Raw genomic sequence first — 57,671 nt, forward strand, 5'->3', positions numbered from 1 at the left:
TGCAGGTTCAATGCCACCACCAATTGCATCAAGCTTTAACTGAACCAGTTGTTTGATCGGATCCTTATCGGTCATTTTATCTATTGCCGCCTGATATGATTTTCTTGCTTCTGTTACTTTCCCAAGAGCGACATAAACATCACCTTTCCGGTCTTCTACCTGCACCTGTAATTCTGCAGGAAACTCACCAGTAAGCTGTTTTAATGCATCGTCATAAGATTTATCGTCCAGCAAAAGCCCTGCCAAACGCAGCTTTGCCAAGGCCTTGTATTCATCAGACTTACCCGAATCAATAATCCATTGCAGCTGAGACTTCGCGCTTTTTAAGTCTCCAGAATCAAAGAAAGCTTTCGCTGTGACGAATGCCCCCATCGAAGCATAAGCAGTCGATGGAAATTTCTCTTTCAGATCAGTCGTCGTCCTGAGTATTTTGGATGCATCTTTATCGCTTACTGACTTCAGCAACTCTTCATACAACTGAGAAGCCTGACCAGCCTGATTATTCTGATAATTATTCCACTGAGACCATGCTGCATAACCAACAAGCGCAATGATCACTATCCAGGTAACCAGATTACCGTATTGTTTCCATACCGCTTTTAAAGTTGCCAGTTGCTCTTGTTCTTCTAAATCGTAAGCCATATTTTTATAAATTAATGATTGATATGAACATGATGAGGATCATCACAGCAATGCGCATCATCCGTCGCACCCGTGATTTGATCTACCAGATAGTCGACTGCGGCATTGAATGGCACACTGGTCTGACGACCATCTTCGGAGCGCATCGCTTTAATTGTTACTGACTGATTGGCCAGCTCATCTTCACCAAGAATAACACTATAAGCACAGCCGCTCGCATCTGCTTTTTTCATCTGGGATTTAAAATTCCCTATGCCGTTTGCAGTTGCGCAATGTAACACAACATCCAGGCCAGCATCACGCAATCTCTCGCCCAGAACGATCGCCTGCATCTGCGCTTCATCCGACTGATGCACAAGATAAACATCACACAAAGCCGGCTGATGAATTTCTCCAGCAACTTTCATCAGCTCTATCAGACGCTCAATTCCCATCGCAAAACCGCAGGCAGGTGTCGCCTTTCCACCAAACGTAGAAAACAGCGAGTCGTAACGACCACCAGCGCAAACGGTACCTTGCGCGCCCAGTTCATCGGTAACCCACTCAAACACAGTCCGGTTGTAATAGTCCATGCCACGCACCAGGCGCGGATTAATGGAGAACGGAATGCTGTTGTGACGCAGAATTTTCTGAACTCCCTCAAAGTGTGCCAGCGATTCGGCACCGAGATAATCCAGTAATTTAGGAGCAGCATTCACCATATCCTGCATAGCCGGATTTTTGGTGTCGAGTATGCGCAATGGATTTGAATACAGACGCCGTTTTGCTTCAGCATCCAGAATATTTTCATGCTTTTCAAAATAAGCAATCAATGCTTCCCGATGCTGATTGCGCTCATCTGCATCGCCAATCGAATTAAGCTCGAGCCGGACATTCTGCAAGCCAAGATCATCCCAGAGACGCTGGCATAACATAATTAATTCTGCATCCACGTCAGGGCCGCTGAATCCAAGCGCCTCTGCCCCTACCTGATGAAACTGGCGATAACGACCGCGCTGAGGCTTCTCGTGACGAAACATCGGACCGCTATACCACAATCTTTTAGGTCCGTCGTATACGAGATTATGCTCAATGGCAGACCGCACCACACCCGCAGTACCTTCCGGGCGCAGCGTCAGTTTGTCGCCATTCATTGAGTCCTCGAAAGAGTACATCTCTTTCTCAACAATATCCGTGACCGCGCCAAGTCCACGCGCAAATAACGGCGTTGGCTCCACGATGGGCGTTCTGATTTGTTGAAAACCGTAACTTTTCAGAACTGAATGAACCGTATTTTCAAACAACTCCCACAATGAAGAGTCGTTCGGCAGAAGGTCATTCATCCCTTTAACGCCAACTATTTTTTCTATTTTTTTATTTTCTGACATAAAACAACCTAATAAAACCTATCAAGCTTCAACTGAAGACGGTGCGTAGTTCTTTTTCACATACTCCAGAACAATCGCCTGAAACTCTTCTGCAATATGGTCGCCGCGGAGCGTAATGGCTTTCGCGCCATCGATAAATACGGGCGCTGCCGGAGATTCTCCTGTACCCGGCAAGCTGATGCCAATATTTGCATGCTTAGATTCCCCGGGCCCGTTGACAATGCACCCCATCACAGCAACATTCATATTTTCAACGCCCGGATATTCAGCCTTCCAGACCGGCATCTGATCGCGTAAAAAGGTCTGGATACGATCAGCCAGCTCCTGAAACACGGTAGAAGTCGTCCGTCCGCATCCCGGACAGGCAATCACCATCGGAGTAAATTTTCGCAAACCCATGGTCTGCAGAATTTCCTGACCAACGATTACTTCACGACAGCGATCTCCACCGGGTTCTGGTGTTAATGAAATCCTGATGGTATCGCCAATTCCTTCCTGCATCAGAACAGAGAGCGCGGCTGTTGATGCAACAATTCCCTTACTGCCCATTCCCGCTTCTGTCAGTCCGAGATGCAAAGGGTAATCGCAACGTCGTGCAAGCTCGCGATACACTGCAATCAAATCCTGAACTCCGGAAACTTTGCATGACAAAATTATTTTGTCGCCAGCCAGACCAAGTTCCTCGGCACGCTGGGCATTTTCGATCGCCGAAGTGATCAATGCCTCATACATGACCGCCTGCGCGCTCCAGGGTATAGATCTTCCTGCATTTTCATCCATAATTCGGGCAAGCAATGCCTGATCGAGACTTCCCCAATTCACCCCGATGCGCACCGGCTTATCGTAACGGCATGCCTGCTCAATCATCTGAGCGAATTGAGAATCGCGTTTCGCGCCCTGACCGACATTACCCGGATTAATCCGGTATTTGGATAGCGCTTGCGCGCATTCAGGAAAATCCCGCAACAGCAAATGACCGTTGTAATGAAAGTCGCCGACCAGCGGAACCTCCACTCCCATCTTATCCAATTGTTCGCGGATAGCAGGCACAGCCGCCGCAGCCTCAGGATTATTAACAGTAATACGAACCAGCTCAGATCCGGCACGTGCCAATTCTTTAATCTGGATTGCAGTGCCAATCACATCCGCTGTATCGGTATTCGTCATCGACTGCACCACAACCGGTGCCTGACCGCCGATCAGAATAGTGGAATTGCGATAACTGATTTTAGCCTGACGCCTAATCTGGCGACCCGAAGGGCCTGAAAAAATTTCTGATGTTCCGGAATTCATGCTTACTTCACACTGAGATTAACTACATTTGAATCTTTAGGCGGAACAATTTCCATACTATTGCCACGCACCCATGCGCTCACCCCTCTGGCATTGCCGAGACGGGCCTGTAGTGGACCATCCTTCAAGTCAAAAAACTCCTCGGTACCCGCTTTAGCCAAATGTGAAGTCAGCACTGCCCCGGATTCTTTCTTCACCTGAACCCATGAGTCCTGGTGAAATACCAGCTTCAACTGATTACCAGCACCACTGACTGAAGTTTGCAACACAGGTGTATTGCTGTCTGCACCTGATGAGATCTCTGTTGACGTTTTGCTGATCGCTGCCGGCTCAGGGATTACGGGCTCAACCTGAGGAGCGGTAAGCGAAGCTGACTGCACCTGCGGCAGTGGCAATGCAGAACTCTCCACCACAGGCAAAGAAGAAGGTGTCGCCATCACATCAGAACCAGGATTGCGAACATCATTGGAAGAATCAGCAGCTACCGTTTGAGTCTGGGAAGCCTGTGTCAGATATTTCAGATACCCGGCCTGCTCAATGTGCTGTACGACAACAAACAGCACAGCTGCCAATGCCAGGCACGCCGATGCAATGAGGTATTTTCTATTATTATTTTCACTGCGCCCTAAAAATGAAGTTCTGGATTCCTGGAATGGCGTTGCCAGTGTCGGGCGAAGCCCGTCATCAAGTGCCTGAACATTATTTTCAGCAGGCAGACTGGCAATCACCGAAGAGGGATCCAGTTTCAACAACTTGGCGTAAGAACGAACAAAACCACGGACAATCACCAATTTTGGCAAGCGCTCAAATTCATTGCTCTCCAATGCCGCGATTTGCCTGACGGAGAGCTTCAAATGCTCCGCAACCTGCTCAACAGACATCCCTGCCTGCACCCGTGCCGCAGCCAGCTGTGCACCGGCCGTCTGCACTACACTCAAAACCGGCTTACCGCCAGATTCATCAGGGACTGCATCGGATAATTGCTTTAATCCCGCATCACTCATCAAAAGCCCCCCGCTGCAACAAACCAAACTCCCTGGAGTCCGGATAACGACGGCGCAGCTGAGTAGAATAATTGCTCACCGCAGCAGCATCTCCACGGCGTCTCTCAATCTTTATGGCAAGCCACAAAACATCGGCGGTCATAACATCAAGCTTAATGACTCTGGAAATGTAAAAATTAGCTTTGTCGTAATCGCCGCGGTCATACCAGATTTTCGCCAGATTACCGTTTATTCCTGGATTACCGGGATCTTCCCGAAATCCCTGCATGAAATACTTTTCAGCACCACTGACGTCTTTCAGACGCAAACTGCACAATCCGGCGTTGTTATAAGCCTTACCAGGCGTGGCGTATGCAGGGTCTTTAATCACGCGATCAAGATAGGTCAACCCCTGGCGCTCCCTGCCGTTCTGACACAGAAACCAGCCATAATTATTGGCGACGTCAACATTATTAGGGGACAATTTCATCGCCTGAAGAAAATTATCCTCAGCCAATTGACGTTCACCCATATCCATAAAAATAACGGCCCGGACAGCATAGGCATCCACCAGATCAGGATAAATAATCAATGCCTGACGGATTTCCTCCAGTGCGACCTTGTACTGCCCCTGCTGATAATAACCAATCGCCAACTGCATACGGATTGATGCACGCTTTTGCAACTCCTGCTTCTCTGATGACACGGCTGATTCGCCGGATCGCTCATCAAGATATTTTGCAGAACAAGCCGAGAGCAACAAAACAAAAGAGAGGGCGACTGCCCCCCTGAAGCGCCATTCAATTCCAAGAATTTTCACTGGGTAATCTCCACAATTTTGCCGAAATTTTCGCCAAACTTCTTCTGATACTCCGCCATTTTTTGCATGCGCTCCTGCACACGCGTCCTGTCTTTGACCTCTCCCGCAAGCTGACCACAAGCCGCATCAATATCATCGCCTCGCGTTTTACGGATTGTCGTGACAATACCCTGATTCATCAGTATCTGGGCAAAAGCTTTAATTCTTGGATTTTGGGAACGCTTCAAACCCGATTCGGGAAAAGGATTAAATGGAATTAAATTAAACTTACAAGGAACATCCCGCACCAGTCTAATCAGTTCACGTGCATGTTCATCGGTATCGTTCACACCGTCCAGCATGCAATATTCAAACGTAATGAAATCTCTTGGGGCAAACTCGAGATAACGCTGGCAAGCTGCCATCAATTCAGCCAGAGGATATTTTTTATTCAAGGGAACCAGGCCATCCCGCAGCGGATCATTAGAGGCATGCAAAGATACAGCCAATGCTACCGGACACTCTTGAGACAATTTGTCCATCATTGGCACTACGCCACTGGTCGAGACAGTCACACGCCGGCGCGACAAACCATAGGCATTATCATCAAGCATCAGGCGCAAAGCTGTTAGCGTCGGCTCAAAGTTCAGCAATGGCTCTCCCATCCCCATCATCACAACATTCGTAATTTGGCGTTCACCTTTCGGGCCAGGAGCAACACCTTTGGTTTTACGCAACTCAAATTCGGCCATCCACAACTGACCGATGATCTCGGAAACACTTAAATTACGATTAAATCCTTGTTTGCCAGTAGAGCAGAAGCGGCAATTGACCGCACAGCCGGCTTGAGTGGAAATACATAAAGTTCCACGATTTTCTTCGGGAATAAACACTGTCTCAACAGCATTTCCCTGACCAACGTCCACCAGCCATTTACGGGTACCATCTGAAGAAGTATGGTCACTAATGACTTCCGGAGCAGCAATCACAGCTCTGGTGGCTAATTTTTCGCGCAGAGATTTGGCAAGATCGGTCATCTCTACAAAGCTGCTCGCACCAAATTGATGTATCCAGCGCTGCAACTGCTTTGCGCGAAACGGCTTCTCACCCAGCTCGCCACAATACGCAACCAGCTGTGCAGGATCTAAATCCAGTAAATTAATGAGTGCCGTCATGTGTTTCTCTTTCGCGCCCCGTCGTGCATCAGCAGAACGGGGTTTAATTTCTTCAATTACTCTTCAAACAATACCGATTAACGTGAATATACGTTCAGTGCCGGGAAGAAGTAAGCGATTTCAACTGCAGCAGTTTCCGCCGCATCAGAGCCGTGCACCGCATTTGCATCGATAGACTCAGCAAAATCAGCACGGATAGTGCCTTTTTCTGCCTTCTTAGGATCGGTTGCGCCCATCAGATCGCGGTTTTTCAGAATCGCGCCTTCGCCTTCCAGAACTTGTACGAACACAGGACCGGAGATCATGAAGTCAACCAGATCTTTGAAGAAAGGACGTGCCGCATGCACAGCGTAGAAACCTTCCGCCTCAGCGCGAGACAGTTGTGTCAGACGAGCAGCCACAACTTTCAGACCTGCGTTTTCGAAACGGCTGACAATTTGACCAATCACATTTTTTGCAACTGCATCAGGTTTAATAATAGACAATGTACGTTCGATAGCCATCTAAAAACTCCAATAAAAAGAAAGGGTTAAGACAAAAACTCAAGAATTCATCTAACCTTTGATTTTAGCATGAAACATGAGGGGCAACATGTCTTTAAAGTAAGCCGCTGCAAATTCCCGCAGAATTAAGAAATCAGATCAAATACCGCCATCGATTCCACATGAGAAGTATGCGGAAACATATTCACCACACCGGCATAACTGAGTCGATAGCCTGCGCCATTCACCAGCATTCCTGCGTCGCGGGCCAGTGTCGAAGGGCTACAGGAAACATACACAATCCGCTTGGGTTTCATTTCGGGGGAGCGATCCGTCAGATCAATCAGCGCCTGACACAACGCCATTGCCCCATCGCGTGGCGGGTCAACCAGGAAACGGTCAAATCGACCCAGCTTTATCAGATCATCCGCAGTAATCTCAAACAAATTCCTGGTGCTGAATGCAGTCTTTCGGTCCAATCCGTTAATCCGGGCATTGTCCAGCGCTCTTTCAGTCAGCACCTCACTTCCCTCGATGCCAACAACCTCCCTGGCCACGGTGGCAATCGGTAAAGTGAAGTTACCCAATCCGCAAAACAGATCCGCAATGCGCTCATCGTCTTGCGCATCCAGTAATCTGAGCGCCTTTGCCACCAGCACACGGTTGATATGGTGATTTACCTGCGTAAAATCTGTCGGCTTGAACGGCATCCGGATACCAAACTCAGGCAGTCTATAGAACAAATCACATTCAGCAGGATAATACGGCTCTGCTGTTTCCGGCCCTTTCGTCTGCAGCCACCAGTGAACATGATACTGGTCCGCGAAAGCTTTGAGTTTTACCTCATCCTCCGCGCTTAATGGCGCCATAATCCGCAGCACCATCGCCGTCACTCCCTCCCCGATCGCGAGCTCAATCTGTGGCAGAGCTTCAACCACCGACAAAGAAGCAATCAGCGAGCGCAGGGGCATCAGCATTGCCGAGACATGCGGAGGCAGAATCTGACAGGTTTCCATGTTCGCGACATAGCGCGATTTTTTCTCATGAAAACCAACCAGCACAGTCCCTTTTTTAATCACATGCCGCACCGACAAACGAGCGCGATAGCGATATCCCCAGGTAGGTCCATAAATAGGACGCATCATTGTCTCCGGACGCACCTTGCCGATATGCCACAGGTTATCTTCCAGCACCCGCTGCTTCATGGCAACCTGCGCATCCGGCTCAAGGTGCTGCATCGAACAGCCCCCGCACGTCCCGTAAAATTCACATTTGGGCTCAATCCGCTGTGATGAAGTACGGTGAACCTCGGTCAGTGTGGCAAGCTCCCAGCTATTCTTTTTCTTGTAAGAGCTAAAACTAACCAGCTCCCCCGGCAGCGCACCTTCTACAAAAATCACTTTACCCTGAGTGCCATCTTCGTTCTGCAAGTGACCAACGCCGCGCGCATCCATGTCAAAGGAGCGTATTTCAATTTTATTCATTGGAAATATAATGGCGCGCACTGAAGTCGCGCCAGATAAGGATTAAAGATCAGAATTAATTCAAAGACGGAATTATAAAAGAACCGGCAACAGCAGCGCCTGTTTTTATCGGCGAAGCATCAGGATCAGATCAGGGAATCCCGACCAAGTCCGCGTGAAATCAGCGACCGCTTCAGCTTGATCAACGCCTCCTGCTGAATCTGCCGCACCCGTTCCCGGGTGATGCCCATCTCATCCGCCAACGTTTCAAGCGTAGCAGGATCGTCATTATCCAGCCCGAAACGGCGAATCACCACCAGACGCTGCTTGTCGGGCAGACGCGCCAGCCAGTCCCTGACCAGCAAGGTCATTTCATGATGCTCGGCACGCACATCCGGCGCATCTTCCCCATCACCCGGCAACATATCCATCAGGCTGGATTGCGGATCATTATCGAGCGGGGTATCCAGTGACGTGGCGTGTTCAGATAAAGCCAGAATATCCTGAACCTCATCCACAGGTCTGTCGACCAACATGGCAATATCTTCAAGATTGGCATCCCTGCCATCCCGCTGCTGGGATTCAAGATGGTATTTAGCACGCAGAATCTGGTTAAGCTCCCGCACCATATGAACTGGCAACCGGATAGTGCGCGCCTGATTCATGATGGCGCGCTCGATACTCTGACGTATCCACCATGTCGCATAGGTTGAAAAACGGAAGCCGCGCTCCGGCTCAAATTTATCAATCGCATGCATCAACCCCAGATTACCCTCTTCGATCATATCGAGCAAAGCAACGCCGCGATTGATGTAATGCTTGGCAATAGACACCACCAGCCGGAGATTATGTTCAATCATCTTCTGGCGGGCATCGAAATTCCCTTGCTTGGCCAGAGTCGCATAATGCAACTCCTCGGCCGAATCAAATAAAGGGCGGGTACCAATCTGATTCAGATAATACTGCGTAGTATCCGTAGATAACTCAGCAGCAAGAACGGTCTTTAACTCATCAATAGGTGCAACAACCAGAGAGACCGGATCGCTGCCCCTGTCTTCAGTTGTATCAGCCTCTTCAAACTGATCGGGATCCTGCACCTCGCCTGTAGCCAGATCCTGTTCCTCGCCGGATGCCACCTGAGCATCTTCGCAAGCAGGTGCTTTCAGAGTTTGGCTAATCACGCTTTTTGGCATAGTGGATCGCGAGAAAGGTTAACGGAGATAACAAGAATGTTTCGCAGCACTCAAATGATTACTGATTCATACGAAAGAACGTCGCCACACTGCTTAAAGCCACCTACCGGGCAGGCAGGTAACGGGCCGGATCCACGGGTTTTCCCTGCAAGCGTATCTCAAAATGCAGTTTCACGCTGTCACTGTCAGAATTCCCCATTTCGGCAATTTTCTGCCCTCTGGTGACAGACTGCCCCTCCTTGACCAGTATCGTCTTCGTGTGTGCATAGGCAGACAAGAGGCTGTTATTGTGCTTCACAATGACCAGATTCCCATATCCACGAATACCACTGCCCGCATACATCACTTTACCGGCACCGGCGGAAAAAATATCCTGCCCCATACGTCCGGCAATATCCAGCCCCTTATTTTTCGACTCATCAAAACCAGCCAGTACCTTACCGTCGGCAGGCCACATCCAGTCTACCGCATCCCCATCTGTTGCCGGTGTGTCAGTCGCTTTCTCGGCAACCTTGGCAGGAGCGGCGACTTCGGGGCGACTGACCGGTGCGCTGGCCGCAGATGAAACATCTTGCTTCTGAAGCTCGGCCAGGTTTGCCTCTGAATACGATTTTTTGTCGCCCTTCGGAGAATTTTTATTCCCCAAAGAATTTGATGCTGGCAATGGCAAGGGCTTGACTTCCAATGCCCCCGCAGCCACAGGGACTGACTGCACGCCATTCAGATCAGGAGGAGCCACCCGCAACACCTGATCAACTTTAATGTCATTAGGATTTTTCAGATTATTCCACGTCACCAGATCACTGTAACTCTGCCCGTGATCCAGAGCAATGCGGTACAGCGTATCGCCGCGTTTCACGACATAAGTAGCTTTTGACGCATCCGCTTTGAGAGCCGGCTTCGCCACCGGCACAACCACCGTTTCGGTCGCAGGTGCAGCACCGCGCTCTATCACCGGCGCCTTATTCGGCATGGAACCGCAAGCCGTCATCAACACAACACTGCTGACAGCCAGAAATTTTTCCAGATTTTTTATTTTCATTCTCATTAAAAATTTGACAGAATCATTCGATCCTGAATCACACGGTTCAGACCACACCTGGTCGTAAGGGAACAAAGTGACAGTGCTCGATCACTGTCCGGCGCCATTCGGAGTGCGAAACCCGCTCGATCAATTCCAGCACCTGGCGACGATCCCCTACCGGGGCAATCAAGCGCCCACCCACCTTCAACTGCATCAGCAAAGCCTGCGGTATTTCAAGGCCCGCTGCAGCCAATATAATACCGTCAAATGGTGCTACCTGCGGCAACCCGAGCATACCATCACCATAATGCAAACGAATATTGGCAATCCGCATCGGACGCAGGTTTTGCTTTGCCAGTTCATGCAAAGCTTTAATCCGTTCAATCGAATAGACTTCTTTTGAAATCAGAGACAATACAGCTGCCTGATAACCACAGCCGGTGCCAATCTCCAGTACCGAATCAAGCGCAGCGCCATGACGCAAAATCTCCAGCATGCGCCCAACGATATACGGCTGCGAAATAGTCTGATGATGACCAATGGGTAGTGAGGCATCCACATAAGCCTGACTGGCAAGGCCGGATTCCAGAAACAGATGCCTTGGCACCGCCTCAAGTGCAGCCAGCACTATTTCATCCTTGACGCCCTGCTGGGCGACTCGCGCCACCATTGCTTTGCGCACAGCATCTGATACAAGTACTGCCCTTGAAACATCTGCAGAAATCGCCCCGCCTGATTGCGATGTCTGGCCGGTTGATGGCATTGTCGTTTTTGCCGCAGGCCCCGGCCAATAAGCCGCATGTTTAATATTTCGCATCGCCGTCTGAGTGGATGCGCTGTTCTGAAAACGGGAAGTATTCCCCTCCCGCTGCTCAACAACAGAAGATAAAGATAATGGAAAGCGCTTGTCTTTGGACGTCATATCATCTTTATCCCGAGCATCTCCAACTGGGATGCATTCGTCAGGTCCACCTGCAGCGGAGTCACCGAAATATAACGATTTGCGACAGCGTCAAAGTCAGTTCCGGCACCGCCATCCCGCACAGCACCTGGCGGGCCAATCCAGAAAATATCGCGACCATGAGGATCCTTCATCTGAATGACCGGCTCAGAACTGTGCCGCTTGCCAAGCCGGGTTTTTCTGATGCCCTGAATACTGGCGCCGGGTAAATTAGGAATATTCACATTCAGCAAATATGGTCTGGGTAATTCATGAAATCCATGCCTGACCAGCTCGGCAGCCTTCTCCGCCGCCGCATCCAGATGTGCCCAGGCCTTGTCCACCTGAGAAAAAGCAATCGACGGGATTCCGAACAGATAACCCTCTGTTGCCGCAGCGACTGTACCGGAGTACAAAGTATCATCCCCCATGTTCTGTCCCTGATTGATACCCGAAACAACCAGATCAGGCTTTTCCCGCATAATCGCCGTTAAAGCAATATGAACGCAGTCCGATGGCGTGCCATTGACGAAATAAAATCCATTGGCGGCCCGCTGCACCGACAGCGGTCTGTCGAGCGTCAATGCGTTTGAAGCGCCGGAGCGGTTGCTATCCGGCGCCACCACAGTGATATCTGCAAACTTTCCCAGTGCATCCGCCAGCGCGACAATGCCCGGAGCCAGATAACCATCATCATTGCTAATCAGGATTTTCATAACTGACATTCTAACCGATGCAGAAAAACAAATTTCTACTGTCATGCGATTTTTCCGGCATAATTAAAAATTAAACGGTCGTACTATTTTATAAAACGGAGGCATCAATGAAGGCTGTTGTTTGTAAAAACTGGGGCTTGCCCGACACGCTGGAAATCACGGAAATTCCAGACCTGATCCCCGGGCCTGGCGAGGTGGCAATCCAGGTGAAAGCGGCTGGAGTCAATTTTCCTGATGTACTGATTATTCAGAATAAATATCAGTTCAAGCCAGAACTCCCGTTCACGCCCGGAAGCGAATTATCCGGTATCGTTTATGCCGTGGGTGAAGGTGTCTCACATATTAAAACCGGCGACAAAGTTATTGCCTTCATTGGTCAGGGTGCGTTTGCCCAGCAGGTGGTTGCATCAGCCAGTGCCGTTATTCCAATGCCGCCCGGCATGGACTTCGATACTGCTGCCGCGATCACGCTGACTTATGGCACGTCGCATCATGCGGTAGTGGATCGCGCCCAGCTCAAAGCCGGTGAAACCATGTTGGTACTGGGCGCGGCTGGCGGTGTGGGACTAGCTGCGATCGAAATCGGCAAAGCGCTCGGAGCCAGAGTCATTGCGGCAGCATCGACCGATGAAAAACTGGAAGTTTGCAAACAGCACGGCGCTGACATCACCATCAATTACAGCACCAGCGATTTGCGGGAAGCCATCAAGCACGCGACTGATGGCAAAGGTCCGGACGTCATATACGACCCGGTCGGTGGCATTTATGCTGAACCGGCATTCCGCTCAATTGCGTGGCGTGGACGTTATCTGGTGGTTGGTTTTGCGAACGGCGAAATACCGAAGTTACCGCTGAACCTGACATTGTTGAAAGGAGCATCACTGGTTGGCGTTTTCTGGGGCGAGTTCGCCAGACGGGAACCAAAAGCCAATATGGCGGCGATGCGCGAAATGATGGGATGGCTGGCGGAAGGAAAAATTCGCCCTCATATCTCCGCCCGTTATGCTCTGCATGAAACGCCCCAGGCACTCAATGATATCGCAGCACGGAAAGTGACAGGGAAAGTCATCATTCAACCAGAAAGGTAATATCCGGACTGGCAAAAAGACGGATAAAATCTGGGCATCAAAAAGCGGCCTGCATTGGTCAGGCCGCAACCGGAATACTGCTCACAGCCGGTGAACAGTATGAGCTACTTATGCAGCCTCTCCGAGCCAATAGCGATTAATGTCTTTTAATCCCCATTTTTCTGCATCTTCTCTGGTAGCAATCTTATCTTGTAAGCCCGCTCCCGCCAGATCAAGCAGTTCCGGTGCGATATAACTCATAGATTTTATGGAGAAAAATACCCGCACCTTAGGAGCAAGCAGCGATTTCCCCGCCTGCTGTTCGACCACGACACCGAGACGTCCCGACTCAAGCCTGACCAGCGTCCCCACCGGATAAATACCGATGCTTTTAACAAATGCCTGGAAAACCTTTTCATCGAAATGTCCCTTGCTCCACTCCGCCATTTTGCGCAGGGATTCCGCCGGACACCAACCCTGCTTGTATGGCCGGTTGGAAGTAATCGCGTCATAAACATCGCAAACGGCACCCATGCGGGCAAACAGGCTAATTTCGTCTCCCTTCAGGCGATGCGGGTAGCCTGTTCCGTCTATTTTTTCATGATGGTGCAAACATACGTCCAAAGCGACCTGACTGACATCCTTCGACTCCATCAGCATTTTGTAACCGGCGGCAGGATGCTCTTTTACCGAGACAAATTCTGCATCGGTCAGTTTTCCGGGCTTATTCAGAATATCTGCATCAACCATCATTTTACCGATATCGTGCAACAGACCGGCGAGCCCCGCTTCACGCGTCTGCTCATCGCTGAGACCCAATTGTCGGGCTAATGCGATCATCAGCGCGCAAACAGCGACCGAGTGCATGTAAGTGTAATCATCCTTGGTCTTAAGCCGGGCAAGACCGATCAGCGCACCGGGATTACGCATGACGGAATCGGCAATCTCGGTCACCATTTCCTGCGCATTTCCGACATCCACAGCCTTTCCCATACGGGCTTCAGTGAACATGGAAAATACAGCCTCTTTGGATTTACTCACAATTCTGGAAGCACGCCCCAGCTCGTCCGCCATTGAGACTGGAGCCGTCTGACGAACCACCGGTGCTTTCGGCTCTTCCGGCTCCGGTGCCGTGACTTCCCGGGATGGTGGCGCAACATCCTCCAGAACATCCAGGCCTTTGCTGGTATCGATCCAGGCTTCGCGTATTTTTGCTTTTTGAATCTCCTGAAGGTCATTGTTTTCAGAAAGCAAAAATGACTTTTTCCAGAACGGCGTATCTAACCACGAACTGCAAAGCTCGTGCACATACATGCCGGTTCTCAGTTTCGACACTTCAATTTTTTTTAACATAGGTAGTTAGATTGCAAGCCATCTGACAGAGCACGTTTTCTGATGACATCATCAGATATAGATAAGCAGATTATTCTACAACTGCATCAACTAAGCTATCTGGAAGAAACCATTTCTAACAAAAATTTCCAATCAGCAACTACGGAGTAAGTGCATGGGTTGAAATAACTGCTGCATTGTCTCGTTTCTGATAAAACTGAGGTTATAAGGATGCTCAGCAATAATATGAGGAAAATCAGCAGCAGCCGGAATCTGCCTCAATTGTTCTGCAATTTTCCCCCACAGGATCAGCGACGGCAATTCGGTACCTGATTGTGCTGCATGCGCTGCCATGGCGATCAGCACTTCCTGTAAAAATGGTTGCCAGGCTTTCCCATCTTTTGCCGGCGCCACGTCAGGCCTGAATACCAGCGAAGCATTCAGCAACAAAAAGCCCTGCTCGTGCAGATGCTGCTGCAATTCTGCCAGTTGCTGTATCCATGGCGAATGCGCGTTAGTAGCCGACGATGCAACTTTCTGCAACGCAGAACCGCTGGTATGAGCGGGGTCTAGCGCGCCAGCGGCCACCAGCAGCATTTTGATGAAATTCCGTAAAGAAGTTGCCCGGTTCACTTTTTTAGACAACCCGCTGCCATCCTCCGACCATAAGCGACTCACAGCACCATCCATAAAACAGACGCCCGTGGCACTCTCCTCACGGGGATAAGGTCCTTCACCGATCAGAATGTAACGCACTTTGGACATGGGTTGTCTGAATGCGGCAAACAGGCGCGACCTGGTGGGCAAATACGGACTCTGCATCAGATTACTGAAATAAGCGTCATCACGCTGATGCATTGCCTGTAAGCCTGCAGTCATAGCAGGATGCCATGAGGTATCTGCCATCGAATACGCATCATGAATCTGCTCAGGCAGCCATGATTCACGTTCGGTCATTGACTTGCTCCGGGCATGACGGCGGGCAGCGACGCGACGGGAAAGCCCGGTGTGACCATTGGCGCCGCCGGCACATGATGAGCAGCAGGTTCAGTATGCGGAGGAAATGCCGGCGGTGCAACAACGGCCGCGCTGGAAAGATCGGCTGGAGTGCTGATGGCAATCAGTCCGTTGCTGCTTTTGTTCTGCGGCAATTCAATTCTTTTAGACACACCATTATCAATAATGACGATTGCGGTTTCGGTGATTTCCTTTAACTGCACGCCCGGCGCGATGTCCTGTCCTGCAGCAAGCGGAATGCCGGGTTTGCCATTGGCACTGATAATCGCCAGACTATGCGCCGCATGTTTCGCCAGAATAACGCCTTTTAACTGATAATTGCTGGCAACCGGCTGCTGACTCTGACTGAGTCCGAACAGGCTGCCCCATTGTCCTGAGGCCGGTTCCAGCGCGTTAGACTGGACAGGTAATGCAACGCTGCGCGAATGGGGAGTCAGCCACTGCAGCCCCCAGTAACTCAGAGAAATACATAATAGGGCAAATGCAAACAGGCTGGATATGAGAGGTAAACGCTTCATGTCTTTCCTTATCAGCGTACCAGCTGATTAATTTCAATGATAGGCATCAGTACCGCCAATACAATCAGCAGTACGACCACGCCCATGGTCAGAATCAGCACAGGTTCCAGCAGGCCGGCCATCGTCAGGGCGCGACGCTCCAGGTCCTGCTCCTGTGCGTTGGAAGCCCGCTGCAGCATCGCGGGTAACTCTCCGGTAACTTCTCCGGCGCGGATCATATGAATCAGCATCGGCGGAAAATGTTTATTGACGGACAGCGCTCTGGCCAGACTGACGCCCTCACGCACGCTGGCAGTTGCCGCTTCAACCTGGGCGCGCATGGCGACATTCGACAAGGTTTCGCGGCTGGTTTGCAAAGCACGCAAAATGGGGACGCCGGAACCGGTGGTAATCGCCAGCGTGCTGGCAAAACGGGAGGTATTGAGACTGCGCTCGAACTTGCCATACAACGGAGCAGTCAGCAGCCAGCGATGCCAGCGCATCCGAATCTCCGGATTTTTCAATGCCATACGCCATAGCAATAAGCCGGAGACCAGCAGGATCGCGAGCAGCCAGCCATAAGCCCGGATAAAATCGGAAACAGCGAGCATCATCACCGTCAGGAAAGGCAATTTCTGCTTAGTATTCGCAAAGACTGACACGATCTGCGGCACGACATACGTCAACAGGAATATCACGATTGCAAATGCCACCACAGTCACGATGGCGGGATAGGTAAAGGCAAGCTTCACCTTTTGCACCAGAGCGTTGCGGCGCTCAATGTAGTCAGCCAGTCTGGATAAAACCTGAGACAGATGCCCGATCTGCTCACCGGAAGCAACCAGTGCACAATAGATATCGGCAAAGCTATCGGGATGCTGTTTCAATGCATCCGACAGTGCGGCACCGGCCATCACTTCGGAACGGATTGAAGCGATCAGGTCACGCAAAAAAGTACGCTCTGCCTGCTCCAGCAGAGCGGTTAATGATTGCTCCAATGGCAGACCGGCCTCCAGCAAACTGGCGAGCTGGCGGGTAAATAATGCCAGTTCCACCGTGGAAAGCCGTTCACGGAAAAGCGATATTCCTTTTGATGCACCAGCCTCACCCTGCTGATGGATGATTTCCACCTGCACCGGCACCAGCCCCTGGGTTCGCAATTCCCCACGCGCTGCCCTCGCACTGTCGGCGTTCAGTACACCAGAAATATTGCGACCGGCGCTGTCTATCGCTTCATATCGGAATGCTGGCACGGTTATTCCTTCGTCACGCGCAACAATTCTTCCGGCGTCGTCACGCCGCTCCTGAGCCAGCGCTCGCCATCTTCACGCATCGTTTTCATGCCGTTGCGCTGGGCCATAGCACGGATTTCCGCTTCAGATGCCTGTTGATGAATCTGGGCACGGATTTCATCAGTGGTCGGCAACAGTTCATAAACACCGACGCGCCCCTGATAACCGGTATGTCCGCAATGCTCACAGCCTACCGCATGCCACTGGCCATCCCCCTCACGGCGACAATGTACGCACAACTTGCGCACCAGACGCTGTGCCACCACCCCCAGCAAAGAAGAAGACAGCAGAAAGGGTTCAATACCCATATCCAGCAGACGCGTTACCGCTGCGGCTGAATCATTGGTATGCAGCGTCGCCAGAACCAGGTGACCGGTCAGCGAAGCCTGTACCGCGATCTGCGCGGTTTCCAGATCACGGATTTCACCGATCATGATGACATCCGGATCCTGACGCAAAATCGCCCGCAACGCTTTGGCGAAGGTCATGTCGATACGTGCATTCACCTGCGTCTGTCCGACACCGGCGAGCTCATATTCGATCGGGTCTTCAACGGTCAGGATATTGGTTGTACCTGCATTAACGCGTGACAATGCCGCATACAAGGTGGTGGTTTTTCCGGAGCCGGTCGGCCCGGTGACCAGCACAATGCCATGCGGCTGCCGGATCAGTGCATCAAACTGTTGCAACACATCAGTGTTCATACCGAGGCTGGCGAGATCAAGGCGACCCGCTTCCTTGTCCAGCAAACGCAATACCGCGCGCTCGCCATGCCCGGTTGGTAAGGTCGAAACCCGCACATCCACTGGCTTACCGCCAATACGCAGCGTGATCCGGCCATCCTGCGGCAGGCGTTTTTCAGCAATATCGAGCTGCGCCATAATTTTGATCCGGGAAATCAGCGAAGCATGAATTGCTTTGCGTGGCCGGACAATATCGCGCAACGCACCATCCACCCGGAAACGGACAACGGAAATCTGCTCAAACGGTTCGATGTGAATGTCGGACGCTCCATCCCGCAAAGCCTGGGTCAGCAAAGCGTTGATCATCCGGATCACCGGCGCGTCATCTGCCGATTCCAGAAGGTCTTCCACTGCCGGCATATCGGACATCAGCTTGGCCAGATCGAGATCGGACTCGACTTCCCCCACGACATCTGCAGCGTCGCCACCTGCGCCGGCATAGGCTCTGGCGATCAGCTCGTTCAGACTGTCGTGAGTCAGCACCTGTAATTTAATTTTGCCAAATTTCCGCCCGACCTCTGCAATCGCAGCAGGCGATGTTTTATCAGAGACAGATAACTCGACCGGCGCATCCGGCTGCGACAAATCCCTGCTGGCCAGCACGGCATAGTCACGTGCAAATCCGAACGGTAATAAGCGGTTTTCCAGCATGGCTTATTGGCCTTCTTTCTTGCCTGCTTTAGTCGTATCAAACAGATCCGGCGTTGGCGCAGCGATCAGTTTTCCTTTTTCCATTTGCGGCATGATCGCTGCGGCATCGGCGCCATTCCTGGCCGGCGCCATCTGAGTCCGCATGTAGTCATAACGATCGATCGACACACTGCTGCTCTGCTCGGCACTGCGGACCACGACCGGACGTAAAAACACCATCAGATTGGTTTTACCGCGTTTCACAGTCTGGTATTTGAACAAATTACCGATCAATGGCAGATCACCCAGTCCCGGCACCTTCTCCACCGTGTCTGAATTACTGTCTTCGATCAGGCCACCCAGCGCCAGAATCTGGCCGTCTTCCACCAGCACATTGGTCAGGATAGAGCGTAATTTGGTGATCAGCCCGGACGTGGTGGTGGTCGCTGAGTCATCGACACTGGAGCTTTCCTGATAGATAGACAGCTTCACTGTTCCACCTTCAGAAATCTGGGGCTTGACCGCAAGTTTCAGACCGATTTCCTTACGTTCTATCGTCTGAAATGGATTCACTCCGGCAGAACCTGTCGATGCGGAAGTGGTGAACTGACCGGTGACGAATGGGACGTTTTTACCGACCACGATTTTGGCTTCTTCGTTATCGAGCGTCAGCAGGGTCGGCATGGACAAAATATTGGCATTGCCACCACTTTCCAGTGCATGCGCCAGGGCGCCGAGCCCCAACTGTCCGTTAATCTGTTTGAAAATGCCGATTGAGAGACCATTCCCCGGACTCGGTGTACTGCTGGTTGCCAGACTCAGGATATTATTGCCTGTACCAGTGAACGCCGTACCACCGCCGACACGGTAATTGCTCGTTTTATCACCAGATAATCCCAACCATTGCACACCGAATTCATTGGCTTTATCGGCATTCACCTCCACGATCAGCGCTTCGACATATACCTGGGCGCGGCGTGCATCGAGCTGGTCAATCACAGTCCGCAGGTTTTTATAGACGGCTTCACTGGCCGTGATAATCAGTGTGTTGGTCGCAGCATCCGCCTGAATGAATCCTGCTGTACCGGAGCCGGAACCTGTGCTGCCGCTGGTCGCACTAGATGATTGCGGCAAACTGAGACTGCTCGCAGTGGTGCTGTTTCCAGTAGCTGTGGACGAACCTGAGGCAACCGGGCTGTTGGTGCCATTCGCGCTGCTGCCAATGTTCGACAATCCGGTTGTTGACGGCTGTGCGCTGGTGTCTCCGGAAATGATAGAGCGCAGTGTCTGCGCCAGTTTCACGGCCTCGGCATTTTTCAGATAAACCACATGCACATTACCCGGCAAGGCCGTCGGCTGATCCAGCTTGGCAATCAGTGATTTCACCAGATTGGCACGCGCCTGTGACGGTGCGCGCAGCAGGACGGAGTTAGTGCGCGGATCAGCCATCAGCGCTACCCGCCCGCCCTCGGCTGCGGCATTGCTGTCACTGAGTTTGGTCACCAGCGTTGCAATATCGGTAGCCATGGCATATTTGACCGGAATCACATCCATATCGACATTCGCTGGTACATCCAGTGCAGCGATGATCTTATTCATGCGCTTCAAATTATCGGCGTAGTCAGTAATGACGACAGAGTTATTACCGGGATTGGCATTGATGGTATTGTTTGGCGAAATCAGCGGCCGCAGTATCGTCACCACATTTGCCGCCGATTCATAATTCAGGCGATAAACTTGTGTGGCGACCTGATCGCCTTTGACAGATTCGCTTTTCTCAGCCTGAATGGTCTGAGTCGGCCCTGGCTGCAGCTTGGCATCGGCTTCCGGCACCACTTTGTAATAGCCATCGGCATACACCACCGCATATCCCTGCAGGCGCAACGTTGAGGTCAGCAGTTTAAATGCCTGATCCTTGGTCAGCGGCTTTTCTGAAACCAGATTGACCTGCCCTTTTACCCGCGGATCAATGATGAACGTCGCACCGGTGTAATGTCCGATCGCTTTCACGACCGACTCAATATCGGCACCGACAAAATTCAGGTCTGCCGTATTTTGCGCTGCACTCTGCGCCAGTGCAGAAGCATTGAATAAACAACCGGCGGCGGTCAGCACCGCAACACCCGTCATGCTGGACCAGTGGCGCAGTGGCTTGCGTAAGAAATTGCGGGTCATAGCTGCCTTGTTTTGTGATGGATATGTTTTCATTTGAACTCTAACGCGATGATGTCCTGATCGCCGTCCTTGCGGCGCTGCCCCAGCAAATTCAAGAGATTTGCCAATTTTGCTTCCTGCCCTTCCTGTGCCCAGGCTTTACCGGAAAACTGAAAATGCCCATTGGTGATGTCACCGCTGCCGCTCAGCATCATAGGGCCTTTTTCGGTCATCAGATTCAGACTGGCATTTGCCCCCTGAAGATCGAAATTCATAACGTAGCTGCCTAAGGGGCGGATTGGCGATAAACGCGAAGCCATCTCCGTCAGGTGCAATTGTAATTGCCCGGCAGCCTGCAGCATGCGGTTGTCGCGGCTAAAGTGCAGATGATTCCAGCTCAAGAACAGCTTACCTGTCGGGCCCACTGTATTTAACGGCGCACCCAGCCCCTCAAGCCGCTCCGTAGGCAATGCCAGTTGTGCCGGACTCACCTGCCATTCCGAGAAGCTACCCTGAATATGTACAGGAGATGACAGCGACTCGCTGTTACTCAACTGCGCATCAAGCTGCCCCAAAAGAATCAGCGGAGAAATCTGCCATGAAAAACGGCCTGCAAATAAAGGTGTTACCGGTTTTTCCGCGCCGGACGCCACGCCGATAAACGCTGAGCCATGCCAGAATGATCCTTGCACATCCCCCAGACTGAAACGGCCTTGCGTCTGTTTTTCGAGAACAGCGCCCAGCCAGCTCGCCGGCAGAAAAAAGAGCACGGACAGCACAATACTGCCGATGGCAATCAGCCCCCAGGTCAGACGCGAAGACCACAAACCCGATCCCATGCGTTCAGCTCCCGCCCCGTTGCTGCTTCAGCGTCAGGCTGACGTTCACTTGCCCGGTTTCAGGCAAGGCACTGAATCTGGCTTCCTCGACTGTCAGACGCGATGATTTCTGTGCCTCAACCAGCCATTCCATCATATTTGCATAGGAAACCGCCTGTATCTGCAAGCGCACAATGTCATCCGACACATTCAGGGTTTGCGCCTTGATGCCGCGGGTAGCCAGCGATGCTTCGACAATTTCCCGGCTGACAGGCTCACTGAACTGCGCAACACTGGCAGCCAGCTGCGTATACTGTGACTGCAATGCCGTGATTTCAGCGACCTGCTGCCGCAAGACGGGAATCTGTTTCTGCAGACGGTTTCTGCCACTCCACGCCGGGTCGAAACAGATCAGATAAATCAAAGCCAGCACGACGACTGCCGCACCGCCAGTCAGCAAACGGCGTTCGCGCTGATCGCGCTGTTGCCAGAAGCGTGCGTATTCTTGTAAAAACTGTTGCAGCATCAGTGCTTTCCTCCCAGGCTGATATGCAACACACCGTCCGGTGTCGCTTCAAGCCGCATCGACTTTTCTTCCAGCGTAGCCCTTAGCTGGTCCAGCGGAATCTGCCCCGGCGACTTCACTTTCACATGCAGGGCCCGCTCTCTGTATTCAACACTGCTGACGGCCGCTGATTTACCGGCCATCACACGCTCCCATATCTGGGTGAACTGCCCGGTCATGACGGCAAAATCATTGGGGGCAAACTGCCCCGACTGGCGCTGTGCCATGCTGACTTTTTGTCGCATCTGTTCCAGCGGATCAGGGATCGTGGTTTCTTTCGGAAAGCTGTTCTGATAAGTATGCAACAGTACATCGCTGAGTCCGCGCGCTTCACGCTTGAGCCTGTACCAGTCCAGATTCAGCGCAGCCACGTTCACCAGCACGGCGGCCAGCACCAGTCGCAATGGCCAGCGCCACGCTGTCCAGTCGATGGCCGGCCGGTGAATAGCGTTGATTTCCGACAGTAAATCCGGCGTATCGGCGTTCAGCCCTGCAGTCCGCACGACCCAGCTGATGGCTTTCAAGGGATACTGGCTGGCGACAGCCTCACCCAGCGCCTGCAATTTTTGTTGCCAGGTATCCAGCGTAACGGCATCCACATACAAGGAAATTTCTGCTGCCGGCGCCAGTAATTGCAGCATCGCCGTCACCTGAGAGGCATCCGCATCCGCCAGCAACATCCCCACGCCCTGCTCCTGCTGACGCAGCAACAAGGTCAGACACCCCGCCGCATCGTCCAGTACGGCAACGCCGGATTGCCCTTCTGCCGGTTGCTGTACCGCCAGTTGCGCCGGAAAGGCAGCAATTTTTTTCACCGGCCAGTCTTTGACCTGTTCAGCGACAAGATCCAGCCAGCGTCTGTCGGTGACTGCGACACTGACCTTTCCCTCCCGCACCGGCGCTGCCGCCAGCACCACTTCCGCAGGATCGCTGACGATCTGTTCTTCGAGCATATTCGGCAGAGCGCTCTTCAATTTCATGCCGGACATCGGCGGCACTTTGATCTGTTGCAGACTCACATCGGATGCCGCCAGCAACAGACTGACTTGTCGCACTTCACCGCTCAGTGAGCGCAATTCGGCAAAGGTTTTCCGGCCCTGTTGCAGCACATGCCCTTCGGCAGACATCAGCGCAAATGGCAAGGCGCCAGTCAGCAGGCCCGGCTGATTCTGCACGCTCATTCTGGCGGGCAAAGAAATATAAAGTGTACTTGCCATATTCAAATTTAATTATCCCTGACCCACAATACGGTCGTTGCACCATCATCGGCGCGCTCAATCAATGCGCTGACATCCATCAGCGAGCGATTCATTTTCACTTTGCCGTTCACCACAAAAAACTGGGTCCAGACCTGGATATCCTTATCCGTCGTCGTTTTACCCTTATCCGGAAAACGCTGATGAAAATCCGCCAAATCACGGAAATACGCGCGGTCACGGCTGGCGACCATCAACGCGGCATCCGCCATGCTGACGCCTTCGATCCTGGCTGCCAGCACTTCTGCCGGCGCCGTATTCAGATTCACCGCCGTAGTGGCTGTTTTGCGCGGCAACACCATGACATAAGAACGGAGTTTTTCCACGATTTCCGGCGTATAACCGGAAACTGCAAGCAGATCTTCCACCTGTACCGGGCGCAAGAATTGTACTTCAGTACGGTTGTTCGCAGAGTCAGTTTTTGTATTTTCCACACTACTCCCGGCGCGGGCAGCACTGGCAGGGGAACTGTCCGGCGCTCCGGCCGGTGTTTTGATCTGAGGCTGGCTGGCTGCGATCATGTCAGCGGCTGCCTGCGCCAGGTCGGGCGACAGCCGCAGATTCGCCAGCAACCGGGAAAATGCCGCCAGTTCGCGCGGATCAATCACACCGTTGGTCGCCAGATTATTCAGATTGTATGAGGCCTGAGCATCAACGATCTGGCCTGACAGGGTGGCATCACTCTCCTCTGTCTCTGCCCGGCCATTTTCCACATACTGGTCGAGACGGGTATCTGCCAGTTTCACGGCCCACGGCTCCCCCAGATAGTCCACCTTGGCGGACTGGCGCGCATCTTCACGCAGGATCAGCCGCGCCCAGTCAATCGCACCACGCAATATCCATTTTTTTTGTAATTGCATGCGCTGGTTTTCAATCGACCGCACCTGAACCTGTTGCTGCCAGAACAGACTGGCGACGATGGTAATGGCCAGCGTGGTCAGCAACAGTGCCGTCACCACGGCAACGCCTCGCTGCCTGCGCATTGGTCTTGAGAGCCTCATCAGCCGGCTCCCAGCAAAAATACTTTGATCATCGGCGCACTCTGCCCCTGCACCAGCAAAGAGACTTCCAGTCCGGTCAGTTTTGCAGTTTTATTCAGGGAGTCTGCCGCAATGCCGTTTTTGACCTTGTTTTGATCAGTCGTATTCTGCACATCGCTGCCACCGACCCGCCAGCCGGTTTCCCCCAGCTTCCAGGTCCGCATCGCGATCTGCGCCACGTCTTTTTGCAACACGATACGACCCCAGCTGTCGCTGTCATCGGCGGCATTTTGCCAATCCTGCTTCAATACTGCCAGCTCCCGCGTCGGCAACGATTCGCGTCGCGCCAGCTGGCTGTCATTCACGCTGTACACCACGATCTGATAGCGGGTCGGCTGATTTTCTTCAGACACACTGCGGATCAGCATCAGTTTGTTGCCGGCGGCACTGAGCACGCTGCGCCCCGGCATCAGTCCGGCATCGATGAGATGAGCGCCGTCATTTTCGATCTGCGCAAAAGCCAGCTGAATACCGCGCGTCTGCTCCATGCTGGCATTTAATGCAATCCTGGCACGCACAATACTGTCAAGACCGCGCCACCCCAGAACCGCCACAATCGCCAGGATAGTGATGGCAACCAGCAGCTCAATCAGCGTGAAGCCGCGACTGGCGTTGATTTGAGACTGTGCGGGAATCCGGTCACAAGGCATTCGGCACCACCTGCGTCAGCTTGATGATGTGACGCTCTGGTCTGGCTGTCTCATAGACAAACACCTCAACCCGGCGAAAAGAGGGGTTCGGCGTGGCGATGACATGCTCTTCGCAGGTTAATTGCAGATCGGCCTGCGGACAGTCAAAACTGCGCTCGCCAAATGCCGGCCACTCTCTTGCCAGCCGTATCTGCGCCAGACGGTTTTCTGCAGACCAGGTCGCCATGAGCGAGGTTCTGAGGTCGCTGCTGTTTTGCGTCAGACTGCCGACTGCCCGCAGGCTGGCACCGAGTGCGGTGCCGACGATCACCAGCGCCACCAGCACTTCGAGCAGAGTAAATCCGCGGGAACGGAAAGAAGAAATATCCGGGTTCATTTTATTCCACCAAAAAATGCCCAATGCCATCAGCCCGGATCCGCACACTGCTGTCACCCGACTGCAAGGTCAGAATAAATGGTTTATCGACCGGCTCCCTGCCAAACACCACGCGCATGGGCATGGTCTGAAACGGAACGGGTTCCATTTGCAGCTTCACGGGGGATAATTCGAAATTGCGTTCGCGCAGCAGATCATCTTTCAGCGGAAGCCAGATCCGGTCTTCGCGGATCTGGAAACGGTAACCGGACTGGTCGGCCTCAAACGCAACCGGCAGATTGCGCAGGATCGCTTCATCGCGCGCCAGTTGCATCAGCAAAGCAATCCGTCGCGCGTCATTTTCCAGCCGCTGGCGCTGATCTGGCATGGCGTTAAAACTCACTACGCCAAGCATGATGCCGACGATGACGAGAACCACCAGTAATTCCAGCAGCGTGAACCCCTGCTGCCTGCGCACAGATTTCATCCGCCTGCTTTACATGTCCCAGGAGCCGATGTCGGCATCCTTATCGACACCGCCGGGCTGACCATCAGCGCCGTAGGAAAACACATCGACCTCACCCTTGATGCCCGGGGACAGATACTGATACGGATTCCCCCAGGGATCTTTCGGCAATTTCTCAATATAACCGCCGGTTTTCCAGCCATTCGCGGCAGGGCCGGTCGTCGGTTTCACGATCAGTGCCTGCAGGCCCTGCTCCGTGGTCGGATAACGCTGGTTGTCCAGACGGTACAGCTTCAGCGCCTGCATCAGGGTGGCGATATCCTGCCGTGCGGCAGAAATACGGGCATCATCGGTACGACCCATGAGCTTGGGCACCACCAGCGCCGCCAGGATTCCCATGATGACCACCACCACCATGATTTCGATAAGCGTAAATCCACGTGCGCGGCGCTTTGCCGGAGGAACGGACATAGTCTGAAAATTCAACATAAACACTTCGGTCAAAAAAAGTTCAACATGAAAAAACAAGCGCTGCTTGCGGCGCATCGCAGTATAAAACGGGAATACAACAGGATGATTAACTGTTACTCAAAAATAACAAAAAAAACATCAAAAACAGATACTCCCCCATCATTTCTTTAAAAACAGCCCAGCGTCCTTATTCAATAAGGGAAATTTCATATACTCCCCCCAGTATATTCAAGCATATTTCAGCTCAGCTTCAGGGGCAGGCTACGCAAGCGCTGGCCGGTCAGCATGAACACGGCATTGGCGACTGCCGGCGCAACCGGCGGCACACCAGGCTCACCAATTCCCTCCGGCGGCTCTGCGCTTGGCACGATCACCACCTCCACGTGCGGCGCTTCGTTCATACGCAACACGGCATAATCATGGAAATTGGTTTGCTGAACCTGTCCGTCTTTGATCGTGACCTCGCCGTACAACGCGGCACTCAGGCCGAATATCACGGCGGACTCCATCTGCTGCATGATGATGTTGGGGTTGACTGCGATCCCGCAATCGACCGCACACACCACGCGGTGCACGCGAATCTGCCCATCATGCACAGACACTTCGGCCACCTGCGCCACAATGCTGCCAAAAGAGCGGTGCAACGCAATGCCATGCGCCCTGCCTTCGGGAGCCGTACCCGCTTTATTCAGCGCTGCGTCCAGTACGGTCAGGTGACGCCGCTGATTGCTCAGCAGCTCACGCCGGAATGCCGCCGGCTGCTTACCCGCGGCGTGCGCCAGTTCGTCAACGAAACTTTCTTTGAAAAATGCATTATGCGAATGCCCCACCGAACGCCAGTACCCCAGCGGCACCGGAGTCGGCACGATCACATGCGCAATCTTCTGGTGCGGGAACTGATACGATGTATCGTATTCACCTTCGGCTGTGGTTTTATCTGGTCCGGCTCCCATCAGGCCAAACGTGCGCTTGAGCACCTGATGAGTGATTGATCCGGAGGCTGATTTATTGTCATAAGCAATCACACGCCCCTGCGCATCCAGTGCTGCGCTGAAACGTGCCAGCGCGGCAGGCCGGTAGACATCATGCGTGATGTCCTCTTCCCGGCTCCAGACCAGCTTCACTGGTAATCCCCCCGTTTTACGGGCGACGGCAACGGCCTGCAGCACCATGTCGACTTCCAGGCGGCGTCCGAAACCGCCGCCGAGGAAACTCATGTGCAGATTCACCTGTTCAGCCGGAATGCCAGCTGCCTTGGCAGCGACATCGACCGCAATGCTCGGCACCTGTGTTGATACCCACACATCCAGCCTGCCTTCTTTCAGCTGTGCCGTGCAGTTAATAGGTTCCATGGCGGCATGCGCCAAAAACGGCGCGCGGTATTCTGCCTGCACCTTTTTCACAGCGTCGGCGCTGTTCAGCATGGCAGGGGCATCACCCTGCCGGTAATAGGTGAAGCCGGATTCACTGTCGATTTTTTCCGCCAGCTCCTGAAATACTTTCGCAGTCGTCAAATCAGCATGCGGGCCGGGGTTCCACTCCAGCGGCAATGCAGCCAACGCCTTTTTGGCATGCCAGTAACTGTCTGCCACTACCGCAACACCGGCTACGCCGGCCGGCCCTGCTTCTGCGGAAAAATCGACCACATGACGCACACCCGGCAAGCCCTGAACAGCCTGCACATCGACATGCTTAACAGTACCGCCAATCACAGGACTCATCTTTAGCGCGGCATACAGCAAACCCTCAGGTCGCGCATCAATTCCATATTGTGCGGAACCATCGGTTTTGCTGCGGGTATCGGTACGCGCCTGTGGATGGCCGATCAAGGTAAACGCCTTCGGGTCTTTCAGCGTCACTGACTCTGGTCGCGCATTCACTGCCTTGGCTGCCAGCACGCCATAGGCCAGTTGTTTTCCCGCCGCGTTTTTGACCAGGCCGTTTTCCGTACGGCACTGGCTCGCAGCGACCTGCCACTCCTGCGCAGCCGCGGCCACCAGCATAGCGCGCGCGGTGGCGCCCGCTTCACGCAAGGGTGTCCAGGCATCCTTGACACTGGAAGAGCCGCCAGTCACCTGCAGACCAAGTTCACGCGCGGTTTTCAGTGTCATCCACTGCGCAAAACGCTTCACCGTTCCCTGATCATCCGGATGAAACGGCAAGCCGTCCGCCAGCATCGCCATGTTGCCGTAAATTTTATCGACCGGCGCATGCATCGTTCTGATCATGTGCATCGGCACATCCAGTTCTTCAGCCACCAGCATCTGCAACGCGGTATGAATCCCCTGCCCCATTTCACTGCGGTGCATGGCAACCGTCACAATGCCGTCAGCGGCAATCTTGATCCAGCCATTGAGCGCCACTTCACCCTGCACGACCGGCAGAGGATGTGCGCCATTCAAACGCTGGCGCGGCGGCATGACTCCCCAGCCCACCACCAGCGCACCGGCAGATCCCAGGCCTCCCAGAATAAAACGCCGGCGGCTCTTTTTAATTTGCGTCATCTTTGTCTCCGTTTTTGTTTTTACTGCCGCAGGATTTGTGCTGCGGTCCAATCCCGCTCATCAATGTTACGAATTACGATGAGGATAACCTTGCGCGGCAATCCTCTGCCAAATGACTTCTTTCTGCTCTGCATCCATAAAAACCCATTCCGCCACTTCGGCAACCGTGCGGCCGCACCCCCGGCAAACCTCATCAAAGGTTGTGGAGCACACCGCCACGCAAGGAGTATCCGGTCTTTCTTTTGTTTCACTCATGATTCATCATCCGCACAGCCAGTTCACGTCCTGCAAGCCGGATTATCAAACCGGCTGCAATCCGGCATTTTAAAGACACAATAGTAACGCAAACCCCGGCAGAATCCCGCCGGGGCAATTTGGTGACTCCTTCTATTTCCTGCACAAATGCCTTTCCCGGACAAACCTGGATTGACAGCACCCCATGATCGGCAGGAAAATTGCGGCTCAGCGAGGGGTTTCCGGCATTGGTACGATACAAGCCCCCTCCTGCAATTTCCGGTCAGATACCGACTCAGGCCGGCTCTCCGATATTTTACAAACACCCTGACACTGACAGCCTCTTCCGCTTTATCCCGGAATGGCCTGAGAGATACCCTATTCATGGCACAAGATTTTTTCCAGACACTGATTCTTTTGATTATCGTGACCGATCCGTTTGGCAATGTCCCGATTTTCGTCAGTGCGCTCTCTCATGTTTCCCCCGAAAGGCGCTGGCGCGTTATCGTGCGCGAATGCGCGATCGCTTTTATCCTGCTGTTGCTGTTTATGTTTTTCGGGAAAAACTTTCTGACCGCGCTGCAACTCTCCGAAGTCTCGATCCGTATCGGCGGCGGCGTCATTCTGTTCCTGATTGCTTTGCGCATGGTGTTTCCGCAGGAAGGGGGCATTTTCGGGGATACGGAAGGAAATCACGAGCCATTTATTGTCCCGCTGGCCATTCCTGCGCTGGCGGGTCCGTCTGCGCTGGCGACTGTGCTGTTATTTTCTTCCGATAACAGCCAGGAGATGCTGGTTCATCTTGGCGCCCTGACCGCCGTTGCGGTTGTCTGGCTGGTGGTGCTGCTCAGCGCCGAACGCATGCAGCAGGTGCTCGGGTCGCGGGTCATGACCGCATTCGAACGGTTGATGGGGCTGATACTCGCTGCCATGTCAATTGAAATGCTGCTGACCGGTATCCGGGAATACATCAAGACGCTGTAATCACGTGTCCTGCGGATCAGCCAGCACACTTGTCAGTGACCGTCCTGGCTGGTCCGCACTGCGGCCGGCTGCACCCGCTCTGCCGCAAACAGCTTACTGTTAAAAGTGAAGTAACCCAGTAAAAACAGGACCAGTGCAATGACGAACTGTTTCCAGAACTGGCGATTCATCTGACGTCTCCATGCGTATTTTTAAAAATAGTTTCTCTGCCGCGCTGATGCACATTATCCTGACGAGGCATGACAGCAGATACCGGCAGATAACACGACATCCCACACGACAAAGACCGATTGCGCCAGCCGGATCATTGGATGTCAGTCCCGGATTTCTGCTAAATAATTTTTTCAGCTTCAAAGCGTGCGATATCCGCCTCGCTATATCCCAGTGCCCCCAAGACCGCATGGTTATGCTCTCCGAGACGCGGCCCCAGCCATTGAGTCTGCCCCGGTGTTTCAGACATTTTCGGCGTAATCGCGGGTAGTTTCACTGCGCTGCCATCAGCGAACTGATGCTGCTCAAACATATTGCGCGCCAGGAACTGCGGATCCTGCATCATATCCCGCACTGAATAAATCTTCCCCACCGGAACATCCGCCGCTCTCAGTGTCTGCAAAGCCGTTTCAATTTGCTGCGTATCACACCAGCCTTGGATGGCCGCATCAATTTCAGCGGTACGCTGCACCCGGCCATCATTGCGGACCAGCTCCGGATCGTGCGCCAGATCATCGCGCTGTATCGCCTTCATGAGACGATGGAAAATCGCATCGCCATTACCCGCAATCACAATATTTTCACCATCGGCAGTGGTGTAGGTATTCGACGGAACGATGCCGGGCAATGCGCCCCCGGTACGCTCCCGCACCACACCTGCCACATCGAATTCCGGCACCAGTGACTCCATCAGATTAAAGACGGACTCGTACAATGCCACGTCCACCATTTGCCCCTGCCCCGCCTGGCAAGCCTCACCTGTTTTGCCGTTCCAGCGACCGCCGGTCACATCACGATGACGCAGTGCCATCATCGCCCCGATAACCCCGTGTAACGCTGCCACAGAATCACCGATCGAAATGCCAACTCTGACCGGCGGACGATCAGGATGACCCGATACATACCGCAAACCGCCCATTGATTCACCAATTGCGCCAAAGCCAGGCAAATCGCGCATTGGACCAGTCTGGCCGTACCCGGAAAGCCGCACCATGATGGTGGCCGGATTGACTGCTTTTAACTGCGCATAACCGAGCTGCCACTTCTCCAGCACGCCAGGGCGGTAATTTTCGATAATGATGTCGGCATCCAGCGCCAGACGCCGTGCGATGTTCTGCCCCTCCGCACTTTTCATATTCAGCGTGACACTTTTTTTATTCCGCGCCTGCACACTCCACCACAAGGAGGTCCCATCTTTCAATACCCGCCACTGCCGTAGCGGATCGCCGCCATCCGGCGATTCGATCTTGATGACTTCGGCACCGAATTCTGCCAGCATGCGCGAACAAAATGGACCGGCTATCAGTGTGCCAAGTTCCAGCACCCGGATGCCTGACAGCGGTCCGGTATTTTTTTGGGTCATGATATGGATTTCATGTTTGGTTGGATCATCACTGTATGCCCGGCACACTCGCTCTGTCAGATGCCCCGGCAAGACTCAGGCGCTGCGCCTGTCCAGCATGGCGCGGGCAATTGTGCCGGCATCAACATATTCCAGCTCACCACCGACAGGAACACCGCGCGCCAGCCGGCTGACTTTCAATCCGCGGGCTTTAAGCATCTCGCCGATATAATGCGCGGTGGCCTCACCTTCATTCGTGAAATTGGTGGCCAGCACGACTTCCTGCACGATCCCGTCGGTCGCACGGGCAATCAGCCGTTCCAGATAGATATCCCTCGGTCCGATTCCATCCAGCGGTGACAGACGCCCCATCAATACGAAGTACAGTCCCTTGTAGGTCAGGGTCTGCTCGATCATCATCTGATCTGAAGGTGTCTCGACAACGCACAGCAGCGTACCGTCACGCTGCGCATCCTGGCAGGTTTCGCAGATTTCAATTTCGGTGAAGGTATTGCAGGAGGAGCAGTGATGAATGCGGTCCATCGCATTCAACAAAGCATGGCCCAGCGTTGACGCGGCCTCCCGGTCATGTTGCAACAAATGGTAAGCCATGCGCTGCGCCGATTTCGGCCCGACTCCGGGCAGGCGGCGCAATGCATCAGCCAGTGCTTCGAGACTGCCGGTTTTCTTCACGGTCAGAACGGCATTTTGAAGCCGGGCGGCAATGGCATACCGGCCGTCAGCCCGGACATTTTTTCCTGCGTGGTCGCCTCTGCCTTGCGTACGGCATCGTTAAACGCGGCCGCCACCAGGTCTTCCAGCATATCCTTATCATCAGTCAGCAATGACGGATCGATCGTGACGCGCTTCACATCATTTTTACAGGTCATCACCACCTTCACCAGCCCGGCACCGGCCTGACCTTCCACCTCGATCAGCGCCAGCTGATCCTGGGCTTTTTTCATGTTGTCCTGCATCGCCTGCGCCTGCTTCATCAGACCCGCGAGTTGATTTTTCATCATGGATACTTCTCCTGAAAATGGAATAATTTGAATTTAAAAAACAGAGAAAAGAATCAGACCGGGCGCACGCTGCCAGTCACGATGACGGCACCGAATTCACGCATCAGAGTCTGCACAAAATGGTCTTTCCGGATGGATTGTTCCGCCTGTTTCTGGCGCAATTCCCGTTCGGCAATCGCCTCTGCGTTGGCAGTCAGCTCCACTGCGCCGATCTTATGCTCGACGCGGACGGTCCTGGAAAATCGTTCGGAAAGCGCTGCCGCCAGCTTGTCGCTGCTCCCCGCCGACAGCAAAGTAGGAAGCGGCACGCGTAATTCAAAGACCCAGGCACTGCCTTCCTGCCGGCAATCAGCCAGTTCGCTTTGCTGCGCCAGCTGCTGCGTCACTCCGCGTACCGGCAGGTTGGCTGCCAGTGTCGGCCAGCGCCCATCCCAGTCCAGCGCCGCAACAGGCGCCTGCCACAACTGACGGTCAAGCACGACAGGCTCTGAGGCGGACATTGCGCCGGACTGATGCGCAACAGGCACATCATCCGCACCCTGTGTATGCGAAACATCAGCCGGTAAATTCCGGCTTGTTCCCGCCGTATTTTTTGCCACCGATACTTGCAGTATGTCGTCATCCCAAGGCGGCGGCATATCATCCATCGTCAGGGACTGTGCTTCCATCGGCACAGGCATATCAGGCTCCGCCGGGGAAAAGTCCGGTGTGGAAACGCTGCCTGCAGGTTGCGCATCAGCCAAATTTTCCGCTGCCATGCGTGGTGATGGCTGAGGTGGAATATCCGTTGCTGCTTTTTTTTCCACTGCCGGAGCCACTGCCGGAGCCTCTGTCGCAGAGTGAACTACTGGTATGACTGGTGCGGCCGGTTGCGCAGCATTTCCCCCTGTACCTTTGACACCGGCGCTGGCGGCCCGTGCGGCGGCCAACGCAGCCATTACAGGGCTCACGGTTTTTTGTGCCGGTGTGCCAGCCGCAGGCGTGATGTCTGCCGTTGCGGAATTCCGCACCTGAGCCACTACCGGCGGAGAAACTGGATTCACATTGCCGGCTGGCACCGCAGCTCTGGCCGGCGCGGAAACGGACAACGCTGCCGAAGATTGCGCATTTTGTGCCACCGTTGCCTTGACGCCGGAAGGTGTGGCCTGCGGTGAGGACGGCGGCAAGACAGCTCTTGCCGTGCCCCCCCCGGAAGAAGTCGCCCCAGTACCTGCCACTTCGCCACCTTCTGTCGGTCGAAAGGCCAGCATACGCAACAAAGTCATGCTGAAACCGGCATATTCATCAGGAGCCAGCGCCAGCTCATTACGGCCATGCACTGCGATCTGATAATACAGTTGAATCTCTTCTTTGGAAAAAACAGATGCCAGGCGCAATACCTGCTCTCTTTCCGGCAAATCCTCCGCCACAGCAGCAGGCACGAGTTGCGCTACCGCGATCTGATGCAACAGCGTACCGAGATCCTGCAAAGCCGCCTTGTACGACAGGCTGCGCGCGGCCATTTCATCGGCGACATCCAGCAAAGCCTTGCCATCATTGACTGCCAGCGCATCAAGCAGACGAATCAGATATGACTGATCCAGCGCTCCCAGCATACCCTGTACCGACTCCAGACTCACCTGACCGGCCGCATAAGCAATCGCCTGATCGGTCAGAGACAGCGCATCACGCATGGAACCCTGTGCGCCCTGTGCAAGTAAACGCAGTGCAGAAACATCAAAACCAATCTGCTCCTGCGTCAGGATATTTTCAAGGTGACCGATGATATGACCCGGCGGCATCTGCTTCAGATTGAATTGCAGACAGCGGGACAAAACCGTCACGGGAATTTTCTGCGGGTCTGTCGTCGCCAGAATGAATTTCACATGCTCCGGCGGCTCTTCGAGAGTCTTGAGCATCGCATTAAACGCATGATTCGTCAGCATGTGTACTTCGTCAATCATATACACTTTAAAGCGCGCATTCGATGGTGCATAAATGGCCTGCTCCAGCAGCGACGCCATTTCATCCACGCCGCGGTTCGATGCGGCATCCATCTCGATGTAATCGACGAAACGCCCGGCATCAATCGCCGTGCAGGCTTCACAGACACCGCAAGGATTGGCGGTAATGCCCTGCTCGCAATTAAAAGACTTGGCGAGAATCCGCGACAGCGTCGTTTTACCGACACCGCGGGTACCGGTGAACAGATAGGCATGGTGCAGCCGCTGCTGCTCCAGTGCATGCGTTAAGGCACGAACCACGTGCTCCTGACCCACCAGAGTCTGAAAACTTCTGGGGCGGTATTTTCGGGCGAGAACTTGATATGACATGCTGAGATTTTACCCTATTCATTCATCAGACAGACTGTCCGGAAACCGGAAATTGCAAATACCCGGCTACCAGCGCCTGCATCTCGGTTGAAAATGCTGTCTCGGTCAATCTTTGCGGAGACAGCATCAGCGTTTGATATAACAATCCATACACGACAGCATGCAAAACTGCGGGATTTTTATCCTGCATCTGCGCCGTATCAGCGCAAGCATGTAAGGCCTGCGTCCAGATATCGGCAATATACCGGTACAACTGCGCATAAGCATCACGTTCCGACAGCTGACGTTCCAGAAAAATCAGCGCTGACCACTCCTCTGCCCTTTCAGCGTGCAAAGCAATCAGCCGCTCAATCAGAGACGGAATCAGCCGGGCAGCAGGTTCGCCGCGCAAGCCATCCAGCCATCCCAGCATCTGCTGCCCGACGCCTTTGAAGCGGCCGTGAATGCAATGTGCCGCAATCGATTTTTTGCCGGGGAAATATTCATACAACGTCCCCAAACCGACACCGGCAACCAGCGCAATATCGCGCATGGTCAGCCGGGCATAACCTTTTTCAAGCAAAAGCCGAACAAAAGCATCCAGAATTGCTCCCTGCGTCAGCCTGGAACGTTGCTGCACCGGCTTACGCCTTGATTTCAAAGGGTCTGTCGAAGCATTCATCAGATACAGGACAAAAAATCAAATACGAACATACTGCAGCAGGATGCCCGTTACACTGACATTCCAAGGCACATCACCCGCGCAGCGCAAATACAGAACAAATACACCGCACACATTCCAGACAGGAGACAGGTATGCAATGGCAAACGCACGAAATCAGCAATCAGGTTCCCGAACTGCAGCACTACAACCTGTTTCTCAGCGATACGCTCCTGCAGGACGGTTTGCAGCATTATAAAGCCGACTGGCACACAGCCTCGCTGGAACAGTTTGGCGCAGAACTGGGTATGCCGGAAACATTGCTGCTGGGCGAACAGGCTAACCGCTATCTGCCAGAGCTGCGCACCCACGACAGAACCGGGAAACGTATTGACGTTGTCGACTTTCATCCCAGCTGGCATCAGTTACTGGGAATGCTGCGCAGTCAGGGTCTGCAGGCATTGCCCTGGTCTCACCCGCGTGCAGGCGCTCAGGTGGCAAGGGCGGCTGGCTATTACATGCAGGCTCAGATCGAGTCCGGCTCGCTCTGCCCGACCACCATGACCTTTGCCGCCATACCGGTGCTGCAAAAAGAACCTGCGCTATTCGCTCAGCTCTGGGAAAAACTGTACGCCACACGGCATGATCCGCGGGATCTGCCGATTCCGGACAAATACGCCATCATGATCGGAATGGGTATGACGGAGAAACAGGGCGGCTCAGATGTCAGGACCAATACGACGCTGGCCCGCCCCTGTGGCGCATCAGGCCGCGGTGAAGCCTATTTGCTGACCGGACATAAATGGTTTTTTTCCGCCCCCATGTGCGATGCACATCTGGTCCTGGCACGCACCGAAGCGGGATTGTCGTGCTTTTTCGTTCCCCGCTGGAAACCTGATGGCACTAAAAACACTATCCTGATTCAGCGCCTGAAAGACAAGCTCGGAAATCAGTCCAACTCCAGCAGTGAAGTCGAATTTCAGGATGCGTATGGCATCATGATCGGCACCGAGGGGCGCGGCATCCCGACCATTATCGAAATGGCGAACCTGACCCGGCTCGACTGTGTGATCGGCAGCGCCGCGCTGATGCGCCAGGCACTCATACAGGCCATCCACCATGCGCGACACCGCAGCGCGTTTGGGCGGCTGCTGGCGGAACAACCGCTGATGGCGTACACACTGGCTGATTTGGCTCTGGAGAGTGAGGCGGCAGGCTGGCTGATGCTGCAACTGGCGTCTGTCGCGGACGGCGAAGAATCCCCCCTGCACCAGGCATGGCGGCGCATTATGACACCCGCTGCCAAATTCTGGGTATGCAAACGCGCCATTGAATTCACCGGCGAATGCATGGAAGTCATGGGAGGCAACGGCTATGTCGAAACCGCCATCATGGCGAGACTCTACCGGGAAGCGCCGGTCAACTCTATCTGGGAAGGTTCAGGGAATGTGATGTGCCTGGATGTCCTGCGGGCGATAGATCGCGATCCGGAAGGCGCGCAACTGTTATTGGCAGATTTTGCGACCTGTGGCCATGCCGCCGTCAGGCAACTGGTTCTGGAATTGCAGGTTGAACTCCTGACACCGCCAGAAACCCGTGAGTTGCAGGCGCGCCGGCTGGTTCAGAAACTGGTGCTGGCCGCACAGTCTGCCTTACTTATCCGGCACGCGCCACAGGATTTCGCCGAAACCTTTATCAGCAGCCGCCTGAATACAGACAGCGGGCGCATATATGGCAGCACCATCATCAATGATATGAACACATGTCAGAAAATTCTGAACAGAGCATTTCCAGCATGAGGTCAATCCTGGCATTCTGAACAAACGGCGGCAGATGATGACTCCTGCCGCCGTTTTACTGTGGTTGTGGCGGGGTTAATGCTGCTTTTCCTGTAAAGACCGGACTTTGTGCTCCAGTTCCGCCAGAAACTTGTCCCGGCGACGCAATTCATCGCGCAAAGCACCGATTTCCCGGTTAAGCAGACGAATATCCGCATGCAGCTCCCGCTCGAATATTTTTTCCTCTTCCCCCACAAACAGCGCGGCAATGTTCGCCGTCACAATCGAAAACATCGCATAACCCAGCAGCACGATAAACACCGCAAAGATTTTGGATGATGGGGTGGATGGCACGATATCGCCATATCCGACCGTCGCCACCGTGGTAAACGCCAGCCAGACGCCATCGGCATAATTTTTCACGTTCGGCTCAAGCCAGTAAAATCCCGCACCGGCAGAACTCAGCATCAGCAAAGCCAGTGTAATGATCTGCACCAGATGACCGGGTTTCATATGCTGCAACACCAGCATGGCAAGACGCAGCAAAATCGCAGCACACAAACCCAGCCGCAATAACCACTCGACCGGACTCCAGACCACAGAGAACTGGATAGCACTGATCAGACAACCCAGTGTGATACCCATATCCAGCAGCATCTTTCCGCTGCGCCGTTGCGGCTGGCGACGGTTGCCTTTCCATTTCCAGTAAGTATCCAGCGCAATCAGGCCTGCAGCAACGAGATATAGGGTATGCCCGATCTGGACCAGATGCTGATTATCCGTTGCCAGCAAAAGATAAAATGCCGGTATCGATAACAACAGGCCAGCAAACAGCACCGGACGGGAAAACCAGGCCAGGAACCGTTGCGTAATGGGATAGAGACTTTGATTCATAAGGATTCGATTGTATTCGGATTCAGTCTGCGCATGTCCGCGTATACCGGCTGGCGAAAGTAAAACTTTACCTGTTCGCCTGAAATATCAAAAATCGGTATTTTATTTTTACAGATAAAAAAACCTGCCACTATCCGGCAGGTTCATAGGGGGCATAAAGAAATTCCATCTTATTTATAGGCACCGCACCCGACGAAATAATTGTCCAGCTTCTCTATGTAAGTGGATTTGGTTTCCAGGACTTTGGTGACAGGATTCGGCCATTGATATTCAATCCACCCCTTGCCTTTACTATTTGCCATCGCAATCATTTCCTTAACCACGAATTTATCACCGACCTTCAGATCAATCAGATTTTTACCGTTCATCTTAGGATTATTGCCGTGACTGAGGTTAACGCCATTCATGTCATATGCAAATAAATATAAATCACGGTCATGAAAATCTTTATTAGACATATTTGTAAATTCGGCGAAAGCCTTTTCCTTGCCAACTTCTTTAATATAAGCGATCCCTTTTTTTACCATCGCCTGCGCCTGCTCAGTTGTTCCACGATCTTCAGCAGCCATGGCGGGTGCTGCCAGGCCTGCACATAAACCGAAAATAAGTACGATTCTGCGGGTCAGTTTCATTTCAGTCTCCTCAGTCAGTATTTAAATTATTATCCGCAATAAACGGTGAATGTTTTTGCGCACAAACAGCTTAACGCAAAATTATTCAAAGACAAGGAGAACGGTGCAGTGGCGTGGCTTTTGATTCTGTTATCGCACAATAAGCGGCATCAGCGGCACGGGTGACGTGAGTATGGAAGATGAACAAACGGGAAGGAGAGAGAAGTTGGCGAGCCTGGTCTGCGGCACTTGCGGGAAATGACTGTGGCTGCTTCGTTCCCGACCTGACCAGATTGGCCATGCCGCAATGCGCAGGGGCCCGCCAGCGCGTAGTATAACGCATCCTGCACAATTCCGCTCACAATTCTGGCCAAATACGGATGAGACAAGGAAGAACTGCCCGTGCCGGCACATACCGGCACACCAGACTGCCGGCCAATCTTCCCCTTGCACATGATCCGGACACCCCCTCCTATCCGGCACCAATGGAAACATGGCAACCGGTCTGGAGGAGATAATCAATCTACAATCCCAATTCCTGCCAGATCTGATCGACCTTCTGACGCACCTCTGCCGTCATTTGTATCGTTGTTCCCCACTCACGGCTGGTTTCACCAGGCCATTTATTGGTCGCATCAATGCCCATTTTGCTGCCAAGACCACTGACCGGGGAGGCGAAGTCCAGATAGTCAATCGGCGTGTTATCCACCAGCGTGGTATCTCTTAGTGGATCAACCCGGGTAGTGATTGCCCAGATCACTTCCTTCCAGTCGCGGATATTCACATCTTCATCGACCACCACGATGAATTTGGTATACATGAACTGGCGCAGAAAACTCCAGACACCAAACATGACGCGCTTCGCATGTCCGGCATAGGATTTCTTCATCTGGACGACTGCCATGCGATAACTGCAGCCCTCAGGCGGCAAATAAAAATCCGTGATTTCACTGAACTGTTTTTGCAGCAAAGGAATAAATACTTCATTCAGCGCAACGCCCAGCACAGCAGGCTCATCCGGCGGTTTGCCGGTGTAGGTCGAGTGATAAATCGGATCACGCCGCATCGTCATTCTGTCTATCGTGAACACCGGAAACCAGTCCTGCTCATTGTAATAACCGGTATGGTCGCCATAAGGCCCCTCCAGCGCATGTTCATAGCCACTGGGATGGGATTCGTCAGGGTAGATATGCCCTTCCAGCACAATCTCTGCCGAGGCCGGCACACGCAGTTCACTGCCGAGCGCTTTCACCAGTTCAGTACGGCTGCCCCTGAGTAAACCTGCAAACTGATATTCCGACAGGCTGTCAGGTACCGGTGTCACCGCCCCCAGTATCGTCGCCGGATCAGCTCCCAGCGCAACCGCGACCGGGTAAGGCTGACCTTTATTGACAATCCCGTGCTCACGGAAATCAAGCGCCCCGCCCCGGTGCGCCAGCCAGCGCATGATGACTTTGTTCCGGGCCAGTACCTGCTGGCGGTAAATCCCCAGATTCTGACGCTTCTTGTTAGGTCCTTTCGTAATGACCAGTCCCCAGGTGATCAATGGCGCAACGTCACCCGGCCAGCAATGCTGAATCGGCAATCGGGCCAAATCCACGTCATTCCCTTCCCAGACGATTTCCTGACATTTCGCGCCACGGACTTCTTTCGGCGCCATATCCCAGACGGCTTTTACCAGGGAGCCCATGCCCAGAATATCTTTCAGCCCTTTCGGCGGCTCAGGCTCTTTTAACGCAGACAATACATGGCCAATCTGCCTCAGCTCGCTGACATCGGAAGCCCCCATTCCCAGAGCGACGCGACGCGGCGTGCCAAACAGATTCCCTAACACTGGTATCTGGTGTCCCGACGGCTTATTGAATAACAAAGCTGGTCCCGCAGCGCGCAAAGTCCGGTCACAGATTTCGGTCATCTCCAAATGCGGGGAAACTTCGATATCAATCTGCTTTAATTCGCCATTTTGTTTCAATTGAGAAATAAAATCTCTCAAATCAGAATATTTCATCATTTTTCGCTTTTTTGAATGTCTGAACTAGTTGGTCCAGCTTGTTATTCTAAGTGCTTGATTTTATTGTTTTTTGCTGCATTGCAGCAGATTTTATTATACCAATAAGTTATAGAAATTAATTTTGATAGTATTGACTCGATATAAAACCGCCCCTACAATTCGCCCAACTTGATGAAGAGGTAAAGACTTCCGCAACTTTCAACACCCAGAAGGTTTCGCCATATCGGTAACATCATTCACGGGGATCGGGCCCCATATAACATTGTAAGGATTGTTTTCAAAAGGCGTCTGCCTTCACCCGAAAAAAGTTGTTTATCACTGGATACTCCAGTAGCGGTTCAACGAACCGGATGATAAACAGCTCCGGCGTCTTCTGATCGCAACTTGCGGGGAAGACGATGTTTCTGATTCGTGGAAGTTCATGTGCGACAGGTTCGAAGCTGAGCCGGAAGCGCCACGAAGATTCAGGAGGTAACATGTTTCAACGTTTTATATTAGCAGTACAACAAAGCAGCTTGACTGCCGAACAAAAGCGCCAGGCATTGAATGCCGTCGCGCGTGATACAACCAGTGGTTTTCTGAGCGCAATGCGTAAGCTGCTCATGCTTTCCGGCGCTGCTGCCATGATTTTTCTGGGATTAATGTTCATCAAACCAGAACTGGCTGACAAATTCAAGGATTTATCTCCCTTTGCAGAAGCAGAGGAAGTCGCATCCGAAGCAACTCCGGCACCTGACCTTGCCGCACTGATGCAGACACCTTCAAAAAATACGTCTGACAAGCCCAATGTTGCGGAAGATGATGCAAAAATGCTGGGCAACCAGCGACAGCAGCAATGGGTGACCAACTGGCTGTCAAAGCGCTACCGCGTTGCCACCGACGCGACCAATATGCTGGTATCTGCAGCCTATCTGACAGCAAAGGAAATCAAACTTGATCCCCTGCTGATCTTGTCGGTCATGGCGATTGAATCAGGTCTGAATCCTTTTGCCGAAAGCCCGGTTGGCGCTCAGGGGCTGATGCAGGTCATGTCGAAGGTGCATCAGGAAAAATTTGAGGAAATGGGCGGTGTCAAGGCTGCGCTGAATCCGGTTGCCAATATCAAGGTCGGGGCACTGATTCTGAAAGATTACGTTTCCCGCACAGGCTCAGTGGAAGCCGGTTTGAAAATGTATGTCGGCGCCAGCGCCTTTGAAAACGACTCAGGCTATGGCAGCCGTGTGCTGACCGAATACAAGCGCCTGAAAGACGTTTCGGCGGGTAAAAATGTACCGACCACATTCTCAGCAGCCCCGGCACCTGTTGCCCGTCCTGCAGAATCAACACCTGCCGGGAAAACAGATCCGGTTGAAGCCAAGGCGAAAACCAGCGTTCCAAAGGATCAGGTCGCCGCGTTATAAAATCGGCATGATTCAGCACATCAAAAGAAAAGCCACCTGACGGTGGCTTTTCTTTTTCAGCAATCATGTTGCCGGACTCATCAATAAGAGTATGCCTAATCTTCCCGTTTTAGCCCTGACCATGCAAAAACTGCTTTAAGCGTGCCACGGCCTCCTGCAGATTTTCCAGTGAATTTGCATACGACAGGCGCACGTAGCTCTGCGCGGTTGCCGGACCAAAATCTTGCCCGGGAACAATCACGACCCCCGCTTCGTTCAAAACCTGCTTGGCAAAGGCATCAGCATCTTTTGTCAGATGCGAACAATCGGCATACACATAAAATGCACCATCCGGCGTTACCGGAATATTGAACCCCAGTTCACGCAAGGCAGGAACAATGTAATCACGCCGGCGCTGGAATTCTGCCTTCCGCGCCTCGTAAATTGTCAGTGTTTCCGGCGCAAAGCAGGCCAGGGCCGCATGCTGGGCAATGGCGGAAGCGCAGATGAACAGATTTTGCGCCAATTTTTCAACGGCAGGTACGATGCGCTCCGGTACAACCAGCCAGCCGAGCCGCCAGCCCGTCATATTGAAATATTTACTGAAGCTGTTAATCACGACGACATCGTCATCGAGCGACAATGCCGTCAATGGCTTCCCGTCATAAGTCAGCCCCTGGTAAATTTCATCGACAATCGTAAAGCCCTGCCGTTCGCGCACGCTGGCAATAATTTTTGCCAGTTCTGACTGCGCAATCGACGTGCCGGTCGGATTGGACGGGGAAGCCAGCAACACGCCACCGGTATGCTCTCCCCAATGTTCGCGCACCATGTCATCGGATAGCTGGAAACGGTGCTCCGGTCCGCTGGCGATGAGTTTCGGCTTCCCCTCAAATGCAGCGACAAAATGGCGATTGCATGGGTAACATGGGTCAGGCATCAGCACCTCTTTTCCCACATCCACCAACGTAGCACATGCCAGCAATAATGCTGCGGAAGCACCCGCCGTTACAATGATGCGGGAAGCCGGAACAGTCACGCCAAACTGTTGCGCATAATGATCGGAAATCGCCGCACGCAATGCCGGCAAACCGAGCGCCGAGGTATATTGCAAGCGCCCATCGGTCAGCGCTTTGGCGGCCGCCTCCAGCACCGGAGGCGGCGCGGTAAAATCCGGTTCGCCAATACCCATATGGATCAGATGGCGTCCGTCAGCCTCCAGATCTGCCGCCATTTTCATGAGCTCCATGACATGAAAAGGTGCAATATGATTCAATCTTGCCGCGAGGTGTTGTTCCATGCTGATAGTCCGAAAAAAACCGCCTGATTTCTGACAAGAAAAAAGGCGGTCTGGTGATGAATACCTGATTAAAGGATGCGTACCCGCTGCTATACCTGCTTTGCAGCAACCTCAGCCGGGCGCAGTCTGGCAGCCAGCTTATCCAGAACGCCATTCACATATTTGTGCCCGTCGAGACCGCCGAAAGATTTTGCCAGCTCGACAGCCTCGTTGATCACAACCCGATAAGGGATTTCAATATGATTTTTCAACTCGTAGGCGCCAATCAGCAATACAGCATGCTCAATCGGGGACAGCTCCGCAATACCACGATCAATCAGGGGGGCGAAATCTTCGCGCAAAGCGACAGAATGATTGATTGCACCGTGCAGCAAGGCATCGAAGTGCTCGCGATCAGCCTTATCGAATCCGTGAGCTTCGCGGATATGAGCATCGATCACGCCAGAATCTTCATTATTCAGCAGCCATTCATACAGTCCCTGCAATGCAAACTCACGGGCGCGATGGCGCGGTGAGCGGTTCTTGCTGGGATTCGCATGTTGGGTTTTATTGTTCATATTATTCTCTTACTATCTTACCGGACCTGACAAAGTCAGGATTCATACATTCTGTTAACACTGTGCAAATACGGATCGCCTGCCAGACCAATCAGGCATCGTAATCAATGTCTTCCGTCGCTTCTGCCAGCTCTTCCAGCGCCAGCGCCAGATTTGCCATTTCGACGGCGACACGGGCCGCATCAGCGCCTTTTTCCTGCATACGGACTTCCGCCTGCTCATCGTTCTCAGTCGTCAGAATCCCATTGGCGATAGGAATACCGGAATCGAGGCCAACACGTGTGATACCGGCACCGGATTCATTCGAGACCAGCTCAAAATGATATGTTTCACCACGGATAACGGCGCCCAGCGCAATCAGCGCATCGAACTGATTGGTGGCGGCCATCTTTTGCAGCGCCAGCGGTACTTCCAGCGCACCAGGCACGGTAACATGCAAAATGTCCTCATTCATGACCCCGAGGCGGGCCAGTTCTGCTAGGCAGGAACTCAGCAAGCCGTTGCCTACGGTTGCATTAAAGCGGGCCTGAACGATACCGACCCGTACTCCGGCGCCATCCAGATTGGATTCATAGTGTCCTACTGTCATGATGTTCTCTCTTGCGCTCTGCGCTTTGTGTCACTGACTCACTGACGCATGGAACCAGTGACTGATTGGCCAGCGTCTGCTCAATATGGCTTAGGACTGTACAGATTCTGCACAGGGTTTGGCCAGATATCCTGTTACTTCAAGGTTAAAACCTGCCATCGACGGCATTTTACGTGGGTTCGCCAGCAATTTCATTTTACCGACCCCGACATCTTTCAGAATCTGCGCACCAATACCGTAATTGCGCAGATCCATCCGGGCAGCGCGTCCTTGCGGACGGGTTTCCGGCGTATTCAGCGCCTTGAACTGATCAAACATCTGCTCGGCAGTTTCCTCGCAATTCAACAAAACGATGACACCTGCTTCTGCCGCCTGTACTGCCTGCATCGCAGCGGCAATATTCCAGGAATGTGTTGTCGCCTTGCTTTCGAGCAGGTCAAGAATCGATACCGGCTGATGCACCCGCACCAGCACTTCCTGATCGGCAGCTGGCTGACCATGAACCAGTGCCAGATGGGCGGAGCCGCTGGGTTTATCGCGATACACCACAGCCTTGAAACTGCCGTGCACGGTTTCCATTTCACGCTCGGCAACGCGGTCCACGATGCTTTCGGTCTGACTGCGATAATGAATCAGGTCAGCGATGGTGCCGATCTTGATCTGGTGCTCCTTCGCAAACTCCATCAGGTCGGGCAGGCGCGCCATGGTGCCATCATCCTTCATGATTTCACAGATCACCGATGCCGGAGTCAGCCCCGCCATTTCGGTCAGGTCGCAACCTGCTTCGGTGTGCCCGGCACGCATCAGCACGCCGCCTTTTTGCGCCTTCAGCGGAAAAATATGGCCGGGCTGAACAATGTCGCTGGCAGTAGTATGTTTGCCAACCGCGACCTGCACTGTACGTGCACGGTCGGCGGCGGAAATACCCGTCGTGACGCCTTCGGCAGCTTCAATCGAGACGGTGAAATTTGTTCCGAACGAGGTGCCGTTGCGGCTGGTCATCATTGCCAGATTCAGAAGTTCGCAGCGCTCTTCGGTCAGTGTCAGGCAAATCAGGCCGCGGCCATACTTGGCCATAAAATTAATTGCTTCCGGAGTAACAAATTCCGCAGCCATCACCAGATCGCCTTCGTTTTCACGATCTTCTTCATCAACCAGAATCACCATCCGGCCCGCGCGCAGTTCGGCGACAATTTCGAGGGTAGTTGCAATGCTCATAGGGGAAAATCCTGAAGTGGTCTGCTCCGGCATTCGGCGGGGCACCAGCTGCTTTTGAAAGAATTCGTTATTTTAAAGGATTTCGCCGCACTCTTCCTGTGCTTTCTGCTGATTAGACGGTTTTTCCTTCAATACGAAAGCGGCCGCGGGCAATTTCGATCACCTTGCCACCCACCCGGATCTGCTGATCAGCACCGATTTCCAGGTATAAACAACTGGGACGGTGCATCTGCTCACCTTGCCAGACCCGCAACCGGGCCGGTACGCAACGCTGTTGCGCCAGCCACCAGCCGCCCAGATTGGCGCAGGCGGAACCAGTGGCAGGATCTTCCCCGACGCCACCATCAGGACGGGCAAAAAAGTAACGCGCCGTTACCTGCCCGGCAAGCTGATCCTCTGTTTCAGGTGCAAACACATAGACAGTACGACGCCCCAGACTGCTGACCGGCCAGTTCCTGAGTAATGCCGCATCCAGTCTGGCGCGCCGGACAGCATCGACAGACTGCACGGCGACCAGCAACTGGTCGGAACCAGTATTCACCCACAACGGCTGCGCCAGCAGATCGGCAGAAGTCAATCCCAGCATACGCGCAATCTCTGTGGCCGGAACCGGGCAATCACGGACGATTGGCTGCTGCGGTGCGGTCAGGCTCCAGATACCATCCTGATATGACAGCGGCACGGTGCCAGCCTTGCACTCCAGCGTCAGGCTCGCCACACCCGCATTCAGCTCGCTGACGACTTGCCCGGCCCCCAGGCTGGGATGTCCGGCAAACGCCATCTCCGTGCCGGGAGTAAATATCCGGATTCTGGCGCTGGCGATGGATGAAGGCAAAATAAACACCGTCTCTGACAAGTTCTGCTGCAAGGCCAGCGCCTGCATTTCCGCGTCCGACAAACCTCGTCCATCTTCGATCACGCACAGGGGATTGCCACCAAAAGTCGATTCCGCAAACACATTCAGTATCCGGTAAGCATATTCACGCATGACGATCCAATCCGGCCTCCAGCCGTCGCAATTAACAGAAATTCAGGGGAGTATATCGATAATTAGCCTGATCGTCTTGGAAAAATAAGGCTCTTTAAATATACTCCCCCTGAGTATATTGACTTACCATTTCTCCGGATAATCGCGGCGCAGAAGTTGCGCTGGCGGTATCGTGGGTGTTTCGCAGCCCCCCCCCCCCCCCCGAAGTGCAATGATGTGATATAACTTATCTGCCTTCCGGTATTTTCAGGCGCCAGGCAAAATCATCCTGAACAAGCGGAACGCCGCCAGCAGCACAAGCCACAGGATAAGGCGCAGCAACAACGCCAGAATAGTTTTGCGCTAATTCTTTTTACACCCGAGCCATTATTGCCATGCTAGAACTCCGCCCTTGCTGCGAACACTGCGCTGCCGCCCTGCCCGCCAACTCAACCGAAGCACGCATCTGCAGCTTTGAATGCACCTTTTGTGCCGCATGTGTTGATGAACTGCTGCAAAATGTCTGTCCGAACTGTGGCGGTGGTTTTTCACCCCGTCCGGTTCGTCCTGCGCATCATGGAAAAAACGGTAATGATACCCGGCACTATCCGCCATCATCGGTGCGCAAACACCGGCCGGTTGACCTGACCGCACACCGGGAATTAATGGAAAAATTACGCCATCTGACTCCCGAAAACCGCTGAACCCGATCCGCTGCCGCACATGACCGCTTGCTATCCCGCTTTTCCGATTTCAGACTGCCCTCCATGTCAAACACACTGAGTCCGCGCCATTTACTGACTGCCCTGATCGTTGTAAGTTTGTGGGGAATGAACTTTGTCGTCATCAAAATCGGGCTGCGCGGCATTCCACCATTTCTGATGGGAGCACTGCGCTTCATATTGGTCGCATTTCCAGCAATCCTGTTTTTGCCACGCCCCAAAGTCCCGGCCAGACTGTTGATTGCCTACGCACTGACCATCAGTCTGGGTCAGTTTGCTTTTTTGTTTTCAGCAATGGCGGTCGGTATGCCGGCCGGTCTTTCTTCTCTGGTGTTGCAGGCGCAGGCTTTTTTTACCGTCGGCATCTCGGCTCTGGTTTTTGGCGACAAACTGCGGGCAAGCAATCTTGCCGGCATGGTGATTGCCAGTATCGGTCTGATCCTGCTTGGCAGCGCCAGCATTGCCAGCTCGGCCGGACAAGTCACACTGGCAGGCTTCATGCTCACGATTTGCGCAGCACTTTCCTGGGCCTGCGGCAATGTCATCAATAAGAAAATCGGACCAACTGCCGTGCTCAGCCTGGTGTCATGGAGCGCACTGGTGCCGATCGTGCCGTTTATCCTATTGTCGCTCTGGTTTGAAGGCAGCACGCTGATTTTGTCCAGCCTGCGCAACATGAGTCTGCCGTCAGCATTGACAATCGTCTATCTGGCACTGGCCGCTACGCTGATTGGCTACACTTTGTGGGGACGTCTGCTCTCAAGTCTGCCGACACATCTGGTGGCACCGCTGACGCTGATGGTGCCGGTTATCGGACTGACTGCAGCCTGGGTATTGCTGGGGGAGGCGCTGAAACCATTGCAGATTACCGGGGCCGCCATTGTCATGGGCGGATTGCTGGTCAATGTGTTCGGAACCCGGTTTTGGTCGGCGCTGCGGCAGCGTTTTAACTGATGCGGCAAACGGTACAATAAAAACCACCGTAAAACCACCGCTTGCGACGCATCCGCCGGATTCCAATGAAAGCTGCACCACAACGTGCAGCCTGCTGCTTTTTATAGCCCGGTATTGCTGGCGATATAAGCCTTCATCTGCTCGACATTTGCCGGCATCACGACGAAGCGCTGCGGCAGTGTCTCGATGTTTTCAAAACCTGCAGGGCGTTGCGCATCCCGCCCCAGCGCTTCGCGGATGGTTTCATTGAATTTGGCGGGCAACGCGGTTTCCAGTACGATCATTGGCACACCAGGCTCCAGATGCTCCAGCGCAACCTTAATACCATCGGCGGTATGGGTATCAATCGTAATGCCATATTTCTGCTCTGCATAACGGATGGTTTGCAGGCGGTTGGCATGCACCGATTTACCTGATTCAAAACCGAAACGTGCAACCTTCGCAAACTCATCGCCATCGCTGCCCGGCTTGCCAGACAAATCAAAGCCACCTTCGGTTTCCACTTTGCGGAACAGCGCGGCCACGCGCACGCTGTCACCATCCAGCAAATCAAATATGAAACGTTCGAAATTCGACGCTTTGGAAATATCCATCGATGGGCTGGTTGTATGCCAGGTTTCAGCCGACTTGCGAACACGGTACACACCCGTGCGGAAAAACTCGTCCAGCACATCATTTTCATTGGTGGCCACGACCAGCTTATGAATCGGCACCCCCATCATGCGGGCGATATGCCCGGCGCATATATTGCCGAAATTTCCGGAGGGAACAGTGAATGACACCTTCTGGCCGTTACTGGTGGTCGCACTCAGATAGCCGCGGATGTAGTACACCACCTGCGCCACGACGCGCGCCCAGTTAATCGAATTGACAGTACCAATTTTCTGGCGTTGCTTAAATTCCAGATCATTGGATACTGCCTTCACCATGTCCTGGCAATCATCAAATACGCCTTCCACCGCGATATTAAAAATATTCGGGTCTTGCAGACTGAACATCTGGGCAGTCTGGAATGCGCTCATTTTACGGTGTGGCGACAACATGAAGACACGGATGCCTTTTTTGCCGCGCATCGCATATTCGGCGGCGCTGCCAGTATCGCCGGAAGTCGCGCCGAAAATATTCAGCTCGGCATGCTGCTTTGCCAGTGTGTATTCAAACAGATTACCCAGCAACTGCATTGCCATGTCTTTAAATGCCAGTGTCGGGCCATTCGACAGCGCCTGCAATATTAGCTTACCGCCATGATCGTCCTGCAATACCCGCAATGGCGTAATCTGCGCTGGATCTTCATCTTTTCTGGCATTGCAATAGACGTCTGCGGTGTAAGTACGTTCGACGATCGATTTCAGATCAGCCTCAGGAATATCCGTCGCAAATTTTTTCAGCACTTCAAATGCCAGTTGCGCATACGACAGGCCACGCCAGGTATTGAGCTCATCCGCACTGATCTGAGGATAACTGACCGGCAGGTAAAGACCACCGTCCGGCGCCAGCCCTCCCAGCAGGATTTCAGAGAAATTTTGTGATGCGGTATGCCCGCGTGTTGAAGCGTATTGCATAGAATGACAAAAATACGTTGAGATGTTGGACGAAAATTTCTCCCATTATATCGCCCTTAACCTCTCAGACCCACGCAAATTTGGCGACAGTGCCTTCAGTTCGCATTTCATTCGGTCAAAATTCGTTCCGGATGGGTGTAAACCACAAAGCCGGTTTCCCTGGCAAAACCAATCAGGCAGACACCCGCCTGTGCCGCGCTGTCGATCGCCAGCGAAGTCGGCGCAGAGACTGTGGCCAGCAAACCGATACCGGCGCGCGCTGTTTTCTGCACCAGCTCAAAACTGGCACGGCTGCTCATGAGAACGAATCCGCCCGCTTCGTTACGGATTACAGAAAGCGTACTCAGTGCGCCAATGAGCTTATCAAGCGCATTATGCCGCCCCACGTCCTCCCGCAGCAGCACGATTTCACCATCCGGATTGACCCACGCAGCCGCATGCATCGCACCGGTCTGCGCATTCAAGGGTTGCCGTTCTGTCAGCTGCTGCAAAGCTCGCGCCAAAGCAGTAGGATAAAGACGAATCGCACCAGAAACCGGCGGTAACTGCAACTCCAGCGCACGCAGACTCTGCACACCGCACAAGCCACAACCCGTGGTGCCGGCCAGGCTGCGACGCCTTTCCTTGAGGCGCATAAAACAGGCAGACGCTATCTGAATCCGCAATTCAATTCCCTGGCTGCCTGGCTGGCGCACCATCTCCACATCGTAAATTTGCGCCGGGTGGTCTACGATTTTTTCAGCCATACTGAAACCGCGTGCAAAATCCATCAGATCAGCCGGGGTTGCCATCATCACAGCATGGGAAATACCGTTGTAGACCAGCGCAACCGGCAGCTCTGCCGCCACCGTGTCTGTTACTTGCGATACCGATAAGCCATCAGGCAGATGGCGAACAACATCGGCCAGAACCACGGCATCCTGCTGTCGCACCGTTTCCGTGATGCGCTCAGATTCCGGAGCTATACGTTGCGGATACAAAGGCTTTATTTTTTCCATGCACTGCCCCTGCATGCCGCGCGACCTGCAGCTGTGAGACTGATCAGCAGACGTTCCCCCACCTGCTCAGACTGTACCCAGCCCGGACCTGTCTGCCCTGCGATCTCGCAGCTTCCCAGACTGGCCAGCACACGCAGCAGACTGCTTTGCCTGACCTGCAACCGTTTACACAGCCACGCCGCCGAGACTGGCGCAGTTTGCCCGATCAGTTCAGACAGCATTCTGTCTGCCAGCTGCATGCCAGAATTTGCTACAGGCTGCGCTAATGCTTCAGCGTCCATGCCACTATCCATCATGTGTCTTGCCCTGCATCCTGATGCGGGAAAATAATGACCGGGATGGATTTTGAAGTCGGCGTGTCCGCATGATCAGCCACACTGGATAAAGGTACCAGCCCGTTTGTTTCCGGAAAATATGCGGCCAGACAGCCGCGCGGAATCTGATAAGCCACCAGCATAAACCTGCATGCCTTCCGCTCCACACCATCATCGCTCAGACTTTGCAGATCAACCCAGTCGCCAGCCTGCATGGACAGCATCGCAATATCATCGGCATGCATGAACAGGACGCGGCGCTCGCCAAAGACACCGCGGTAACGATCATTCAATCCATAGATGGTCGTATTGTACTGATCGTGAGAACGGATCGTCGCCAGATTAAATACTGGCGCCGCATTTTGCTGTCGTGCACGGTGTATCGGCAAATCAGCCGGGATCGCATGGGCAAAAAAATTCGCCTTACCGCTCGCAGTCTGCCATTCCCGCTCTGCAGCAGTATTTCTGAGACGAAAACCACCGGGAATTTTGACGCGCTGGTTAAAATCAGAAAAATCCTCAAACACGGCTGCAATCTTGTCGCGGATGCGGTCGTAATCGGCCACCAGTCCCAGCCAGTCGGTCTGACTGCGCTGCTGCAATGTCGCCTGAGCAAGGCGTGCAACGATCATCGGCTCCGACAACAATTCCGGTGATGCCGGCGGATTAATCCCGGAAGACAGATGCACCATGCTCATGGAGTCTTCTACCGTGACGGCTTGCGGTCCGGTGGCCTGTACATCAATCTCGGTTCGCCCCAGACAAGGCAGAATCAGCGCCTCGCGACCGCAGATCAGATGACTGCGATTGAGCTTGGTTGCCACATGCACCGTCAGACCGCAATTCTGCAAGGCGCGATGCGTCAATGCCGTATCCGGGGTGGCGGTTGCAAAATTCCCGCCCATGGCAAAAAACACCTTACCCGGCATATCCAGCATGGCGCGAATCGCGTCGACCGTACCCAGCCCGGGCTGTTGAGGTGGTTTGAACTGGAATACCCGCCCCAGGCGCTGCAGAAATGCCGGCGACGGCTTCTCGTTAATGCCCATGGTACGGTCGCCCTGCACATTACTGTGCCCGCGTACCGGACACGGCCCGGCACCGGGGCGGCCGATATGCCCCCTCAGCAAGAGCAGATTCAGGATCATCTGTATCGTGGCAACCGACTGCTTATGCTGTGTTATACCCATACCCCAGCAGGCAATCACATTCTTTGCCTGCAGATAAGTCTGCGCCACGCGTCCTAACTGTAATCGCTGCAAGCCGGATTCCTGTTCAATACGCTCCCACGGCTCATTCAGCACATCGGCAGAAAACGCTTCAAAATTCGCCGTATGCTCACGGATAAACGATACATCAATCAACCGTTCCCGCCCTGCCTGCTGTGCCAGCAGATCACTCTCCAGCACATATTTGATGATGCCCTTAACAGCGGCCAGATCACCGCCGATCTTCAGTTGCAGATAGTCTGATGAAATTTCCGTAGCAGCACCGCTCAGCATTTCCCGCATATCCTGCGGATTCTGGAATTTTTCCAGACCGCGTTCACGCAGCGGATTAAAGGAAACAATCGCTGCACCGCGTTTTGCAGCAGCCCTTAATTCACCCAGCATACGCGGATGATTGGTACCGGGATTTTGTCCAAAAATGAGAATCGCATCTGCCTCCTGAAAATCGGAAAGCTGCACTGTGCCCTTACCCACTCCGATCGCTGCCTTCATTGCCACACCGGATGGCTCATGGCACATATTCGAGCAGTCAGGGAAGTTATTGGTACCGAATTCCCGCACAAAAAGCTGGTACAGAAACGCCGCCTCGTTGCTGGTGCGGCCAGAGGTATAAAAAATCGCGTCATCCGGCGTCACCAGTGCATTCAGATGCAGCGCAATCAGCTGAAATACCAGCTCCCAGGAAACCGGCAGATAGCGGTCGCTTGCCCTGTCATATTGCATGGGATGCGTCAGACGTCCCTGTGCCTCCAGCCAGTGATCGCTTTGTCGCAGCAGCTCGCTGACGGTGTATTTCGAAAACAAGTCCGGCGTTGCGCGACTGGCAGTCGATTCGGCCGCGACGGCTTTGGCGCCGTTTTCACAAAACTCAAATGTGGAAGTATGATCCGCGTCCGGCCAGGCGCAACCTGGACAATCAAATCCATCCGGTTGATTGGCGGACAACAGGGTGCGCGCACCTTTCAAAGGATTTCCCTGTTCCAGAATCTGTTGCGCCACGCTTTTCAGAGCACCCCATCCGCCGGCAGGTTGCCTGTACAGCTGTATTGTTTTTTTACTCATCCACTACCCTGTCTGGATTCTCTCTGCTGGATTAATCTGTCAACGGTGAATCACCACCAGCAATGCCTTTGCTTCGGTTTTTCCGGTATTGCGGATAGCGTGATTCTTGTCTGCATCGTAACGCGCCGTAGCGCCGGTTTTGACTTTTTTACGTATGCCGTCCACTTCCACCTCGATACTGCCCTGCAGTGCAGTCAAATGTTCCGATGCGCCGGGATCATGCGAGTTAGACACCAGCGCCCCGCCCGGAGCCAGTGTCAGCTCATACCATTCATACTTGCCCGCCAGTTCCATCGGCCCCAGTATCCGCAAAACATACCCAGCATGCTCTCCCGGCAAAGTCGGTGTTTCATGCGCTTCCAATATCCGGATGGCATCCTGCACTGGCGCTTCAGATGACAACAGCTCTGCCATGGTCACTCCCAGCGCATTCGCCAGCCGCCAGGCCACCGCAATGGTCGGATTCGCTTTCTCCCGCTCAATCTGAGACAGCATGGATTTAGAAACTCCGGCAGTTCTCGATAAATCTTCTAAAGTGAGACCACGCTCCAGACGCATTTTTTGCAGCGTCGCCCCGACTTCGGGCGGTGTATTGGATAGAGCTTTTTTCATAAAACTATTGCGCCATCAAAAAAGTATGATTAATATTCGATATATCGAACTTAAGTTCTAAATATTGAATTATCTCAATATGAAAAAACTTATTGCTTATAGTGTAACAGCAGAAACCTGTACGCCACAGTGATTACGGAGACAATGATGAGTCAGACCACATCCAGACAACAATTTATCGGCAAATTAAGTGCCAGCCTGAATCAGTTACGGGAAGAGGGCCTCTATAAGCCTGAGCGCGTTATTTCTTCCAGGCAAGGTGCCGTGGTGACCTGTGACGATGGCAGACAATTAATCAATCTCTGCGCCAACAATTACCTGGGACTTTCAGGCGATGAGTCCATGGTACAGGCCTCGATCGATGCCACCAGAGAATTCGGTTACGGATTATCCTCAGTCCGCTTCATCTGCGGCACCCAGACGGTCCACAAGCAGCTGGAGAAAGCGATTGCCGAATTTGTCGGCACAGAAGACTGCATTCTGTACGCAGCGGCATTTGATGCCAATGGTGGTGTTTTTGAACCGCTGTTTGACGAAAACGATGCCATCATTTCCGACGCACTGAACCATGCCTCGATTATCGATGGCATCCGTCTGTGCAAGGCAGCCCGTTACCGTTACGCGCACAACGATATGGCCGATCTGGAAACGCAGTTAAAGGCTGCTGCGGACAAGCGTCACCGTATCATCGTAACCGACGGTGTGTTTTCGATGGATGGCACCATTGCCCAGCTCGACCGCATCTGCGACCTGGCAGATCAGTATGATGCGCTGGTGATGATTGATGAATGTCATGCATCCGGCTTTATGGGCGCCACCGGCCGTGGAACACATGAACATCATAACGTTATGGGCAGGATCGACATCATCACCGGCACGCTGGGCAAAGCGCTCGGCGGCGCAATGGGCGGCTTTACCGCTGCACGCAAGGAAGTGATTGACACCCTGCGTCAGAAATCCCGTCCCTATCTGTTTTCGAATACGCTCGCACCCTCGATCACAGGCGCCTCCCTGTCCGTCCTGCAACGGCTCTCCGCATCCACAGAGCTGCGTGACCGGCTGCATGCCAATACCGCCCATTTCCGCCGTGAAATCGCCGCTCTGGGTTTCACGATCAAACCAGGAACGCATCCGGTCGTTCCCGTCATGCTGTTTGATGCGCCAGTCGCCCAGAAGTTTGCCGCACGCCTGTACGAACTGGGTGTTCTCGTTACCGGCTTTTTCTATCCGGTGGTGCCGATGGGGCAGGCGCGCGTCCGGGTTCAGCTTTCCGCAGCCCACAGCATTGAACAATTAAATACCGCGCTGGCAGCTTTCGCGCAGGCTGGCCGGGAACTCGGCCTGATTCGATAAATATAAGGAATAGAAATGGAAAAAATATTAGTCATTGGTGCTAACGGTCAGATTGGCAGCGAACTGGTGGAAGCGCTGGCATTGCAGCATGGTGCTGATCACGTGATTGCCGCAGACATCACCCCGGCAAGCCTGTACGATGCCAAAAATTATGTCGTCATCGATGTGCTCAACGCAGCCCGCCTGGCGGAAATCGTGCATCAATACCAGATTACCCAGGTCTACCAGCTCGCGGCCCTGCTGTCTGCGACCGGCGAACAGGCGCCGCTGAAAGCCTGGGATCTGAATATGAATGGTCTGCTGAACATACTGGAGCTGGCGCGCACCCGGGGCGAAGCCGGTCATCCACTGAAGGTATTCTGGCCGTCGTCGATTGCTGCGTTTGGCCCGAATACCCCGCCAGTCAACACCCCGCAGTACACCATCATGGATCCGTCCACCATCTACGGCATCAGCAAGCTGGCCGGCGAACGGCTGTGTGAATACTATGTCGAAAAATACGGTGTCGATGTGCGCAGCATCCGTTACCCGGGCATCATCAGCTACAAATCGCCACCGGGCGGCGGCACCACCGACTATGCGATTGCCATATTCCACGCCGCTTTGCGGGGAGAAACTTACGATTGCTTCCTCGCTCCGGAAACCACTCTGCCGATGATTTACATGCCAGATGCTATCCGCGCCACGATTTCACTGATGGATGCACCTGCCAGCCAGCTGACCGTACGTTCATCGTACAACGTCGCAGGTATCAGCTTTAATCCACGGGAATTAGCGCTGTCAATCAAACAAAATTTGCCCGCTTTTACCATACACTACACGCCTGACAGCCGCCAGGCGATTGCCGCCACCTGGCCTCAGAGCCTGGATGACAGCCAGGCCACAGCAGACTGGGGCTGGAAGGCAGAAATCACACTGGAGATGATGGTCAAAGACATGCTGAAAAACGTGCATGTTGGCCAGACTGAAGCTCCGGTAATGGCGGCATAACGACAATTACATCCGAGACAAAGAGGCAAAACGATGGACATGCGTGTATTCGATTTATTCAAAATAGGCATTGGTCCATCCAGTTCCCACACCGTCGGCCCCATGCTGGCAGCCCGCCGTTTCCTGCTGGAAGCAGGCAATCTGCATCAGGTCAGCAAGGTACAGGTCGCCTTGTACGGATCGCTGGCGCTGACTGGTCAGGGACATGCGACCGATCGCGCTGTGCTGCTCGGTTTAATGGGTGAAACCCCGCAGGATGTGGTACCGGAAAGCGTAGAGCAGAAACTGGCGCAGCTTGAGCAAACGCATCAGCTACGCCTGCTGGGCGAATACGCCGTTCCTTTCCATCCTGCCGAAGATATTTTGTGGTTTAAACAGGAAGTCTTGCCCGGCCACCCCAATGGCATGACGTTCATCCTGACCCGCCACGACGGACAAACTGAACGCCAGACTTTTTACTCTACCGGTGGCGGCTTTATTTATTCGGAAGAAGAACTGGCTCATCCGGAAAAACGGCATGCAGATCAGCAGAAACCGGTCCCATTTCCGTTTTCCACCATGGCGGATTTGCTGGCACATGGACAACGCACCGGACTTTCAGTCACCACCATGCTGCGCGCCAATGAAACCATTCATTGCAGTAACGACGAACTGAATGCAGGGCTGGATAAAATCTGGTCGGTCATGAAAGCCTGCATTTCACGCGGCCTGCAACAAAATGGCGAACTCCCCGGCGGATTGCACGTAAAACGCCGCGCAGCCGCTCTGTGGCGTGCTGCCAATGAAACTGCCGACGTACTGCCGCATGATGGCATGCACCGGGTCAGCCTGTATGCCATGGCCGTGAATGAAGAAAATGCTGCCGGCGGCAGAGTTGTCACCGCGCCGACCAA

General features: G+C 53.4%; 57 protein-coding genes and 1 other RNA gene (3 of these 58 only partly in view). 9 read left to right on the top strand and 49 right to left on the bottom strand.

Annotated elements, in window-relative coordinates:
* Positions 1–17: the 5' portion of an outer membrane protein assembly factor BamB gene (gene bamB, locus H8K27_RS12840; protein ID WP_329604399.1), read on the bottom strand. 1,171 nt of this gene lie to the left of the window's left edge; 17 of the gene's 1,188 nt are visible here — the first part of the coding sequence; the start codon lies at positions 15–17; its stop codon lies beyond the left edge, outside the window.
* Positions 1–642, bottom strand: the 5' portion of a protein-coding gene (locus H8K27_RS12845; RefSeq protein ID WP_186863581.1) for a YfgM family protein. It extends 9 nt beyond the left edge of the window; 642 of the gene's 651 nt are visible here — the first part of the coding sequence; its start codon is at positions 640–642; its stop codon lies beyond the left edge, outside the window. The genes bamB and H8K27_RS12845 overlap by 26 nt, the downstream gene beginning before the upstream one ends.
* Before the next feature lie 11 nt (positions 643–653).
* Complete coding sequence (hisS, locus tag H8K27_RS12850) at positions 654–2,009, bottom strand: histidine--tRNA ligase (protein WP_186863582.1); 1,356 nt, start codon at positions 2,007–2,009, stop codon at positions 654–656.
* Positions 2,010–2,030: 21 nt separating this feature from the next.
* The gene (gene ispG / locus H8K27_RS12855; RefSeq protein ID WP_186863583.1) at positions 2,031–3,302 is read right to left on the bottom strand and encodes a flavodoxin-dependent (E)-4-hydroxy-3-methylbut-2-enyl-diphosphate synthase; all 1,272 of its coding nucleotides are present in this window, start codon (positions 3,300–3,302) and stop codon (positions 2,031–2,033) included.
* Positions 3,303–3,304: 2 nt separating this feature from the next.
* Positions 3,305–4,306 (bottom strand): helix-turn-helix domain-containing protein, encoded by a 1,002-nt coding sequence (locus H8K27_RS12860; protein WP_186863584.1) that lies wholly within the window; start codon positions 4,304–4,306, stop codon positions 3,305–3,307.
* The gene (gene pilW, locus H8K27_RS12865; RefSeq protein ID WP_329604400.1) at positions 4,299–5,105 is read right to left on the bottom strand and encodes a type IV pilus biogenesis/stability protein PilW; all 807 of its coding nucleotides are present in this window, start codon (positions 5,103–5,105) and stop codon (positions 4,299–4,301) included. The genes H8K27_RS12860 and pilW overlap by 8 nt, the downstream gene beginning before the upstream one ends.
* The gene (gene rlmN / locus H8K27_RS12870; RefSeq protein WP_186863585.1) at positions 5,102–6,259 is read right to left on the bottom strand and encodes a dual-specificity RNA methyltransferase RlmN; all 1,158 of its coding nucleotides are present in this window, start codon (positions 6,257–6,259) and stop codon (positions 5,102–5,104) included. The genes pilW and rlmN overlap by 4 nt, the downstream gene beginning before the upstream one ends.
* A gap of 77 nt (positions 6,260–6,336) precedes the next feature.
* The gene (gene ndk / locus H8K27_RS12875; RefSeq protein WP_176803749.1) at positions 6,337–6,762 is read right to left on the bottom strand and encodes a nucleoside-diphosphate kinase; all 426 of its coding nucleotides are present in this window, start codon (positions 6,760–6,762) and stop codon (positions 6,337–6,339) included.
* Between the two features lie 125 nt (positions 6,763–6,887).
* Positions 6,888–8,225 carry a 23S rRNA (uracil(1939)-C(5))-methyltransferase RlmD gene (gene rlmD, locus H8K27_RS12880; RefSeq protein ID WP_186863586.1) on the bottom strand — a complete coding sequence of 446 codons (1,338 nt, stop codon included), beginning with the start codon at positions 8,223–8,225 and terminating at the stop codon, positions 6,888–6,890.
* 125 nt (positions 8,226–8,350) lie between these two features.
* Positions 8,351–9,397, bottom strand: a complete 1,047-nt coding sequence (rpoS, locus tag H8K27_RS12885) for an RNA polymerase sigma factor RpoS (RefSeq protein ID WP_186863587.1) — start codon at positions 9,395–9,397, stop codon at positions 8,351–8,353.
* Positions 9,398–9,500: 103 nt separating this feature from the next.
* On the bottom strand, positions 9,501–10,433 hold the full coding sequence (locus H8K27_RS12890) for a peptidoglycan DD-metalloendopeptidase family protein (RefSeq protein WP_408058454.1): 933 nt from the start codon (positions 10,431–10,433) through the stop codon (positions 9,501–9,503).
* 52 nt (positions 10,434–10,485) lie between these two features.
* Positions 10,486–11,343 carry a protein-L-isoaspartate(D-aspartate) O-methyltransferase gene (locus H8K27_RS12895; protein ID WP_186863589.1) on the bottom strand — a complete coding sequence of 286 codons (858 nt, stop codon included), beginning with the start codon at positions 11,341–11,343 and terminating at the stop codon, positions 10,486–10,488.
* Entirely contained in the window at positions 11,340–12,077 is a 738-nt protein-coding gene (gene surE, locus H8K27_RS12900) for a 5'/3'-nucleotidase SurE (RefSeq protein ID WP_186863590.1), read from the bottom strand. The genes H8K27_RS12895 and surE overlap by 4 nt, the downstream gene beginning before the upstream one ends.
* 107 nt (positions 12,078–12,184) lie before the next feature.
* On the opposite strand from surE, the gene H8K27_RS12905 reads away from it, so the two are divergent.
* On the top strand, positions 12,185–13,165 hold the full coding sequence (locus H8K27_RS12905; protein WP_186863591.1) for an NADPH:quinone oxidoreductase family protein: 981 nt from the start codon (positions 12,185–12,187) through the stop codon (positions 13,163–13,165).
* Positions 13,166–13,273: 108 nt separating this feature from the next.
* Here the strand turns inward: H8K27_RS12905 and H8K27_RS12910 are convergent, their stop codons facing one another.
* The 16 genes from H8K27_RS12910 to H8K27_RS12985 all read right to left on the bottom strand — a co-directional run bounded on the left by H8K27_RS12910 (position 13,274) and on the right by H8K27_RS12985 (position 29,189).
* Positions 13,274–14,497 (bottom strand): HD-GYP domain-containing protein, encoded by a 1,224-nt coding sequence (locus tag H8K27_RS12910; protein ID WP_186863592.1) that lies wholly within the window; start codon positions 14,495–14,497, stop codon positions 13,274–13,276.
* 132 nt (positions 14,498–14,629) lie between these two features.
* Entirely contained in the window at positions 14,630–15,433 is an 804-nt protein-coding gene (locus tag H8K27_RS12915) for a uracil-DNA glycosylase family protein (RefSeq protein WP_230419282.1), read from the bottom strand.
* Entirely contained in the window at positions 15,430–16,011 is a 582-nt protein-coding gene (locus H8K27_RS12920) for a type II secretion system protein N (protein ID WP_186863593.1), read from the bottom strand. The genes H8K27_RS12915 and H8K27_RS12920 overlap by 4 nt, the downstream gene beginning before the upstream one ends.
* 11 nt (positions 16,012–16,022) lie before the next feature.
* Positions 16,023–17,243, bottom strand: coding sequence for a type II secretion system inner membrane protein GspF (gspF, locus tag H8K27_RS12925; RefSeq protein ID WP_186863594.1), 1,221 nt, complete (start codon positions 17,241–17,243; stop codon positions 16,023–16,025).
* A 2-nt stretch (positions 17,244–17,245) separates the two neighbouring features.
* Entirely contained in the window at positions 17,246–18,676 is a 1,431-nt protein-coding gene (gspE, locus tag H8K27_RS12930; RefSeq protein WP_186863595.1) for a type II secretion system ATPase GspE, read from the bottom strand.
* A 3-nt stretch (positions 18,677–18,679) separates the two neighbouring features.
* Positions 18,680–20,863 carry a type II secretion system secretin GspD gene (gspD, locus tag H8K27_RS12935; protein ID WP_230419284.1) on the bottom strand — a complete coding sequence of 728 codons (2,184 nt, stop codon included), beginning with the start codon at positions 20,861–20,863 and terminating at the stop codon, positions 18,680–18,682.
* Positions 20,860–21,648 (bottom strand): type II secretion system protein N, encoded by a 789-nt coding sequence (gspN, locus tag H8K27_RS12940; RefSeq protein WP_186863596.1) that lies wholly within the window; start codon positions 21,646–21,648, stop codon positions 20,860–20,862. Before gspN ends, gspD begins: the two co-directional genes overlap by 4 nt.
* A gap of 4 nt (positions 21,649–21,652) precedes the next feature.
* Positions 21,653–22,153 carry a type II secretion system protein GspM gene (gene gspM, locus H8K27_RS12945; RefSeq protein ID WP_186863597.1) on the bottom strand — a complete coding sequence of 167 codons (501 nt, stop codon included), beginning with the start codon at positions 22,151–22,153 and terminating at the stop codon, positions 21,653–21,655.
* A complete protein-coding gene (gene gspL, locus H8K27_RS12950; protein WP_186863598.1) occupies positions 22,153–23,409 on the bottom strand; it encodes a type II secretion system protein GspL in 1,257 nt (418 codons plus the stop codon). The genes gspM and gspL overlap by 1 nt, the downstream gene beginning before the upstream one ends.
* A gap of 8 nt (positions 23,410–23,417) precedes the next feature.
* Complete coding sequence (gene gspK / locus H8K27_RS12955) at positions 23,418–24,449, bottom strand: type II secretion system minor pseudopilin GspK (RefSeq protein ID WP_186863599.1); 1,032 nt, start codon at positions 24,447–24,449, stop codon at positions 23,418–23,420.
* Entirely contained in the window at positions 24,449–25,138 is a 690-nt protein-coding gene (locus H8K27_RS12960; RefSeq protein WP_186863600.1) for a PulJ/GspJ family protein, read from the bottom strand. Before H8K27_RS12960 ends, gspK begins: the two co-directional genes overlap by 1 nt.
* Positions 25,128–25,514: a type II secretion system minor pseudopilin GspI gene (gene gspI / locus H8K27_RS12965; RefSeq protein WP_186863601.1), complete on the bottom strand. Its 387-nt coding sequence runs from the start codon at positions 25,512–25,514 to the stop codon at positions 25,128–25,130. Before gspI ends, H8K27_RS12960 begins: the two co-directional genes overlap by 11 nt.
* Before the next feature lies 1 nt (position 25,515).
* Positions 25,516–25,980, bottom strand: coding sequence for a GspH/FimT family pseudopilin (locus tag H8K27_RS12970; protein WP_186863602.1), 465 nt, complete (start codon positions 25,978–25,980; stop codon positions 25,516–25,518).
* A 9-nt stretch (positions 25,981–25,989) separates the two neighbouring features.
* Positions 25,990–26,448: a type II secretion system major pseudopilin GspG gene (gene gspG, locus H8K27_RS12975; RefSeq protein WP_329604402.1), complete on the bottom strand. Its 459-nt coding sequence runs from the start codon at positions 26,446–26,448 to the stop codon at positions 25,990–25,992.
* Between the two features lie 221 nt (positions 26,449–26,669).
* Positions 26,670–28,934, bottom strand: a complete 2,265-nt coding sequence (locus tag H8K27_RS12980) for a xanthine dehydrogenase family protein molybdopterin-binding subunit (protein WP_186863603.1) — start codon at positions 28,932–28,934, stop codon at positions 26,670–26,672.
* A gap of 66 nt (positions 28,935–29,000) precedes the next feature.
* Positions 29,001–29,189 (bottom strand): DUF1289 domain-containing protein, encoded by a 189-nt coding sequence (locus tag H8K27_RS12985; protein WP_186863604.1) that lies wholly within the window; start codon positions 29,187–29,189, stop codon positions 29,001–29,003.
* 363 nt (positions 29,190–29,552) lie between these two features.
* Here H8K27_RS12985 and H8K27_RS12990 point away from each other — a divergent pair, with 363 nt between their 5' ends.
* Positions 29,553–30,152 carry a MarC family protein gene (locus H8K27_RS12990; protein ID WP_186863605.1) on the top strand — a complete coding sequence of 200 codons (600 nt, stop codon included), beginning with the start codon at positions 29,553–29,555 and terminating at the stop codon, positions 30,150–30,152.
* Positions 30,153–30,184: 32 nt separating this feature from the next.
* Here the strand turns inward: H8K27_RS12990 and H8K27_RS12995 are convergent, their stop codons facing one another.
* The 6 genes from H8K27_RS12995 to H8K27_RS13020 form a co-directional block, all read right to left on the bottom strand.
* Complete coding sequence (locus H8K27_RS12995; RefSeq protein WP_186863606.1) at positions 30,185–30,322, bottom strand: hypothetical protein; 138 nt, start codon at positions 30,320–30,322, stop codon at positions 30,185–30,187.
* A 161-nt stretch (positions 30,323–30,483) separates the two neighbouring features.
* Positions 30,484–31,725: a CaiB/BaiF CoA transferase family protein gene (locus H8K27_RS13000; protein ID WP_186863607.1), complete on the bottom strand. Its 1,242-nt coding sequence runs from the start codon at positions 31,723–31,725 to the stop codon at positions 30,484–30,486.
* A gap of 75 nt (positions 31,726–31,800) precedes the next feature.
* Positions 31,801–32,397, bottom strand: coding sequence for a recombination mediator RecR (gene recR, locus H8K27_RS13005; protein ID WP_186863608.1), 597 nt, complete (start codon positions 32,395–32,397; stop codon positions 31,801–31,803).
* A gap of 2 nt (positions 32,398–32,399) precedes the next feature.
* On the bottom strand, positions 32,400–32,726 hold the full coding sequence (locus tag H8K27_RS13010; protein ID WP_186863609.1) for a YbaB/EbfC family nucleoid-associated protein: 327 nt from the start codon (positions 32,724–32,726) through the stop codon (positions 32,400–32,402).
* A gap of 53 nt (positions 32,727–32,779) precedes the next feature.
* Complete coding sequence (locus H8K27_RS13015) at positions 32,780–35,038, bottom strand: DNA polymerase III subunit gamma/tau (RefSeq protein ID WP_186863610.1); 2,259 nt, start codon at positions 35,036–35,038, stop codon at positions 32,780–32,782.
* 25 nt (positions 35,039–35,063) lie between these two features.
* A complete protein-coding gene (locus tag H8K27_RS13020) occupies positions 35,064–35,699 on the bottom strand; it encodes a TetR/AcrR family transcriptional regulator (RefSeq protein WP_186863611.1) in 636 nt (211 codons plus the stop codon).
* A 134-nt stretch (positions 35,700–35,833) separates the two neighbouring features.
* On the opposite strand from H8K27_RS13020, the gene H8K27_RS13025 reads away from it, so the two are divergent.
* Positions 35,834–37,477 carry an isovaleryl-CoA dehydrogenase gene (locus tag H8K27_RS13025; protein ID WP_186863612.1) on the top strand — a complete coding sequence of 548 codons (1,644 nt, stop codon included), beginning with the start codon at positions 35,834–35,836 and terminating at the stop codon, positions 37,475–37,477.
* 75 nt (positions 37,478–37,552) lie between these two features.
* Here H8K27_RS13025 and H8K27_RS13030 read toward each other — a convergent pair whose 3' ends face one another.
* The 4 genes from H8K27_RS13030 to ubiD all read right to left on the bottom strand — a co-directional run bounded on the left by H8K27_RS13030 (position 37,553) and on the right by ubiD (position 40,969).
* Positions 37,553–38,350, bottom strand: a complete 798-nt coding sequence (locus tag H8K27_RS13030; protein WP_186863613.1) for a potassium channel family protein — start codon at positions 38,348–38,350, stop codon at positions 37,553–37,555.
* Positions 38,351–38,520: 170 nt separating this feature from the next.
* The gene (locus H8K27_RS13035) at positions 38,521–38,982 is read right to left on the bottom strand and encodes a cache domain-containing protein (RefSeq protein ID WP_186863614.1); all 462 of its coding nucleotides are present in this window, start codon (positions 38,980–38,982) and stop codon (positions 38,521–38,523) included.
* A gap of 204 nt (positions 38,983–39,186) precedes the next feature.
* Positions 39,187–39,285, bottom strand: an RNA gene (gene ffs / locus H8K27_RS13040) — signal recognition particle sRNA small type.
* A 199-nt stretch (positions 39,286–39,484) separates the two neighbouring features.
* Positions 39,485–40,969 (bottom strand): 4-hydroxy-3-polyprenylbenzoate decarboxylase, encoded by a 1,485-nt coding sequence (ubiD, locus tag H8K27_RS13045; RefSeq protein WP_186863783.1) that lies wholly within the window; start codon positions 40,967–40,969, stop codon positions 39,485–39,487.
* Between the two features lie 479 nt (positions 40,970–41,448).
* On the opposite strand from ubiD, the gene H8K27_RS13050 reads away from it, so the two are divergent.
* Entirely contained in the window at positions 41,449–42,372 is a 924-nt protein-coding gene (locus H8K27_RS13050; protein ID WP_408058452.1) for a transglycosylase SLT domain-containing protein, read from the top strand.
* 109 nt (positions 42,373–42,481) lie between these two features.
* Here H8K27_RS13050 and H8K27_RS13055 read toward each other — a convergent pair whose 3' ends face one another.
* From H8K27_RS13055 to H8K27_RS13075, 5 genes are all read right to left on the bottom strand, one after another.
* Entirely contained in the window at positions 42,482–43,651 is a 1,170-nt protein-coding gene (locus H8K27_RS13055) for a pyridoxal phosphate-dependent aminotransferase (RefSeq protein ID WP_222610677.1), read from the bottom strand.
* A gap of 89 nt (positions 43,652–43,740) precedes the next feature.
* Positions 43,741–44,208 carry a transcription antitermination factor NusB gene (nusB, locus tag H8K27_RS13060; protein ID WP_186863616.1) on the bottom strand — a complete coding sequence of 156 codons (468 nt, stop codon included), beginning with the start codon at positions 44,206–44,208 and terminating at the stop codon, positions 43,741–43,743.
* Positions 44,209–44,299: 91 nt separating this feature from the next.
* The gene (ribH, locus tag H8K27_RS13065; protein ID WP_186863617.1) at positions 44,300–44,797 is read right to left on the bottom strand and encodes a 6,7-dimethyl-8-ribityllumazine synthase; all 498 of its coding nucleotides are present in this window, start codon (positions 44,795–44,797) and stop codon (positions 44,300–44,302) included.
* 90 nt (positions 44,798–44,887) lie between these two features.
* The gene (gene ribBA, locus H8K27_RS13070) at positions 44,888–46,015 is read right to left on the bottom strand and encodes a bifunctional 3,4-dihydroxy-2-butanone-4-phosphate synthase/GTP cyclohydrolase II (protein ID WP_186863618.1); all 1,128 of its coding nucleotides are present in this window, start codon (positions 46,013–46,015) and stop codon (positions 44,888–44,890) included.
* Between the two features lie 112 nt (positions 46,016–46,127).
* A complete protein-coding gene (locus H8K27_RS13075) occupies positions 46,128–47,003 on the bottom strand; it encodes a PhzF family phenazine biosynthesis protein (RefSeq protein WP_186863619.1) in 876 nt (291 codons plus the stop codon).
* A gap of 374 nt (positions 47,004–47,377) precedes the next feature.
* Between H8K27_RS13075 and H8K27_RS13080 the strand changes: the two genes are divergently transcribed.
* On the top strand, positions 47,378–47,686 hold the full coding sequence (locus tag H8K27_RS13080) for a DUF1272 domain-containing protein (protein ID WP_186863620.1): 309 nt from the start codon (positions 47,378–47,380) through the stop codon (positions 47,684–47,686).
* A gap of 75 nt (positions 47,687–47,761) precedes the next feature.
* Entirely contained in the window at positions 47,762–48,658 is an 897-nt protein-coding gene (locus H8K27_RS13085) for an EamA family transporter (RefSeq protein ID WP_186863785.1), read from the top strand.
* A 101-nt stretch (positions 48,659–48,759) separates the two neighbouring features.
* On the opposite strand, the gene thrC is transcribed toward H8K27_RS13085, so the two are convergent.
* From thrC to H8K27_RS13110, 5 genes are all read right to left on the bottom strand, one after another.
* Positions 48,760–50,220, bottom strand: a complete 1,461-nt coding sequence (gene thrC, locus H8K27_RS13090; protein WP_186863621.1) for a threonine synthase — start codon at positions 50,218–50,220, stop codon at positions 48,760–48,762.
* A 107-nt stretch (positions 50,221–50,327) separates the two neighbouring features.
* The gene (gene fdhD / locus H8K27_RS13095; RefSeq protein WP_186863622.1) at positions 50,328–51,218 is read right to left on the bottom strand and encodes a formate dehydrogenase accessory sulfurtransferase FdhD; all 891 of its coding nucleotides are present in this window, start codon (positions 51,216–51,218) and stop codon (positions 50,328–50,330) included.
* Complete coding sequence (locus H8K27_RS13100) at positions 51,206–51,499, bottom strand: hypothetical protein (RefSeq protein WP_186863623.1); 294 nt, start codon at positions 51,497–51,499, stop codon at positions 51,206–51,208. The genes fdhD and H8K27_RS13100 overlap by 13 nt, the downstream gene beginning before the upstream one ends.
* A gap of 11 nt (positions 51,500–51,510) precedes the next feature.
* Positions 51,511–53,823 (bottom strand): FdhF/YdeP family oxidoreductase, encoded by a 2,313-nt coding sequence (locus tag H8K27_RS13105; RefSeq protein WP_186863624.1) that lies wholly within the window; start codon positions 53,821–53,823, stop codon positions 51,511–51,513.
* A 39-nt stretch (positions 53,824–53,862) separates the two neighbouring features.
* Positions 53,863–54,435 (bottom strand): helix-turn-helix domain-containing protein, encoded by a 573-nt coding sequence (locus H8K27_RS13110; protein WP_186863625.1) that lies wholly within the window; start codon positions 54,433–54,435, stop codon positions 53,863–53,865.
* Between the two features lie 147 nt (positions 54,436–54,582).
* Between H8K27_RS13110 and kbl the strand changes: the two genes are divergently transcribed.
* The 3 genes in view from kbl to H8K27_RS13125 are tightly spaced (at most 33 nt apart) and all read left to right on the top strand, a layout consistent with a single transcriptional unit that may run on beyond the window.
* Positions 54,583–55,788 (top strand): glycine C-acetyltransferase, encoded by a 1,206-nt coding sequence (kbl, locus tag H8K27_RS13115; RefSeq protein ID WP_230419347.1) that lies wholly within the window; start codon positions 54,583–54,585, stop codon positions 55,786–55,788.
* Positions 55,789–55,803: 15 nt separating this feature from the next.
* Positions 55,804–56,778 (top strand): NAD-dependent epimerase/dehydratase family protein, encoded by a 975-nt coding sequence (locus H8K27_RS13120; RefSeq protein ID WP_186863627.1) that lies wholly within the window; start codon positions 55,804–55,806, stop codon positions 56,776–56,778.
* Between the two features lie 33 nt (positions 56,779–56,811).
* Positions 56,812–57,671 carry the 5' portion of an L-serine ammonia-lyase gene (locus tag H8K27_RS13125; RefSeq protein ID WP_186863628.1) on the top strand. Its footprint extends 523 nt past the window's final position, so only the first 860 of its 1,383 coding nucleotides appear in the window; the start codon lies at positions 56,812–56,814; its stop codon lies off the right edge, out of view.

Source organism: Cognatundibacterium griseum, from assembly GCF_014284195.1.
Taxonomy (GTDB): domain Bacteria; phylum Pseudomonadota; class Gammaproteobacteria; order Burkholderiales; family Burkholderiaceae_D; genus Undibacterium; species Undibacterium griseum.

Coding starts and splice junctions, on each gene's coding strand:
- H8K27_RS12990 (WP_186863605.1), top strand. CDS start 29,553: ATGGCACAAGATTTTTTCCAGACACTGATTCTTTTGATTATCGTGACC.
- H8K27_RS12915 (WP_230419282.1), bottom strand. CDS start 15,433: ATGACCGAACGTGAATCATGGCTGCCTGAGCAGATTCATGATGCGTAT.
- H8K27_RS12905 (WP_186863591.1), top strand. CDS start 12,185: ATGAAGGCTGTTGTTTGTAAAAACTGGGGCTTGCCCGACACGCTGGAA.
- H8K27_RS13025 (WP_186863612.1), top strand. CDS start 35,834: ATGCAATGGCAAACGCACGAAATCAGCAATCAGGTTCCCGAACTGCAG.
- H8K27_RS12980 (WP_186863603.1), bottom strand. CDS start 28,934: ATGACGCAAATTAAAAAGAGCCGCCGGCGTTTTATTCTGGGAGGCCTG.
- ispG (WP_186863583.1), bottom strand. CDS start 3,302: ATGAATTCCGGAACATCAGAAATTTTTTCAGGCCCTTCGGGTCGCCAG.
- H8K27_RS13015 (WP_186863610.1), bottom strand. CDS start 35,038: ATGTCATATCAAGTTCTCGCCCGAAAATACCGCCCCAGAAGTTTTCAG.
- hisS (WP_186863582.1), bottom strand. CDS start 2,009: ATGTCAGAAAATAAAAAAATAGAAAAAATAGTTGGCGTTAAAGGGATG.
- H8K27_RS13030 (WP_186863613.1), bottom strand. CDS start 38,350: ATGAATCAAAGTCTCTATCCCATTACGCAACGGTTCCTGGCCTGGTTT.
- ribBA (WP_186863618.1), bottom strand. CDS start 46,015: ATGAGCATTGCAACTACCCTCGAAATTGTCGCCGAACTGCGCGCGGGC.
- H8K27_RS13000 (WP_186863607.1), bottom strand. CDS start 31,725: ATGACCCAAAAAAATACCGGACCGCTGTCAGGCATCCGGGTGCTGGAA.
- nusB (WP_186863616.1), bottom strand. CDS start 44,208: ATGAACAATAAAACCCAACATGCGAATCCCAGCAAGAACCGCTCACCG.
- gspL (WP_186863598.1), bottom strand. CDS start 23,409: ATGGCAAGTACACTTTATATTTCTTTGCCCGCCAGAATGAGCGTGCAG.
- rlmN (WP_186863585.1), bottom strand. CDS start 6,259: ATGACGGCACTCATTAATTTACTGGATTTAGATCCTGCACAGCTGGTT.
- ubiD (WP_186863783.1), bottom strand. CDS start 40,969: ATGAAATATTCTGATTTGAGAGATTTTATTTCTCAATTGAAACAAAAT.
- H8K27_RS13055 (WP_222610677.1), bottom strand. CDS start 43,651: ATGGAACAACACCTCGCGGCAAGATTGAATCATATTGCACCTTTTCAT.
- rpoS (WP_186863587.1), bottom strand. CDS start 9,397: ATGCCAAAAAGCGTGATTAGCCAAACTCTGAAAGCACCTGCTTGCGAA.
- gspE (WP_186863595.1), bottom strand. CDS start 18,676: ATGCTGGAAAACCGCTTATTACCGTTCGGATTTGCACGTGACTATGCC.
- H8K27_RS12910 (WP_186863592.1), bottom strand. CDS start 14,497: ATGTTAAAAAAAATTGAAGTGTCGAAACTGAGAACCGGCATGTATGTG.
- H8K27_RS12985 (WP_186863604.1), bottom strand. CDS start 29,189: ATGAGTGAAACAAAAGAAAGACCGGATACTCCTTGCGTGGCGGTGTGC.
- H8K27_RS13050 (WP_408058452.1), top strand. CDS start 41,449: ATGTTTCAACGTTTTATATTAGCAGTACAACAAAGCAGCTTGACTGCC.
- H8K27_RS12895 (WP_186863589.1), bottom strand. CDS start 11,343: ATGACGTCCAAAGACAAGCGCTTTCCATTATCTTTATCTTCTGTTGTT.
- H8K27_RS12995 (WP_186863606.1), bottom strand. CDS start 30,322: ATGAATCGCCAGTTCTGGAAACAGTTCGTCATTGCACTGGTCCTGTTT.
- gspI (WP_186863601.1), bottom strand. CDS start 25,514: ATGAACCCGGATATTTCTTCTTTCCGTTCCCGCGGATTTACTCTGCTC.
- H8K27_RS13105 (WP_186863624.1), bottom strand. CDS start 53,823: ATGAGTAAAAAAACAATACAGCTGTACAGGCAACCTGCCGGCGGATGG.
- H8K27_RS13020 (WP_186863611.1), bottom strand. CDS start 35,699: ATGAATGCTTCGACAGACCCTTTGAAATCAAGGCGTAAGCCGGTGCAG.
- thrC (WP_186863621.1), bottom strand. CDS start 50,220: ATGCAATACGCTTCAACACGCGGGCATACCGCATCACAAAATTTCTCT.
- H8K27_RS13075 (WP_186863619.1), bottom strand. CDS start 47,003: ATGCGTGAATATGCTTACCGGATACTGAATGTGTTTGCGGAATCGACT.
- H8K27_RS13110 (WP_186863625.1), bottom strand. CDS start 54,435: ATGAAAAAAGCTCTATCCAATACACCGCCCGAAGTCGGGGCGACGCTG.
- fdhD (WP_186863622.1), bottom strand. CDS start 51,218: ATGGAAAAAATAAAGCCTTTGTATCCGCAACGTATAGCTCCGGAATCT.
- H8K27_RS13035 (WP_186863614.1), bottom strand. CDS start 38,982: ATGAAACTGACCCGCAGAATCGTACTTATTTTCGGTTTATGTGCAGGC.
- gspM (WP_186863597.1), bottom strand. CDS start 22,153: ATGCTGCAACAGTTTTTACAAGAATACGCACGCTTCTGGCAACAGCGC.
- surE (WP_186863590.1), bottom strand. CDS start 12,077: ATGAAAATCCTGATTAGCAATGATGATGGTTATCTGGCTCCGGGCATT.
- H8K27_RS12960 (WP_186863600.1), bottom strand. CDS start 25,138: ATGCCTTGTGACCGGATTCCCGCACAGTCTCAAATCAACGCCAGTCGC.
- rlmD (WP_186863586.1), bottom strand. CDS start 8,225: ATGAATAAAATTGAAATACGCTCCTTTGACATGGATGCGCGCGGCGTT.
- H8K27_RS12970 (WP_186863602.1), bottom strand. CDS start 25,980: ATGAAATCTGTGCGCAGGCAGCAGGGGTTCACGCTGCTGGAATTACTG.
- H8K27_RS12920 (WP_186863593.1), bottom strand. CDS start 16,011: ATGAAGCGTTTACCTCTCATATCCAGCCTGTTTGCATTTGCCCTATTA.
- gspG (WP_329604402.1), bottom strand. CDS start 26,448: ATGTTGAATTTTCAGACTATGTCCGTTCCTCCGGCAAAGCGCCGCGCA.
- H8K27_RS13080 (WP_186863620.1), top strand. CDS start 47,378: ATGCTAGAACTCCGCCCTTGCTGCGAACACTGCGCTGCCGCCCTGCCC.
- kbl (WP_230419347.1), top strand. CDS start 54,583: ATGAGTCAGACCACATCCAGACAACAATTTATCGGCAAATTAAGTGCC.
- H8K27_RS13010 (WP_186863609.1), bottom strand. CDS start 32,726: ATGATGAAAAATCAACTCGCGGGTCTGATGAAGCAGGCGCAGGCGATG.
- ribH (WP_186863617.1), bottom strand. CDS start 44,797: ATGACAGTAGGACACTATGAATCCAATCTGGATGGCGCCGGAGTACGG.
- gspD (WP_230419284.1), bottom strand. CDS start 20,863: ATGAAAACATATCCATCACAAAACAAGGCAGCTATGACCCGCAATTTC.
- ndk (WP_176803749.1), bottom strand. CDS start 6,762: ATGGCTATCGAACGTACATTGTCTATTATTAAACCTGATGCAGTTGCA.
- gspN (WP_186863596.1), bottom strand. CDS start 21,648: ATGGGATCGGGTTTGTGGTCTTCGCGTCTGACCTGGGGGCTGATTGCC.
- gspK (WP_186863599.1), bottom strand. CDS start 24,449: ATGAGGCTCTCAAGACCAATGCGCAGGCAGCGAGGCGTTGCCGTGGTG.
- H8K27_RS13120 (WP_186863627.1), top strand. CDS start 55,804: ATGGAAAAAATATTAGTCATTGGTGCTAACGGTCAGATTGGCAGCGAA.
- H8K27_RS13100 (WP_186863623.1), bottom strand. CDS start 51,499: ATGGACGCTGAAGCATTAGCGCAGCCTGTAGCAAATTCTGGCATGCAG.
- H8K27_RS12860 (WP_186863584.1), bottom strand. CDS start 4,306: ATGAGTGATGCGGGATTAAAGCAATTATCCGATGCAGTCCCTGATGAA.